The organism is Isoptericola haloaureus (assembly GCF_036689775.1).
Classification (GTDB): Bacteria; Actinomycetota; Actinomycetes; order Actinomycetales; family Cellulomonadaceae; genus Isoptericola; species Isoptericola haloaureus.
In genome coordinates this window covers 1-56,115 of record NZ_JBAGLP010000117.1, presented here as the reverse complement: position 1 = coordinate 56,115, position 56,115 = coordinate 1, and the positions used below count along the sequence as shown (strand labels likewise).

Here is a 56,115-nt window from a genome sequence, read left to right as displayed (position 1 = left end):
AGCAGGTCGTGGGCGCGAGCGCGGGCGGCCACGCGGGTCCGGGCCGAGATGCTGCCGTGCGCCTCCTCGACCCGCGCGCCGGCCCGCAGCAGGGCGACGGCCAGGTCCACCGTCTCGGCGGGATCGGTGCCGTGCAGCACCAGCTCGACCAGCGTGCGCTGCGTCGTGGTCACGGCCACGCCGCCGACGTCGCGCACGTCCGGGCCCAGCAGGCGGGCCTGCCACAACCGGGCGCCGGTTGGCCGGTCGGGCCGGTGGCGGCCCGCCGGGTAGGTCAGGTCGAGAGGGTCCGGGCGGCCGCAGCCGGTGCGGACCCAGGTGGCCGTGCGGGCCGTGACCACGGCGCCGTGCGGGACGTCGGCGGCGAGCACCGTGCCGCGCAGCCCGGCGTCGACGACCCGGTCCGCGGGGCAGGCGGCCTCGCCGCGCAGCACCCGCAGGACGCCCTCGCGCACCAGGGTCTGCCAGGCGGCGGCGCCGCCCACGTCCGCCGGACGCACGACCGTGACGTCTCCGCCGGGACCGTGCAGCAGCTCGCGCAGCGGTCGCGCAGCCGTCGTGGCGGCAGCGGGCACCCGATCACCTCCGGCGTCGCGGGGACGTCCCCCGCCGGCGACCCTAGGAGCCGGCTGCCGCGCACGACGGTCCGGCCGGCATGGCCTGTGGACACCCGCGGGCGTCCACAGGCCATGCTGTCAGCCGCGGGAGTCCTCCGCCGCCTTGACGACCTGCTCCAGCCACGCCCGGCGCGCCGCGATGGCGCCCCGCAGCTCCTCGGCGGACCGCGTGTCGCCGGAGGACTCGGCGTCGGCGAGCTCGGACTCCATGGCCGTGATCGCCTCCTCGAGCTGAGCGGCCGCGCCCTCGGCACGCGCCTGCGTCTCGGGGTTCGTGCGGCGCCACTTGTCGTCCTCGGCGTCGCGGACCGCGCTCTCGACCGCACGCAGGCGCCCCTCGACGCGCGACAGGTCGCCCCGCGGCACCTTGCCGGCCTCCTCCCAACGGTCCTGGATCCCGCGCAGCGCCTCCTTGGCGGCGTCGACGTCCCGCACGGGCAGCAGCGCCTCCGCCTCGGCGAGGAGCGCCTCCTTGACCTGGAGGTTCTCGCCGTACTCCGCGTCGATCGCCGCGTTCGCCTCGTCCCGCGCGCCGAAGAACACGTCCTGCGCCGCCCGGAACCGTGCCCACAGGGCGTCGTCGTCCTTGCGGTGCGCCCGGCCCGCCGCCTTCCAGCGGTTCATCAGCTCGCGGTACTCCCGCGTCGTGGGCCCCCACTCCGTGGAGTGCTGCAGGGCCTCGGCCTCGGCGACGATCTTCTCCTTGGTGACCTTGGCCGCGGCGTTGCGCTGCTCCAGCTCGGCGAAGAAGTGCCGGCGCTCGCGGTCGAAGGCGGTGCGCGCCTGGCTGAACCGCTTCCAGAGGGCCTCCTCGGTCGGGCGGTCGACGCGCGGCCCGTTGCGCTGGGACTCCTTCCAGCGCTCGAGCAGGTGGCGCAGCTCCTCCCCGGCGGGACGCCACTGCATCTTGTCCGGGTCGGTGCCGGCGATCTTCTCCGCGGCCTCGACGATCTCGGTGCGGGCCTCGACCGCGCGCTCCTTGGCGGCGACGCGCTCGGCCTCGAGCGCGGCACGGCGCTCGGCCGCCCGGGTGCGCGCGTGCTCCACGCGGCGGCGCAGGGCGTCGAGGTCGCCGACGGCGGCCGGCTCGGTGGTCTCGTCGGCCAGCTTGCCCAGCGTCTGGTCGATCTCGCGGATCGACAGGTCCGCGCTGTCCAGGCGCGTCTCGAACAGGGCCACCTTCGCCACGAGGTCCAGGTAGCGCCGCACGTACAGGGTCAGCGCCTCCTCGGTGGACACGCCCGGGTACTGGCCCACGACGCGCTCGGTGTCGCCGTCGCGCACGTGCACGGTGCCGTCGTCGTCCACGCGGCCGAACTCGGCGGCCGCCGCGGACTCCGCCGCGTCGTGGACGGGCGGGACGGGCGCGGCCGGAGCCGTGGGCGTCGGCGCCGTGGCCGGCGTCGGCCGCTTGAGCGCCGAGGGCTTGGGCGCGCCCGGGCGGGGCGGGGCCGGCTTGGGGGCCGACGGCTTCGGCGCGGGCGCCGCCGGGGCGGGTGCGGGCGGCGGGGTCGCGGACTCCTCGGTCCCGGCGCCAGGAGTTTCGGCCTGTGCCTGCTCGGTGGCCTCGACGTCCTCGGGGCCGGTCGAGCCGGGGGTGCTCTCGCTCACTGGGTCTCCACTCCTTCGATGATGACGGGGCTCGCCGGGGAGCCGTCGCCGGCTCCGTCGGCCGTGCCCGCGTCAGCGACTGCCTGGATCGTGTCCAGGCCGGACGTCACGGTGCCGAACACCGTGTACCCGCCTGCTGCGTCGGACGGGATGGTCGAGTCCTCGTAGACGAGGAAGAACTGCGAGCCCATCGACGCGGCGTCGCCGCCCCGACGGGCCATGGCCAGCGTGCCGGCCGGGTAGACGTCGTCGGCGGGGGCGTTCTCCACCGGCCCGAACGAGTAGCCGGGGCCGCCGGTGCCGGTGGCGGTCGGGTCGCCGCACTGCAGGACGTGGATGCCCTGCGTGGTCAGCCGGTGGCACTGCGTGCCGTCGAAGTAGCCCTGCTGGGCCAGGGACACGAAGCTCGCCACCGCCTGCGGCGCCTCGGCGCCGACCAGCTCGAGCCCGACGGTCTCGGTGGCCCCGTCGACGCAGAGGTCGACCGACGCGGTCCAGGCGCGGTCCTCGGCCACCGCGGGGTCGGGCACCTCGCCGCCGTCGCGCGCCTCGGTCGCGCCGGGCGGGCACGCACCGGCGGCCGCCTGCTCGTCCTGCGCGCCGGACGCCGGCGCGGGGTCGTCGGAGGAGGTCAGGCCCGCGACGAGGGCGCCACCGGCGACGAGGCCGAAGATCGCCACGATCGCCACGATCACGCCGATCCGGCGGCGGCGCTCCTGCTTGGCGCGTCGCCGCTCGTCCCACTTGGCCTCGCGCTTGCGGGCGTACTCGCGCTCGCGCTTGCTGGGCGCCACCGTCGGTCGTCCTCCTCGGATCCTGGGCGCACGACACTCGTGCGCCTGCGACAGTCTAGGGCGCGAGACCGGTGTCATCCGCACGAACCCCGGCATCCGGGCACGTCGGGCCCGCCGCGGCCGGATCCGGACCACTACGGTGGGCGCCATGGACGTGCATGTGGTCGTCGCCCCGGTGTTCGGCACCAACTGCTGCGTGGTCGTGTCCGACGCCGCGCACCCCGACGGCCGGCGCGACTGCGTCGTGGTCGACGCCGGGGCCGGGACCGCGGGCCCCGTCACGGAGCTGGTGGCCGAACGGTCACTGCTGCCACGGGCCGTGCTGGCCACCCACGGCCACGTCGACCACACGTGGGACGCCGCCGCGCTGTGCCGTCGCTTCGACGTCCCGCTGCGCCTGCACGCCGCCGACGTCTACCGGATCGCCGACCCCTTCGGCACGATCGGCCGCGCCGGCGGCTCGGCCGCCGAGACCAGCGTCAGCGACGCGCTGGTGCAGGCGCTCGACGGTTTCGGCTGCACGCCGCGCGACTACGCCGCCCCCGAGCGGATCGAGCCGTTCGACGGCCCGGAGGCCGAGATCGTCGCCGGTGACGTCACCCTGCACGCCCGGCACGCCCCGGGCCACACCGAGGGCTCGACCCTCTACCTCGTCGACGGGTCCGACGGCGGCACCGGCGTCGTGCTCAGCGGGGACGTGCTCTTCGCCGGCGGGGTGGGGCGCACCGACCTGCCGGGCGCCGACGTCGAGGCGATGCTGACCACGTTGCGCCAGGTCGTGCGACCGCTCGACCCGGCCCTCGGCGTCGTGCCGGGCCACGGCCCGACGACCACGGTCGGGCGCGAGCTCGCCACCAACCCGTTCCTGCCGGCCTGACCGCGGCCCGGACGGGTCCACGCCCGGGTCCGGGGTCGTGGGAAGATCGTCCCCATGGCTCGCGTCACCCCTCTCTCCGGTTTCCCCGAATGGCTCCCCGACGGTCGCGTGGTGGAGCAGCACGTCCTGGACGTGCTGCGTCGCACCTTCGAGCTGCACGGGTTCGCCGGCATCGAGACGCGCGCGGTCGAGCCGCTGGACCAGCTGCTGCGCAAGGGCGAGACGTCCAAGGAGGTCTACGTCCTGCGGCGGCTGCAGGAGGAGGGTGACGACGTCGCGGTGGGCGACGGCGGCGCGCGCTCCGAGAAGCAGCTCGGGCTGCACTTCGACCTCACGGTGCCGTTCGCGCGGTACGTGCTGGAGAACGCCGGCCGTCTCGCGTTCCCGTTCAAGCGGTACCAGATCCAGAAGGTCTGGCGCGGCGAGCGGCCCCAGGAGGGCCGGTTCCGGGAGTTCGTCCAGGCCGACATCGACGTCGTCGGGGCGGGCGACCTGCCGTACCACTACGAGGTCGAGCTGCCGCTGGTCATGGCCGAGGCCCTGGGCGCGCTGCGCGAGGTCGGGCTGCCGCCGGTCCGCGTGCTGGTCAACAACCGCAAGGTGGCCGAGGGCTTCTACCGCGGGCTGGGACTGGGCGACGTCGAGGGCGTGCTGCGCCAGATCGACAAGCTCGACAAGATCGGCGTGGAGAAGGTCGCCGAGCTGCTCGTCGCCGAGCAGGGCGCCACGCCCGAGCAGGCCGCGGCCTGCCTCGACCTGGCCGCGATCCACGGCAGCGACACCACCGTGGTCGACGACGTGCGCAAGCTCGCCGCGCGCTACGACGCCGGCACGGACCTGCTCGAGACCGGCCTGGCGGAGCTCGGCGCGCTGATCGAGGCGGCGGGTGCCCGCGCACCCGGCGTCGTGGTCGCCGACCTCAAGATCGCCCGCGGGCTCGACTACTACACCGGCTCCGTCTACGAGACGGTGCTGGTCGGGCACGAGCAGCTCGGCTCGATCTGCTCCGGTGGCCGGTACGACACCCTCGCCTCGGACGGCAAGAACACCTATCCCGGCGTCGGGCTGTCCGTCGGCGTCTCGCGCCTGGTCTCGCGGGTGCTCTCCGCCGGCCTGATGACCGCGACCCGGGGCGTGCCGACCGCGGTGCTCGTGGCCGTCACCGACGAGGACTCGCGGGCCGCCTCGGACGCCGTCGCCGCCGCGCTGCGGTCCCGGGGCGTGCCGACGGACGTGGCACCCACCGCGGCGAAGTTCGGCAAGCAGATCAAGGTCGCCGACCGCCGCGGCATCCCGTTCGTGTGGTTCCCGGGCGAGGAGCACCAGGTCAAGGACATCCGCTCCGGCGAGCAGGTGGCCGTGGACCCCGCGACCTGGACGCCGCCGGCCGAGGACCTGCACCCCCGCGTCGTGGCGGGGGAGTAGCGCTCAGGCGGCGATCAGCCCGACGACGTTGCGCGCGGGGTCGCGGAACCACGCGACCGTGGGGCCCTGCTCCGGGTCCGGGCTGCGCACCACGCCCGCCGCGTCGTGGTCGAACGGCGGGTAGCGCACGAGCTCGACGCCCTCGTGGCCGAGCTCGGCCACGGCGGCGTCGATGTCGGGCACCACGAGGTTGAGCACGGTGTGGCTCGCAGGCTCGTGGGCCGTGCCCTTGGCGTAGACGACCACCGGGGAGCCGCCGGTCACGTCGAGCTCGAGGCCCATCGCCGTGCGCGACACGGCCAGGCCGAGGACGTCGCGGTAGAACGACTCGGCGACGTCGAGATCGTCGACGGAGAAGCTGCTGAACGCCTGCTGGACGGTGACCATGGTTCCTCCTCGGGTCGAGGGCTGCCGACCGTCGGCAGCCGTCAGGGCCGACCGGCCGTGGGCGCGCGACTCATCGGTGCGGCACCTTGACCTCGGAGTAGAACACGTGTTCGACTTGCCGGGTGCGATGGGACTCACAGGCCACGACGGCCGACGACGGCGCGCTGCCCGGGCTGGAGCGCCCGGGCCTGGCCCGCCTCGGCCTGGTCCGCAGCGTGCGCACGCCGGAGTTCGCCGGGGTCACGTTCCACGAGGTCCTGGCCAAGAGCGCGTTGTCCAAGGTGCCGGCCGCGTCGCGCATGCCGTTCCGGTGGACGATCAACCCCTACCGTGGCTGCTCGCACGCCTGCCTGTACTGCTTTGCGAGGCCGACGCACGAGTACCTCGACCTGGACGCCGGGGCCGACTTCGACTCCCAGGTCGTGGTCAAGACGAACGTCGACCAGGTGCTGCGCGCCGAGCTCGCCAGGCCCTCTTGGCGGCGCGAGCCCGTCGCGCTGGGCACCAACACCGACCCCTACCAGCGCGCCGAGGGTCGCTACCGGCTCATGCCGGGGATCATCACGGCGCTCGCGGACGCCCGCACGCCGTTCTCGATCCTCACCAAGGGCACGCTGCTGCGCCGCGACCTGCCGCTGATCGCCGACGCCGCCGACCGGGTCGAGGTCGGCCTCGGCGTGTCGCTGTCGTTCGCCGACGTCGAGCTCCAGCAGTCGGTCGAGCCGGGCACGCCGACACCCAAGGCGCGCCTGGACCTGGTGCGCGCGATCCGGGCCGCGGGACTGCCGTGCGGGGTGATGGTCGCCCCGGTGCTGCCGTGGTTGACGGACTCCACGGACCACCTGACGCGGCTGCTGGACGCGATCGCCCACGCCGGGGCGACCGGGGTGACCGTCGTCCCGCTGCGGCTCAAGCCCGGGACCCGCGACTGGTACCTGCGCTGGCTCGCCCGGGAGCACCCCGAGCGGGTGGCGGGCTACCACCGGGTCTTCGCCCGCGGCGCCGACGCGCACGACGGGTACCGGGACTGGCTGTGGCAGCGGGTGCGTCCCCTGCTGGAGGAACGGGGCTTCGCCGGCTCCGGGCACCGGGCCGCCTCGGGGGCGACCGGCCGGTACGACGACGACCTGCGCCCGCACGGCGACGCCGACTACCCCGCCGGGTCGATGGTCGTCGCCGCGCCGGCGGGGGAGCCCGGGAGCGCCGCGACGCTCTTCTGACCGTCGCGGCGTGCCGGTCAGCCCTCCTCGACCAGCCGGGCCGGGAACCCGCCCGTCGCGATCGGGCCCCAGCGCTCGACGGTGATCCGGATCACGGACTTGTCCTGCTTCGCCATCGCCTCGCGGTACTCGTCCCAGTCCGGGTGCTCCTTGCCGGCGGCCGCCCGGAAGTACTCCACCAGCGGCTCCAGCGACTCGGGCATGTCCAGCACCTCCGCGGTGCCGTCGACCTGCACCCAGGCGTCGCCGAAGTCGTCGCCCTGGGCCATGAACGACACCTGCGGACGCTTGCGCAGGTTCACAGCCTTGGCCCGCTCGGGGTAGGTCGAGACGACGACCCGGCCGTCCGGGTCGACGCCATAGGTCACGGGGCTGAGCTGGGGGCGCCCGTCGTCGCGGGTGGTCACCAGGACCCCGTTGTGGCGGCTGCGCAAGAACTCCGTGAGCTCGTCGCGCTCCACCGTGGTGTTCGTCGCAATCTGGCGGGCCATCAGTCTCTCCTCGCGGTGCGGTGGCGGTGCCCCAGTAGGATGTCACGGGCGTCGCGTGCGCCCGCGCCGGCGGCGGACCCGACGGCGTGATCCCCGACATCGTGCGAAAGGAACCTTCCGTGCTCCGCACCCACACGGCCGGCTCATTGCGGGCCGAGCACATCGGCCAGACCGTCACCCTCACGGGCTGGGTCGATCGTCGCCGGGACCACGGGGGAGTGGCCTTCATCGACCTGCGTGACGCCTCCGGCATCGCGCAGGTCGTCATCCGCGACGAGGAGGTCGCCCACCCGCTGCGCGCCGAGTTCGTGCTGCGCGTCACCGGTGAGGTCTCCCGCCGCCCCGAGGGCAACGCCAACGCGAACCTCGCCACCGGCGACATCGAGGTCATCGCCAGCGACGTCGAGGTGCTCAACACCTCCGAGGCGCTGCCCTTCCAGGTCTCCACCGCGCTCGCGGACACCGAGACCATCGGCGAGGAGGCGCGTCTCAAGCACCGCTACCTGGACCTGCGGCGTCCCGCGCCCGCGCACGCCATGCGGCTGCGCGCAAAGGTGAACGCCGCGGCCCGCCGGGTGCTGGACTCCCACGAGTTCGTCGAGGTCGAGACCCCGACGCTGACCCGCTCCACCCCCGAGGGTGCGCGCGACTTCCTGGTGCCCGCGCGGCTGTCGCCCGGTTCCTGGTACGCCCTGCCGCAGTCGCCGCAGCTGTTCAAGCAGCTGCTCATGGTCGGCGGCCTGGAGCGCTACTACCAGATCGCGCGCTGCTACCGCGACGAGGACTTCCGCGCCGACCGGCAGCCGGAGTTCACCCAGCTGGACGTCGAGATGAGCTTCGTCGACCAGGACGACGTGCTCGCCCTGACCGAGGACCTGCTCGCCGAGATCTGGCAGCTCGTCGACGTCGAGCTCCCGCGGCCCTTCGAGCGCATCACCTTCGCGGACGCGATGCGCCTGTACGGCACGGACAAGCCGGACCTGCGCTACGGCAACCCGCTGGTCGAGCTCACCGAGTACTTCGCCGACACCACGTTCCGGGTCTTCCAGAACGAGTACGTCGGTGCGGTCGTCATGCCGGGCGGGGCCGCGCAGCCGCGGCGCCAGTTCGACGCCTGGCAGGACTGGGCCAAGCAGCGCGGCGCCAAGGGTCTGGCCTACGTCACGTTCGCCGAGGACGGCACGCTCGGCGGCCCGGTCGCCAAGAACCTGTCCGAGACCGAGCGCGAGGGCCTCGCGGAGGTCACCGGTGCCCAGCCCGGTGACGCGGTGTTCTTCGCCGCCGGGAAGACGACGGACTCGCGCGCCCTGCTCGGCGCGGCCCGCGTGGAGATCGCCCACCGCACCGGCCAGATCGACGAGGACGCCTGGTCCTTCGTCTGGGTCGTGGACGCCCCGCTGTTCAAGCCGGCCGGCGAGGACGACGACGTGGACCTGGGGACCTCGGCGTGGACGGCGCTGCACCACGCCTTCACGTCCCCGAAGCCGGAGTGGCTCGACTCCTTCGAGTCCGACCCGGGCAACGCGCTCGCCTACGCCTACGACATCGTCTGCAACGGCAACGAGATCGGCGGCGGCTCGATCCGTATCCACCGCCGCGACGTCCAGGAGCGCATCTTCGCGGTCATGGGCATCGGTCACGAGGAGGCGCAGGAGAAGTTCGGCTTCCTGCTCGACGCCTTCAAGTTCGGCGCCCCGCCGCACGGCGGCATCGCCTTCGGCTGGGACCGCATCGTCGCGCTGCTGACCAAGGCGCCGTCGATCCGCGACGTCATCGCCTTCCCGAAGTCCGGCGGCGGCTACGACCCGCTGACGGACGCGCCGGCGCCGATCACGGCCGAGCAGCGCCAGGAGGCCGGCGTCGACGCCGAGCCCGAGGACGCCGAGGGCTGAGGCCCCGGTCCACGGACCACCGTCAGGCTGGTGCCGGCCACAGGGTCGGCACCAGCACGACGGTGGCCACGACCGTCACCAGCGTCAGGATCCACCCGAGGCGGGCGTAGTCGGTGAACCGGTAGCCGCCCGGGCCGTAGACCATCATGTTGGTCTGGTAGCCGATGGGGGACAGGAACGACGCCGACGCGGCGACGGCCACGGCGATCGCCGCGCCCCGAGGGTCCAGCCCGGCCGCCCCCGCGGTGCTCACCGCCACCGGCAGCATCAGCAGCGCCGCGGCGTTGTTGGTCACCAGCTCGGTGAGGAGCACGGTGGCCAGCACCAGGCCCAGCAGCACCCCGTAGGGCGCGTACCCCCCGAACAGCCCCACCATGCCGTCGGCCACGACCTGCGCCAGCCCGGACGCCTCCATCGCCGCGGCCAGACCGAACGCCGAGGCGATGACGACGATCACCTCGACGTCGATCGCGCGGCGGGCCTCCAGGGGAGACAGCACCTTCGTGGCCACCAGCGCGATCGCCGCCACCAGGGAGCCGTGCAGGATGGGCACCAGCCCCGTCGCGGCCAGGACGACCACGGCCGCCAGCAGCCCCACGGGGACCCAGCCACGCGACGTCGCCGACGGCGGGCTGCCGTCGAGCTCGGCCACCAGCAGGAAGTCGGCCCGGTCGCGCCACCGCTCGCGGAAGTCGGGGTCGCTGACCAGGATGAGCGTGTCGCCCAGCCGGATGCGCTCGGTGCCCAGCCGGCTCTCGACGAGCTGGCCCGACCGGTGGATCGCGAGCACCGCCGCCTGGTAGGTGGCGCGGAAGCCCACGTCCTTCAGCGTGCGTCCCACCAGCGGGGAGCGGCTCCCGACGACCGCCTCGTAGTAGCGCACCGACGGCTCGGCGAGGTCGAGCACGTGCTCCATCTCCGCCGAGCGCAGCCCCCGCATCTCCTGCAGCTTGACCACCCGGTCCAGCGGGCCGACGAAGTGCAGGCGGTTGCCGCCGCGCAGCACGGTGTCGGGTCGCACGGGCGCGATGGTCGTGTCGCCGCGGTCCACGGAGGCCAGGAACAGCCCGGACAGGTCGCGCAGACGCGCCTGCTCGACGGTGCGCCCGTCGACCGGACCGCCGGCCTCGACGATCATCTCGAAGGAGAACCGACGGCCCTCCTGCTCCATCTCCGTCCGGGCCGAGCGCCGGTCCGGCAGCAGCACGGGCGACAGGGCGATGAGCGCGACGAAGCCCACCAGCGCGATCGGCAGGCCCACCTTGCCGATCTCGAAGAACCCGATCGGCTCCAGGCCCAGCGTCGACATCTGTCCGGAGACCACCAGGTTCGTCGACGTGCCGATGACCGTCAGCAGCCCGCCGAGCACCGCCGCGAACGACACCGGCATGAGGATCTTGGACACGGCCAGCCGGCGACGGTTCGCCCAGGCAGTCACCTGCGGCACCAGCATCGCCACGATCGGCGTGTTGTTGAGGAACGCCGAGGCCGCCATCGTCGGCGCGAGCGTGCGGATCAGGGGCCGTCGGTAGGAGCCGTTCTCGCCCAGCGTGCTCTGCATCACCGGCGTCAGGGCACCGGTCTTCTCGATCCCGGCCGCCAGCACGTACAGGGCCGCCACCGTGATCGGCGCCGGGTTCGAGAATCCGGAGAAGGCGTCCTGCGCCGGCACCACGCCGAGGATCATGACCGCCACCGCGCCGGCGAACACGGTCACGGCGGGAGAGACCCGCCCGCGCACCAGGGTGGCCAGCACCCCGAGCACCACGGCCAGCGTCAGCCAAGCGTCCAGCGTCACGGTCACGCCCCTGTCTGTCGTCCCGGAGTGTCTGTCGTCCCGGAGTGGGGAGGAAGGACCGGCACCCCCGAGCGGTCAACGCCGGCCGGGCACCGCCGCGACAGGCTAGCAGCGGCACCCGCCTGCGCGGCGTCGTGACCACGGGGACGCGCCGACGGCCGTGGCGCACGGGCCCGACCGGCGTCGAACAGGTGTGCGACGCCCCGCCGCGCGAACTAGGCTCGCCCGCATGGACCTGTTCAACGCCGCGACCACCGGCGAGCACGGCACGCCGGTGACCGCGCGCCGCGGGGCCGGCGCCCCGCTCGCCGTGCGCATGCGCCCGGCCTCGCTCGACGAGGTGACCGGCCAGGGGCACCTGCTCGTGCCCGGCTCCCCGCTGCGCCGGCTCGTCGAGCCCGCCGACGACGCCGCCCGCCGAGCCGCCCCCGGATCCGTGATCCTGTGGGGCCCGCCCGGCGTCGGCAAGACGACCCTGGCCTACCTCGTGGCCACCACCTCCGGGCGGCGGTTCGTCGAGCTGTCCGCCGTCACCGCCGGCGTCAAGGAGGTCCGCCAGGTCATCGAGGACGCCCGCCGTCGCCTGGCCACCGGCGGCGAGGAGACCGTGCTGTTCATCGACGAGGTGCACCGGTTCTCCAAGACCCAGCAGGACGCCCTGCTGCCCAGCGTGGAGAACCGGTGGGTCACCCTCGTGGCGGCCACCACCGAGAATCCGTCGTTCTCCGTCAACTCCCCGCTGCTGTCCCGTTCGCTGCTGCTGACCCTGCGACCGCTCACGGGCGAGGACGTGCGCGGTCTCGTGCGCCGCGCCCTCGCCGACGAGCGCGGGCTCGACGGCGCCGTCACGCTCGCCGACGACGCCGAGGACCAGCTCGTGCGCATGGCCGGCGGCGACGCGCGCAAGGCCCTGACCGTGCTCGAGGCCGCCGCCGGGGCAGCCCTCAGCGACGCCCGCGACGAGGTCGCGCCCGAGGGGCCCGTCACCGTCGACCTCGACACCGTCGAACGGGCCGTCGACGTCGCCGCCGTGCGCTACGACCGCGACGGCGACCAGCACTACGACGTCGTCTCCGCGTTCATCAAGTCGATCCGCGGCTCCGACGTCGACGCCGCCCTGCACTACCTGGCCCGCATGGTGGCCGCGGGGGAGGACCCGCGGTTCATCGCGCGCCGCCTCGTGATCTCCGCCGCGGAGGACGTCGGCATGGCCGACCCGTCGGCGCTGCAGACCGCCGTGGCGGCCGCACAGGCCGTCCAGCTCATCGGGATGCCCGAGGGACGCATCGTGCTCGCCGAGGCCGTCGTCCACCTCGCCACGGCCCCGAAGTCCAACCGTGCCTACGCCGGGATCGGGGCGGCGCTCGCGGACGTCTCGGCCGGCCGGGTCGGGGTGGTGCCCGCCCACCTGCGCGACGCCCACTACGCCGGCGCGGAGAAGCTCGGTCACGGCACCGGGTACCGGTACGCCCACGACGAGCCGCACGGCGTCGCCGCGCAGCGGTACCTGCCCGAGGAGCTCGCGGGTCGGCGCTACTACGAGCCGAGCGACCGCGGGTTCGAGCGCCAGGTGTCCGAGCGGCTGGACCGCATCCGGCAGATCCTCGACTCCGCCGACTGACGGACTCCCGGGTACCTGGTGCTCCCGGGCACCTGGCACCCCCGAGGTACCGCCCTGTCGTCGAGGTACCGCCCCATCGCCGACGTACCGCCCGGTCGCCGACGTACCGGCCGGTCGACGTGCCGGACGACGATGAGCCGGTATCTCGACGACGGACCGGTACCTCGGCGGCGCGCGACAGGCTCTCGGACCTCGACGTCGCCCTGTGGACGCTCACGCGCCGTCCACAGGAGCGTGACGCAGGCCCGGGCGCCCCTCGCCGACCGGACCAGGCTCGGTGGGCATGACGACTCCTGCACCGCCGGGGCGTCCCGGGAGCGATCGCCCGCGACGTCGAGACCTGCCGACCGTGTACCGCGCGACCCGCGAGCGCGAGACCGAGACACGTCGTCGACGACGCCGGGGTGACCTGGTGCGGGTCAGGCCCGGGATCTACGCGCTGCCGGACCTGTCGGCGACGGACTCGCCGGCCGTGCGGCGTGAGCACGCTCACCTGGTCCGGCTCGCGGCGGCGCTCGCGGGTCTGCGCACGCCGGTCTGGGCGAGCCACACCAGTGCGGCGCTGCTCTGGGGCTGCTGGACCTACCGCCTGGGCACGACGGCACACGTGACCCAGCTGGGCCCTCCCGACGTGCGCCGGGGCAGTGTCGGGCTGCGCCGGCACTGGACCGCCCTGTCTCCGCGGGACCGGACGACCCTCGACGGCGTTCCCGTGACGACGCTGGAGCGGACCGCGGTCGACTGCGCCCGCGCGCTGCCCGGCGAGCAGGCGGTCGTCGTCGTCGACTCCGCGATGCGCCTGGGTGCTGACCCGGACGTCGTGGGGACGCTCATGGCGGAGTCGGCCGGCACGCGGGGCATCCGCTCCGCGCGACGCGTCCTGGCGGTGGCCGACGGGCGCGTGGAGTCGCCGGGTGAGTCACGGTTGCGCTGGATCCTGGCCGACGAGGGGCTCGCGGCTCCCGAGGCGGCCGTTCCCGTGGCGACGTGGATGGGGACCCGGTGGGTCGATCTCGGGTGGCCGGAGCTGAAGGTGGGGTTCGAGTTCGACGGCAGGGGCAAGTACGCCGCGTCGGGCACGGTGCGTGCCGATCAGGCCGTCTACGACGAGAAGCGTCGGCACGACGCCCTGCGTGAGGCCGGGTGGGTCGTGCTGAGGGTCTCGTGGGCCGACCTGGAGGACCGCGAGGTCTTGCTCGAGCGTGTGCGACGGGTGCTGGCCCGGTCCGGCCACCCTGCGCCGAGATACCGACCCGTCGCCGACGTACCGGTGGATCGACGTGCCGGACGGCGATGAGTCGGTATCTCGACGACGGGTCGGTATCTCGGCGGGGAAGGGTGGGGGATGACAGGAGAGGAGGGGATCGGGGGAGAGGAGGGGATCGGGGGAGCGGAGCGGCGTTCGGGATGCGGTAGCATGGTGGGGTTGCCCTCGCGGCGACCACCTGGGACCTCGGCCCTGCGAGACCCTCCCCACGGCATCGGTCCGATGCCCGGAGGGCTCCGTCGGCTGGTCCCGCACCCGACGAACCGGTCCCCGGACCCGTGCGCCTCGGGTGTGACCTCAGCATCCACGACAGGACAGGAAGAACCACTGTGACTGCAGTTCGCAAGTCGCGCCGCCAGGTGCGCCTGAGCCGCAAGCTCGGTCTGGCCCTCACCCCGAAGGCCGTCCGCCACTTCGAGAAGCGTCCGTACCCCCCGGGTGAGCACGGCCGCGCCCGCCGCCGCACCGAGTCCGACTACGCGGTGCGTCTGCGCGAGAAGCAGCGTCTGCGCGCCCAGTACGCGCTGCGCGAGAAGCAGCTCCTCAAGGTCTACGAGAACGCCCGCAAGCACCCGGGCCTGACCGGTGAGGTCATGGTCGAGGACCTGGAGACGCGCCTCGACGCGCTGGTCCTGCGCGCCGGCTTCGCCCGCACGATCCTGCAGGCCCGCCAGGCCGTCACGCACCGCCACGTCATGGTGGACGGCAAGATCGTCGACCGCCCGTCGTTCCGCGTCCAGCCCGGCCAGACCCTGCAGGTCAAGCCGAAGTCGCAGACCACGACGCCGTTCCAGGTCGCCGCCGCCGGTGCGCACCGCGACGTGCTGCCCGAGGTCCCGGGCTACCTGGACGTCAACCTCGAGAAGCTGTCGGTCGCGCTGACCCGTGCGCCGAAGCGCGCCGAGGTCCCCGTGACCTGCGACGTCCAGCTGGTCGTCGAGTACTACGCCCGCTGATCTGCGCCACCGCGCTCAGCAGGCACGACGCCCCGTCCCCGATCGGGGACGGGGCGTCGTCGTTTGGATAGGGTGGCGTCGCACCCGACCGAGGAGATGAGAGATGTCCGTGGGGGACGTGGCGGGACTGATCGCCGCCGTCGCATTCGTGCTGCTGGTCGGCCTGCTGGCCGTGCCGCTGGTCAAGCTCGGGCGCACGCTCGACGAGACCTCGCGCAGCATCCGTGAGCTCACGGAGCACTCGGTGCCGATCCTCGACGAGGCCGCGACCACGGTGTCCTCGACGAACGACCAGCTGATCAAGGTCGACACCATCACCACCGCCGCGGCCCAGGTCAGCGAGAACGTCTCCGCCCTGTCGGGGCTGTACGCCTCGACCCTGGGGCGCCCCCTGGTGAAGGTCGCCGCGTTCTCCTACGGGGTCCGCCAGGGCCTGAGCAAGGCCTGGCGCCGCTCCTCCTCGTCCGAGGGCGGTGCGTCCCGGTGACCCGCCGGCTGTTCTGGGTCGGTGTCGGGGTGACGATCACCGTCGTGGTCATCCAGCGGGGGCGCCGGCTGGTCGCGCGGTACACCCCGGAGGCCGTCGCCGAGCGCGCGGGGGACCTGGGCCGTGACGTCTCCCGGCGCGCCGAGACCTTCCTCACCACGTTCCGGAGCGAGTTCGCCGCCGCCCGCGCCTCGCGCGAGGACGAGCTGGTCGCCGCGCTGCTCGCCGAGGGCCAGCCGCACCCGGACGACGTCGAGCGGACCCGCCGCGGCCGGCACGCCGCCGTCGACCCGGAGGCCGCCACCCGCGCCGACGAGGACGAGCTGGGCTACTCGTTCTGAGCCCGCCGCCGGCACCGTTCCGGCGCGGGACAATGGCCCCAGGGCCACCAGGCAACGACACTGACGAAGGACACCATGCGCACCGCCGACATCCGCCAGCGTTGGCTGGACTACTTCCGCTCGAAGGACCACGAGATCGTCCCGAGCGTCCCGCTGGTCTCGCCGGACCCGTCGATCCTGTTCACGATCGCCGGCATGGTGCCGTTCATCCCGTACATCCTCGGCACCGAGAAGGCGCCGTGGCCGCGGGCCGCCAGCGTGCAGAAGTGCATCCGCACCAACGACATCGAGAACGTCGGCCGCACGACCCGGCACGGCACGTTCTTCCAGATGAACGGCAACTTCTCCTTCGGGGACTACTTCAAGCGCGAGGCCATCGACTTCGCCTGGGAGCTGCTGACCACCGAGCAGGGCGCCGGGGGCTACGGTCTCGACGGCGACCGGCTCTGGGTGACCATCTGGGAGCAGGACGCCGAGGCCTACGACGCTCTGACGAAGGGCATCGGCCTGGACCCGAAGCACGTCGTGCGGCTGCCGCGCGAGGAGAACTTCTGGGACACGGGTCAGCCCGGCCCCGCGGGCCCCTGCGCGGAGTGGCACTACGACCGCGGCCCGGCCTACGGGCCCGAGGCCGAGGGCGGCACCGTGGACCCCGGCGGCGACCGCTACCTGGAGATCTGGAACCTCGTCTTCGACGAGTTCGTCCGCGGCGAGGGCCAGGGCAAGGACTACCCGCTGCTCGGCGAGCTGGACCACAAGAGCATCGACACTGGGGCCGGCCTCGAGCGGATCGCCTACCTGCTCCAGGGCAAGGAGAACCTCTACGAGATCGACGAGGTGTACCCCGTCATCGCCACCGTGGAGGAGATGACCGGCAAGCGCTACGGCGCGAACCTCGAGGACGACGTGCGCATGCGCGTCGTCGCCGACCACGTGCGTTCGGCCCTGATGGTCATCGGTGACGGCGTCCGCCCGGCCAATGAGGGGCGCGGCTACGTCCTGCGCCGCCTGATCCGCCGCGCCGTGCGCGCCGTGCGGCTCCTCGGCGTGGACGAGGTCGCCCTGCCGGCGCTGCTGCCGGTGTCCAAGGAGGCCATGAAGGCGTCGTACCCGGAGCTGGAGACGGACTTCGGACGCATCGCCGACGTCGCCTACGGCGAGGAGGACGCCTTCCGCCGCACCCTCGCCTCCGGGACCACGATCCTGGACACGGCGGTGCAGCGGGCGAAGAAGAGCGCCGACGGCGGGCCGGTCGTCCTCGGCGGCGACGAGGCCTTCCAGCTGCACGACACCTACGGCTTCCCGATCGACCTCACCCTCGAGATGGCCGCCGAGCAGGGCGTCCAGGTCGACGAGAAGGCCTTCCGCGACCTCATGGCGGAGCAGAAGCAGCGTGCCCGGGCCGACGCGCTGGCGAAGAAGACCGGGCACGGGGACCTGCGCGCCTACGAGACGCTGGCCCAGCAGCTCACGGCTCCGGTGGAGTTCCTCGGGTACGGCGACCACCAGGCCTCGGTGCACGTCGAGGGCCTGCTCGTCGACGGCGCGCCGGCCCCGGCGGCCACCGCCCCGGCCGACGTCGAGGTGGTCCTGGACCGCACGCCGTTCTACGCCGAGGCCGGCGGCCAGCTCGCCGACCAGGGCACCATCACCCTCGACTCCGGCGCCACGATCGAGGTCGACGACGTCCAGCGCCCGGTGGCGGGGCTGTCCGTGCACCGCGGTCGTCTCACCGAGGGCACGGTGGCGCTCGGGGACCCGGGCACGGCCGCGATCGACTCCGGCCGGCGGGTGGCGATCAGCCGCGCGCACTCGGCGACGCACATGATCCACAAGGCGCTGCACGAGATGGTCGGCGAGGACCGCACCCAGGCCGGGTCGGAGAACGCGCCGAGCCGGGTGCGGTTCGACTTCCGCTCGCCCACGGCCGTCTCGGCCGCCCAGCTCAGCGAGATCGAGGAGCGGGTCAACGAGCGGCTCACCGAGAACCTCGAGGTCACCGACGCGGTCATGTCGCTGTCGAAGGCCAAGGAGCTGGGCGCGATGGCGCTCTTCGGCGAGAAGTACGGCGAGAACGTTCGGGTCGTCTCCATCGGCGGGGAGTGGTCGCGCGAGCTGTGCGGCGGCACGCACGTCGGCGCGACCGGGGAGGTCGGCCGGGTGGCGCTGCTCGGCGAGTCCTCCATCGGTTCCGGGGTGCGCCGCGTGGACGCGCTGGTCGGCGCCGGCGCCTACGGCTTCCACGCCAAGGAGCACGCGCTGGTCGGTCAGCTCACCGGCATGCTCAACGCGCGTCCCGAGGAGCTCACGGACCGCGTCGGCTCGCTCATGAGCCGCCTGCGGGAGACCGAGAAGGAGCTCGCGACCCTGCGGCAGGGCCAGCTGCTGGCCCAGGCCGCCACGCTCGCCGCCGAGGCGCCCCGCGAGGGCGACGTGCGGGTCGTGGCGCACGACGCCGGCGAGGTCGGCTCGGCCGACGACCTGCGCACCCTCGCGCTCGACGTGCGGGGCCGGATGGGCGAGGGCGACGCCGCGGTCGTGGCCGTCGCCGGTGCGGCGAACGGCCGTCCGCTCGTCGTCGTCGCCACGAACTCCGCCGCCCGGGACGCCGGTCTGCGGGCCGGCGACTTCGTCAAGGCGGCGGCCCGGACCCTCGGTGGCGGGGGCGGCGGCAAGCCGGACCTCGCCCAGGGTGGCGGGTCGGACGTCGCGGCCGTGGCGGCCGCGCTCGAGGGCGTGCGCACCCAGGTGCGTGAGGCCGCCGGTGCCTGAGGCCCTGCCTCGGGGCGCCCGCCTCGGCGTGGACGTCGGCAAGGCCCGCATCGGGCTGGCCGGGTCCGACCCGGACGGCCTGGTCGCCACGCCCGTCGAGACGGTGCCGCGGGTGCTCGCCGTCCCCACGGACGACGACGGGGCACCTGCGGTGACGGCCGACGTCGCGCGGATCGCCGCCGAGGTCGACGACCGGCTCGCGGCGGTCGTCTACGTCGGCCTGCCGCGCCACCTGTCGGGGCACGAGGGCGCCGCGACCGCGGACGCCCGGGCGTTCGCGGACCGCCTGGCCGCCCGGGTCGCCCCGGTGCCGGTCCGGCTCGTCGACGAACGGATGACGACGGTGACGGCCCACGCCCAGCTCCGCTCGGCGGGCCGGAAGACGGCGAAGCACCGGCCTGTCATCGACCAGGCTGCAGCCGTTATCATTCTGCAACACGCTCTCGAGGCGGAACGGGCCGCGGGGGACCGGGTCGGCGAACTCGTCGAGCGAGCGTGGCATCATGACCAGTGACCGCTTCTGGAGAAGGATGATTCCGGCGTGACGGAACTCTTCGAGCCCACCACCGCCCAGCGGCAGGCACCGCCGCCGTCGACGTCGCGGGCGCGCTCGGCGGCGAGCAAGCGGGCCGCGCGCAAGCGCCGACGGCAGCGCCAGCGCCGCACCGCGATCATCCTCGTCGTGCTGCTCGGCGTGCTCGGCGTCGGCGGCTACCTGCTGATCGACCGGGTCGGCGGCATGCTGTCCGGCTTCGAGCTCTTCGACTCCGCGCCCGAGGACTACGCGGGGCCGGGGGTGGAGCCCGTGCAGATCGAGATCCCCGAGGGCGCGACCGGGTCGATGATGGGGTCGGTCCTCGAGGAGGCCGACGTCGTGGCGAGCGTGGGCGCCTTCAACCAGGCCTTCGAGTCCACGCCGGGCGCCTCGGGCATCCAGCCGGGCACCTACGAGCTGTACACCCAGATGAGCGCCGCGGACGCGGTGCAGTCGCTGGTCGCGAACGAGAAGGTCGAGACCAATGTGACGATCCCGGAGGGGTACACGGTCGAGCAGATCATCGACAAGGTCGCCTCGGTCACGCCGATCACGCGGGACGAGATGGAGGCCGCGCTGGGCACCCCGAAGAAGATCGGGCTGCCGGGCCAGGCCGACGGCGACGCCGAGGGCTGGCTGTTCCCGAAGACCTACGCGGTCCAGCCCGGCGACACGGCCGAGGACCTGCTGTCGACGATGATCGACCAGACCAAGGCCGAGCTCGACTCGCTCGGCGTGGACAACGGCGACCGTCAGGACGTCCTGATCAAGGCGTCCCTGGTCGAGCGCGAGGCGCGGGCGGCCGAGGACCGGCCGAGGATGGCCCGGGCCATCGAGAACCGGCTCGACGTCGACCAGCGCCTGCAGATCGACGCCGCCGTGGCCTACGGGCTGGGGATCCCCGGCACGGAGCTGACGCGGGACGACACCAACGACCCGAGCAACCCCTACAACACCTACCAGCACGCCGGCCTGCCGCCGGGGCCCATCGCCAACCCGGGAGCGGCCTCGGTCGAGGCGGTCGTCGACCCCGCCGACGGCGACTGGATCTTCTGGACGACGGTGAACCTCGACACCGGCGAGACCAAGTTCGCCGAGACGTTCGACGAGCACCAGCAGAACGTCGCCGAGCTGCGTGCCTGGCAGGAGGAGAACGGCTACTGATGCCCGCGACCCGTCGCGCGGCCGTCCTGGGGCACCCGGTCGCGCACTCGCTCTCGCCCACCCTGCACGGCGCCGCCTACGAGGCGCTCGGCCTGGACGGGTGGCGGTACACGGCGATCGACACCACCGTCGAGCAGCTGCCCGACCTCGTGCGCGGCCTGGACCTCTCCTGGGCGGGCCTGAGCGTGACGATGCCGCTCAAGCACGCGGTCATGGAGCTGGTCGACCACGTCGACCCGCTGGCCCGCGCCGTCGGTGCCGTGAACACGGTGCTCGTGTCGCCCGCGCAGCGCGGGGTGAGCCTGACGGGCACCAACACCGACGTGCACGGACTGGTCCAGGCGATCCGCGAGGGCCTCGCCGAGCGCCACGGCACACCGGAGGTCCCGGTGCAGCGCGCCGTCGTGCTCGGCGGGGGAGCGACCGCCGCCTCGACGCTGGCCGCCCTCGGCGAGCTCGGTTGCACCGCGCCGCGCGTGCTCGCGCGCAACCTGGCCCGCACGGCCACGCTGCAGGAGGCGGCGGCGCGCATGGGCGTCACGCCCCGCTACGAGGTGCTCGACGCCGGCACGGCCCCCGAGGTGCTCGCCGGCGCGGACGTGGTGGTCTCGACCATGCCGGCCTACGCCGCCGACCCCGTGGCCGCGTCGCTGCGCTCCCAGGGCGTGCGCGCCGGCGGGGTGCTGCTCGACGCCGTCTACGACCCGCGGCCCACCGCGCTGTCCCAGGCCTGGGCCGCGGCCGGCGGCACCGTCGTCGGCGGCGAGCGGATGCTGCTGCACCAGGCCGTGGAGCAGGTGCGCCTGATGACCGGCCGACCCGGACCGGTGGACGCCATGGACGCGGCGCTGCAGCAGGCCCTCGGCGCCGAGGCGGCCTGAGCACCCGTCGGCGCGGGCTGCGGCGCGTGACGTCCGCCATCCGACCGTCGGCGCCGGAGGCCGGGCAGGCGTGACAGAATCGCGACCATGCTGCGCTGGTTGACCTCGGGAGAGTCGCACGGTCAGGCCCTGGTGGGCCTCATGGAGGGCCTGCCCGCCGGGGTGGAGATCGTCACCTCGGACATCCAGGACGCCCTGGCCCGGCGTCGTCTCGGCTACGGCCGCGGCGCCCGGATGAAGTTCGAGAAGGACGCGGTCCGCGTCCTGGGCGGGCTGCGCCACGGTGTGACCCAGGGCGGTCCGCTGTCGATCGAGATCGCGAACACCGAGTGGCCCAAGTGGGTGGACGTGATGTCCGCCGACCCGGTGCCCCGGGAGGCGCTGCTGCGCGACGCCGGCACCGGCGACGAGCGCGAGATCGCCCGCAACCGCCCGTTGACGCGGCCCCGTCCCGGGCACGCGGACCTGGTGGGCATGCGCAAGTACGGCTTCGACGACGCCCGGCCGGTCCTGGAGCGGGCCAGCGCCCGCGAGACCGCCACGCGCGTGGCGCTCGGCACCGCCGCGGCGAAGTTCCTCGAGCAGGCGCTCGGCATCCGGCTGGTCAGCCACGTCACCGCGATCGGCCCGGTCGAGGTCCCCGAGGACGCCGACCTGCCCACGCCCGACGACGTCGCCGCGCTGGACGCGGACCCGGTGCGGTGCTTCCACGGGCCCACCAGCGAGGCGATGGTGGCCGAGATCGACGCCTGCCGCAAGGACGGCGACACCCTCGGCGGGGTCGTGGAGGTGCTGGCCTACGACGTGCCGACGGGCCTGGGCACGTACACCCACTCCGACCGCCGGCTGGACGCCCGCCTCGCCGGTGCCCTCATGGGTATCCAGGCGATCAAGGGCGTCGGGGTCGGCGACGGCTTCCGCACCGCGCAGCGCCGGGGCTCGGCCGCGCACGACGAGATCGCGCGGGACGCCGAGGGCCGCATCGTGCGCCGCTCCAACCGGGCCGGCGGGATCGAGGGCGGCATGACCAACGGCGAGGTGCTGCGGGTCTCGGCCGCCATGAAGCCGATCTCCACCGTGCCGCGCGCCCTGGCGACCGTGGACGTCGCCACCGGTGAGGAGGTCACCGCCCACCACCAGCGCTCGGACGTGTGCGCGGTGCCGCCGGCCGCCGTCGTCGCCGAGGCGATGGTCGCCCTGGAGCTGGCGCAGGTCGTCCTGGAGAAGTTCGGCGGCGACTCGGTGGCCGAGGTGCGACGCAACGCCGAGTCCTACCTCGCGTCGATCCCCGAGCTGCTGCGATGACGGCGACACGACCGCGGGTGGTGCTCACGGGCCCGCCCGGCAGCGGCAAGACCACCGTCGGCACCCTGCTGGCGCAGCGCCTCGGCGTGGCGTTCCGGGACACCGACGCCGACGTCGAGGCGACCGCGGGCAAGCCGGTCGCCGACATCTTCGTCGACGACGGCGAGCCGCACTTCCGCGACCTGGAGCGCGAGGCCGTCACCACGGCGCTGGCCACCCACGACGGCGTGCTCGCCCTCGGCGGCGGCGCCGTCATGGACACCCACACCCAGAGCGCGCTGGCCGGGTACGCCGCCGACGGCGGCACGGTCGTCTTCCTCGACGTGTCCCTGGCCCAGGCCGCGCCCCGCGTCGGGTTCAACCGCTCCCGGCCGCTGCTGGTCGGCAACCCGCGCGCCCGGTGGGCCGAGCTGATGCAGGCCCGCCGCCCCACGTACGAACGGCTGGCCACCGTGGCGGTGCTGTCCGACGACCGCACCGCCGCCGAGGTCGCCGACGAGATCCTTCAGGAGGTCCGCTCATGACGGTCCGCGTGACCGTGTCCGGCGCCCAGCCCTACGACGTCGTCGTGGGTCGCCACCTGCTCGGGGAGATCCCCACGCTGCTCGGCGAGGGGGTGCGCCGCGTGCTGGTGATGCACCCGGCGTCGCTGCAGGCCACCGGCGAGACCGTGCGCGAGGACCTGGCCGCCCAGGGCTACGAGGCCTTCGCCGCCGAGCTGCCGGACGCCGAGGAGCAGAAGACCGCCCAGGTCGCGGCGTTCTGCTGGCAGGTCATGGGCCAGGCGGACTTCACGCGCTCCGACGCGATCGTGGCCGTCGGCGGCGGCGCGACCACGGACCTGGCCGGGTTCGTCGCGGCCACCTGGCTGCGCGGCATCAAGGTCGTGCACGTGCCCACCACGCTGCTGGCCATGGTCGACGCGGCCGTCGGCGGCAAGACCGGCATCAACACCGCCGAGGGCAAGAACCTCGTCGGCGCGTTCCACCCGCCGGCCGGGGTGCTGTGCGACCTCGCGGCGCTGGAGTCGCTGGGGCGATGGGACCTCGTGGCCGGCATGGCCGAGGTGATCAAGACGGGCTTCATCGCCGACGAGCGCATCCTCGAGCTGGTCGAGGAGCACGCCGAGGCCCTCCGCGAGTGGGCCGGCCCGGACGCCACCGAGGAGACCTGGGCGGTGCTGACCGAGCTCATCGAGCGGTCGGTGCGCGTCAAGGCGCGCGTCGTGGGCGAGGACCTCACCGAGCAGGGCCTGCGCGAGATCCTCAACTACGGTCACACCCTCGGGCACGCCGTCGAGCTCGTCGAGCGCTACCAGCTGCGGCACGGCGCGGCGGTGGCCGTGGGCATGGTCTTCGCCGCCGAGCTGGGGCGCCTCGGCGGCAAGCTCGACGACGCCGTCGTGGACCGCCACCGGGAGATCCTCACCGCCGTCGGGCTGCCGACCACGTACCGCGGGGACCGGTGGGACCAGCTGCTGGCCGCGATGCGCCGCGACAAGAAGGCACGCGGCGACCTGCTGCGCTTCGTCGTCCTGGACGACGTCGCCAAGCCGGTGCGGCTCGAGGGCCCGGACCCCACCGTGCTGGCCGCCGCCTACGCGGAGATCTCCAAGGAGCCGCCGTCGGGCAGCCCCGGGGTCACCGTCCAGCTCGGCGCCTGACCCGCCCGCCGGCTCGTTGTGGGCATGAAATATGCAACCCGAACCCGTTCGGGGTTGCATATTTCATGCCCACAACGGGCGGTATCGGTCGTCAGGGCCACAGGCCGCGCTCGCGCAGCACGTCGCGCAGCAGGTCGGCACGGTCGGTGACGATCCCGTCGACGTTGAGGTCGAGCAGCCGGCGCATCTCGTCCGGCTCGTCGATCGTCCACACGTGCACGTGCCGGCCCGCCCGGTGCGCCGCGGCGACGGTGGCGGCGTCCACGACCGTCACGCCGCCCTGGGCGGGCGGCACCTGGAGGGCGGCGACGTCGCGCAGCGCCCGCTGCACCAGGCCGGGGACGCGCAGCCGGGCTCCCGCGAGGAACCCGAGCACCTCGGTCGTGCCCGCGCTGGTGGCCACCGGCCGCGACATCCTGGCCAGGGTCCGCCGGCGCCGGCCCGGGGAGAACGAGGTGACGCACACCCGCTCGTGGCTCGCGGTGCGTTCGACCGCCTCGGCCACGGGCTCGATGCTCGAGTCGCCCTTGACGTCGATGTTGACGCGCAGGTCCGGCCAGGTGCCCAGCAGGTCGTCCAGCCGGGGGACCGGCTCCTCGCCACCGATGCGGGCCCGGGAGACCTGCTGCCAGGTCAGGTCGGCGACCTCGCCGGAGCTGTCCGTCGTGCGGTCCAGGGACGAGTCGTGCAGGGCCACCGCCACGCCGTCGCGGGTGCCGTGGGCGTCGGTCTCGACGTAGCCGTAGCCGAGGTCGACGGCCGCGGCGAACGCCGCCATCGAGTTCTCGAGGTTCTGCTGCTCGTGGGAGAAGCCCCGGTGCGCCAGCGCGACGACCCCCCGGCCGGGGGATCCGGGGTGCGGATCGAAGTACGGGTGCGTGCTGTGGCTGCGGGTCATGCCCCCGACCCTGCCACGACGTCGTCGATCCAGCCCATCAGACCGGTGAGGTAGCGCAGCCGGGGCTCCTCGCGGGACAGCAGCAGGTCGTGCACGCCGCCCGGCACCGTCAGCATGTCGACACGGTCGCCCAGCCGCGGCGCCAGCCGGGCGATCTGGGCGACGTCCAGCACCGTGTCCTGGACGTCGAGGTCCGGGTTGGCCACGGAGTCCGGTCCCGACCGGTCCGAGCGGGCCACGAGCACCGGCACGTCGATCGCCAGCCCGCGTGCCACGCGGGCCTGACCGCGGCGTACCGCCCGCAGCCAGCCCGCCCGCACCGGCTCGCCGCCCGGCTTCTTCAGCCGGACGTCGAACTCCCACCGGCCGCCGTGCGCCGCGAGCTGGTGGGTGGCGTACACCGATGGCGTCGCCGACAGCACCGCCGTCGGCGACCACGGCCCGACGGCGTCGAGCACCCACGTGCCCAGGGTGCGCTGCAGCCACGAGGCGTGCAGGTCCAGGAACGGGCTGTCCAGCGCCAGCGCGTCGATCTCGCCGCGGCCGCGGTGCGCGTGCGCCCACAGCGCGGCCAGCAGCCCGCCGGTGGAGTGGGCGTGCAGCACCACCGGGGCGCCGCCGGCCAGCTCGCGCGCGGCGCCGACCGCCGCCGTCAGCGCGGGCCCCTGGTCGCGCAGGTCCGTCACGAAGTGCGGGACCCGGCCCTCGACGAGCGAGCGTCCCGCCCCCGGCAGGTCCACGGCCACCAGGGCGTGCCCGCGCTCCTCGAGGGCGCGGGCGAGGTGGTCCTGGAAGAAGTAGTCGTTGTAGCCGTGCACGTGCAGCACCACCGCCCGCGGACGCGCCGGGGCGGACGCCGAGCGCACCAGCGTCGCGGCGCCGAGCGCCGTGCTCTCGAACGGCGCGCCCAGCAGGTCGTCGCGCCGCCAGGTCGTCGCCACGGTGTCCTCGCGCACACGGGCAACCTACCCGAGCATCGCCCGCGGGCACGCAGAATGGTGCCGTGCGATCTCCCCTGCGCAGCCTCCAGCGCCGAGCCGGCCGCCTGCTGTTCGAACAGGTCTCCGGCGGCAGCGCCGGCCGTGACGCGCGCGAACGCATCCACACCAGCCCCGGGCCACGCTGGTTCGCCGACGACTCCGCCGTCGCCCGCGTGCACGGCGACGCCTCGATGTTCGTCGGCGGGGTCCGCGCCCTGCTGCTGCAGTCCCTCCACCCCCTGGCCATGGCCGCCGTCGCCGACCACTCCGGCTACCGCGGCGACCCGTGGGGACGCCTCGGGCGCACCAGCACCTTCCTCGCCGAGACCACCTTCGCCACCGCCGACGACGCCCAGCAGGCCGTCGACGTCGTCCGCGCCGTGCACGCCCGCGTCCGCGGCGTCACCCCCGACGGCCGCCCCTACGCCGCCGACGACCCGTGGCTGCTGCGCTGGGTGCACGTCGCCGAGGTCGACAGCTTCCTCGCCGCCCACCAGCGCTACGGACGCCGCCCCCTCGACCGCGCCGGCTGCGACGCCTACCTCGCCCAGACCGCGACCGTCGCCGACCGGCTCGGCGCCGAGCGTCCGCCGCGCACCCTCGCCGCGCTGCGTGCCGCCCTCGGCGAGTACCGCGACGAGCTCGAGGCCACCGACGCCTCCCGCGACGTCGCGCGCTTCCTGCTGTCCGAGCCGCCCCTGCCGCGCCTCGCCCGGGCCCCCTACGCCCTCCTCGGCGCCGCCTCGTACGCCTCGATGCCGCGCTGGGCCCAGGAGCTGACGCCCGCCCCCTGGCCGCTGCACGGCGAACCCGCCCTCGTGCGTGCCGGCGGGCACGTGGCCACCCGGGCGATCCGCTGGGCGCTCGCGGGCGACCCGCCGCCGCGCCGGTCGGCCTGACGCGCGGCGGCCGCGCCGTCCGGGCCTGCGTGGCGCGCTACCCGGTGTTCACCGCGATGCGGAAGACTCACCGACCATGAGCGACCCCACACCGGCGGCACCCTCGGGCCACGACGCCTCGGCCGCGTTCGCCGCGCTGCCCCCGACCGAGCGCCGCCGCCGGGTGGTGGCCTGGGCGCTGTGGGACTGGGCGACCCAGCCGTTCAACACGGTGATCGTCACCTTCGTGTTCACGGCCCTGTACCTGACCAGCGACGCCTTCCTGGAGCCCGACGCCGCGGCGCTGGCCGCCGACGACCCGGCCCGCGACAGCGCCCTGGCCACGCTGTCCAGCGGGCTGGGCGCCTGGATCACCGTCGGGGGAGTGCTGGTCGCGCTGCTCGCCCCGGTCCTCGGCCGTCGCGCGGACGTCACCGGGCGCCGCAAGGCCTGGCTCGCCGGCGGCACCGTGGTGCTCGTCGCGGCCATGTTCGGTCTCGGCTTCGTGCGGGCCGACCCGGCGTACTTCGCGCTCGGGGCCGCGCTGGTGTCGCTGGGCAGCGTGGCGGGGGAGATCGCCGGGGTGAACTACAACGCCATGCTCACCCAGGTCTCCACCCGCGACACGGTCGGTCGGGTCTCCGGGCTCGGCTGGGGACTGGGGTACGTGGGCGGCATCGTCGCGCTGGTGCTGGTCGTCGTGGCCGACGGCGCCGACTTCTTCGGCATGGACACCTCCGACGGCTGGGGCTACCGCGCCATCGCCCTCGGGTGCGGCCTGTGGGCCGTGGCCTTCGCCTGGCCGTTGTTCCGTCGCGTGCCGGAGGCGCCCGCCGCCGCCGACCGGCCGCGGGTGGGGTTCTTCGCCGGGTACGTCGAGCTGTGGCGCGACGTCGTCGACCTGTGGCGGAACGCCCGCACCACCTTCTGGTTCCTGCTGGCCAGCGCCGTCTACCGCGACGGACTCGCCGGGGTGTTCACGTTCGGCGCGATCGTCGCCGCCGTCTCCTACGGGTTCGACGACACCGAGGTCATCGTCTTCGGCATCGCCGCGAACCTCATCGCCGGGGTGAGCACCATCGTGGCCGGGCTGTTCGACGACCGGCTCGGGCCGCGGACCGTCATCCTGTGGTCGCTGGCGGCCCTGGTGCTGTGCGGCACCGTCATCGTGGCGCTCTACCCCCTGGGCACCGGCGTGTTCTGGGTCGCCGGCCTGGCCCTGACCGCGTTCGTCGGACCGGCTCAGTCCGCCTCCCGGTCCTTCCTGGCACGCGTCACCCCGGCGGGCCGCGAGTCCGAGGTGTTCGGCCTGTACGCGACCACCGGGCGCGCCGTCTCCTTCCTCACCCCGGCGCTGTGGACCGCCGTGATCGCCCTGACCGGCGCCACCCTCTGGGGCACGCTGGCGATCGTCGCCGTGCTCCTGGCCGGGCTCGTGCTCATGCTCGTGGTCACCGACCCCGCCGAGCGCTGAGCCGCGACCACGGACCGTCCGCGCTGGCGAGCACGAGCGCCGCGGCGCAGCATGGACGCGGTGGGAGTGGTCAGCGCGTACGTGGAGTCGTTGGACGGCCCGGACCGGGAGGCGGTCGCCCACGTCCTGGACCGTGCCCGCCGGACGGTCCCGGAGGCCACCGAGGGCAGGAGCTACGGCATGCCCGCCCTGCGGTACCGCGACAGCCCGCTGCTCAGCGTCGTCGCCACGGCCCGGCACGTCGGGGTGTACCCGTTCAGCCCGGCGGTGGTCGCGGCGCTCGCGGACCGGCTGGAAGGCTTCCGGGTCACCAAGGGATCCGTCGGGTTCCGCCCCGGGCATCCGCTGCCCGACGACGTCGTGGAGCGCCTCGTGGTGCTGCGTCGCGAGGAGATCGACGCGATGCACGCCGGGAGACCGGGCTAGCCGTGCCGGCCCTCGACGCCGAGACCTGCCGTCGCCGGTTCGCGGCGGAGCGTCGCGCCGTCCTGGCCACGACGGCCGGGGACGTCCCGCACCTGGTGCCGGTGACCTTCGCGCTCGCGCCCGGACTCGACGGCGATCCCGAGCGGGTCGACGTCGTCACGGCCGTGGACCACAAGCCGAAGCGGTCGGCCGACCTGCGCCGGCTGCGCAACCTGCGGGCCAACCCGCGCGCGGCGATGCTCGTCGACCGCTACGACGACGACTGGGACCGGCTGTGGTGGGTCCGGGTCGACGGCGCCGTGCGCCTGGACGGCACCGGTCGCGAGGAGGCGCTCGACGCGCTGGCGCAGCGGTACGCCCCCTACCGCCGGTGGCGACCCGAGGGCCCGGTGGTCCGGCTCGTGCCGACGCGGTGGAGCGGCTGGTCGGCACGGTGACACCGACGGCGCCGCCCTGCTGGCTAGGCTCGGGGCATGACTGACACGCCGCACGTGATGATCCTCAACGGCCCCAACCTCGGTCGGCTCGGCGTCCGCGAGCCGGAGATCTACGGCCACGCGTCGATGGCGGACCTGCGCGTCGAGTCCGACGGGTGGGGGACCCGGTTGGGCCTGGACGTCGAGGTGCGGCAGACCGACGACGAGGCGGAGCTCGTGCGGTGGCTGCACGAGGCGGTGGACACGCGGTCGCACGTGGTGCTGAACCCGGCGGCCTTCACGCACTACAGCTACGCGCTGCGCGACGCGGCCGCCCAGGTGACGACGTCGTCGCTGCTGCTGGTGGAGGTGCACCTGTCGAACCCGGCCGCCCGGGAGTCGTTCCGGCACTACTCCGTCGTCGCCGGGATCGCGACGGGCACGGTGGCGGGGTTCGGCTTCGACTCCTACCGTCTGGCCCTCGAGGCCGTGGCGCACAAGCTCTCACGCTAGACAAGCATCTATCAAGCACCGAGTCTTGATCGGTAACCATCAAGCCTCTATGCTTGAGGCGTGATCGTCCTGACCGTCGACCAGCGCGGCAGCACCTCGCGCGGCGACCTGGTGCCGCAGGTGCTCGAGCTGCTCGGCGACCGCACGACCGACGACGGCCGCCCGCGGGCCGGGGTCCGGGTCGCGTTCGACCGCACGGTCGGCGACGAGGTCCAGGGGGTGCTCGACGGCGACGACGGGGCGGCCCTGGCGGTGGCCGTCGTGGCCGACCTCCTGCGCGAGGGAGGCTGGTCGGTCGGCGTCGGGGTCGGCGTCGTGCACGAACCGCTGCCCGCCGCGTCGCGGGCGGCCTCCGGACCTGCCTTCGTCCGGGCGCGCGAGGCCGTCGAGGACGCCAAGCGTCGCGGGCACGTCGTCCCGGTCGCCGTCGTGGGGACGGCGGAGGAGCCGGGGGCCACCATCGCCGCGGACGCCCAGGCGCTGCTGCGGCTGCTGGGTGCGGTCGCGGCGCGTCGGTCCGCGGCCGGCTGGGAGGCCGTCGATACGCTCGGGCGGCACGAGGCGTCGGCGGCGCCGCAGCGGGAGACGGCGGAGGCGTTGGGCGTGAGCGAGCAAGCGGTCAGCCAGCGGTTGCGCACCGCTCTGTGGGCCGAGGAGCAGGCGGTCCGCCCGCTGGCGGCCCGGCTGCTCCGGGCGGCCGACGCGGCGGCGGGCGCCGCCGACGGCGCGGGGGAGGACTGAGGCGATGGACGTGTGGTGGACGGTCGGCATCTGGGTGGCCACGCTCGCCCTCAGCGTCGGGCTGGGTGCCTGGCTCGTCCCGCTCGTGCTGCGGCACGCCGAGTCGCGCACCGCGGCGCAGGCACAGGCCGAGGCACTGGCGGTGCTGGGCAACGGGACCTGGATCGGGCTGCTGGAGCGGTTCGCGATCAGCGGCACGCTGCTGGCCGGCTACCCGGAGGGCGTCGCCGTCGTGGTGGCGGTCAAGGCGCTGGGCCGGCTGCCCGAGCTGCGCGAGCACCCCGTGGCCGGCGAGCGCTTCGTCGTGGGCAGCCTGGCGTCGCTGGTGTGGGCAGGGTCGCTCGGGATGGCGGGGCAGGCGCTGCTGGTGTCCCTGTAGACTGTTCCGGGCCGTTCTGCGGCCCGGGGTGCTGGCACCCCGCCGGGCCCTCCGGCTGACCATCCTTTCCCGAGACCTGTCGAGGACGAACAACACCGTGGCTACCTCCAACGACATCAAGAACGGCACCGTGCTGCGCATCGACGGCCAGCTCTGGTCCGTTCTCGAGTTCCAGCACGTCAAGCCGGGCAAGGGTGGCGCGTTCGTCCGCACCAAGCTCAAGAACGTGCTCTCGGGCAAGGTGGTCGACAAGACGTTCAACGCCGGCGCCAAGGTCGAGACGGCCAACGTCGACCGTCGCGACTACCAGTACCTGTACATGGACGGCGAGGACTTCGTCTTCATGGACACCGACACCTACGACCAGATCCCGGTCTCGACCACCGTCGTGGGCGGCGCCCAGGACTACATGCTCGAGGGCATGAGCGTCATGGTGGCCATGAACGAGGGCGTGCCGCTCTACGTCGAGCTGCCCCCGTCGGTCGTCCTGGAGATCACCTACACCGAGCCGGGCCTGCAGGGCGACCGCTCGACCGGTGGCACCAAGCCCGCCACGCTGGAGACCGGTGCCGAGGTCCAGGTCCCGCTGTTCCTCGACCAGGGCACCAAGGTCAAGGTCGACACCCGCGACGGGTCGTACCTGGGCCGCGTGAACGACTGACGTGGGAGCACGGACCAAGGCGCGCAAGCGCGCCGCCGACATCCTCTTCGAGTCCGAGCAGCGCCAGATCGACCCGCTGGTGCTCCTCGCGGACCGCGTGATCGAGCCGCACGCCGAGGCGAGCGTGCCGCAGTACACGGTCGAGCTCGTCGAGGGCGTCGTCGCTCACCGCGAGCGCATCGACGAGCTGCTCGAGACCTACTCGCGGGACTGGACGCTGGCGCGCATGCCGGCCGTGGACCGGTCGCTGCTGCGCGTGGGTGCCTACGAGCTGCTCTACAACGACGACGTGCCGGACGCCGTCGCCGTCGACGAGGCGGTGGACCTGGCCGGCCAGCTGTCCACGGACGACTCGCCGAGCTTCGTCAACGGCGTCCTGGGCCGGCTGATGGAGATCAAGCCGACGTTGCTGGACTGACCGTCTCGCCGGTGTGACGCACCGGACGTCCGTCCTGCGGGCGTCCGGTGCCGGACGCCGACGATCCGGGTTACGCTGACCCGGACAGACCCCCTTTAATGCCGTCCCGTGAGGCGGAGAAGGAGTCCCGTTGCGCCCTGGACCTGCCCTGCCCGCAGACCCGCACCCGGACGGCACCACCGTCCTCGGCGCGAGCGACGTCGCTCGCGCCCTGACCCGCATCGCCCACGAGATCGTCGAACGCGCCAAGGGCGCCGACGACGTGGTGCTCCTCGGCATCCCGACCCGCGGTGTGACGCTCGCCCACCGGCTCGCCGAGCGGCTGTCGGCCATCGAGCCCGCCTTCGACGCCGCCGCCAGCACCGGCGAGCTCGACGTGACGATGTACCGCGACGACCTGCGCCGCCAGCCCACGCGCGCCGTCGGCGTGACCCGCCTGCCGCGGGCCGGGATCGAGGGACGCACCGTCGTCCTCGTCGACGACGTGCTGTACTCCGGGCGGACCATCCGCGCCGCGCTGGACGCGATCGGCGACCTCGGCCGGCCGCGGGCCGTGCGCCTGGCCTGCCTGGTCGACCGCGGGCACCGCGAGCTGCCCATCCGCCCGGACTTCGTGGGCAAGAACCTGCCGACCTCCACCTCGGAGCGCGTGCGCGTCCTGCTGAGCGAGGTCGACGGCGTCGAGGACGCCGTGGTCATCTCCGGCCGCGAGGACACCGAGGGGGACGCGCGATGAAGCACCTGCTCTCGACCGCCGACCTGAGCAAGGACGAGGCGGTCCTGCTGCTGGACACCGCGGCGCAGATGGCCGCGACCCAGTCGCGCGAGATCAAGAAGCTGCCGACGCTGCGCGGCCGCACCGTGGTCAACCTGTTCTTCGAGGACTCCACCCGCACCCGCATCTCCTTCGAGACCGCGGCCAAGCGGCTGTCCGCCGACGTCATCAACTTCTCGGCCAAGGGCTCGAGCGTGTCCAAGGGCGAGTCGCTCAAGGACACGGCCCTGACGCTTCACGCGATGGGCGCCGACGCCGTGGTCGTGCGGCACTGGGCCTCCGGTGCCCCGTACCAGCTCGCGCACGCCGGCTGGCTCGACGCGGGCGTGCTGAACGCCGGCGACGGCACACACCAGCACCCGACCCAGGCGCTGCTGGACGCCTACACGATCCGCCGTCACCTCGTGGGTCTCCGCGGCGGTGCCGGGGAGGGTGTCGGCGCGGACCTGGCCGGGCTGCGGGTCGCGATCGTCGGCGACGTGCTGCACTCCCGGGTCGCACGGGCGAACGTGGCGCTGCTGCACACCCTCGGCGCCGAGGTCACGCTCGTCGCCCCGCCCACGCTGGTGCCCGTCGGCGTGGAGACGTGGCCGTGCGCCGTGTCGTACCACCTCGACGAGACGCTGGCCGAGTTCCGGCCCGACGCCGTGATGATGCTGCGCGTCCAGCGCGAGCGGATGTCGGGCGGCGCCGGCGGGTTCTTCCCGAGCCCGCTGGAGTACACCCGCTACTACGGACTGGACGCCCGGCGCCTGGCGCGCCTGGCCGACCACGCGATCGTGCTGCACCCCGGCCCCATGAACCGCGGCCTGGAGATCTCCGCCGAGGCGGCGGACTCCGACCGCGCCGTCATCGTCGAACAGGTCGCCAACGGCGTCGCGGTGCGCATGGCGGCCCTCTACCTGCTGATGGCCGGGGAGGACTCGGCGGAAGGGAACGACCTGTGAGCCTGGAGTCCACCACCTACGTCCTGCGGGGGGCACGCCTCCTGGGCGGCGACGCCGCCGACGTCGTGCTGCGCGACGGCGTGATCGCCGAGATCACGGCCGCGGGCACGGCCGACACCACCGGTGCCGAGGTCGTCGACGCCGCGGGGCAGGTCCTGCTGCCCGGTCTGGTCGACCTGCACACCCACCTGCGCGAACCCGGCCGCGAGGACGCCGAGACCGTGGCGTCGGGGACGCGCGCCGCCGCGGCCGGCGGGTTCACCGCCGTGCACGCGATGGCCAACACCTCCCCGGTGGCCGACACGGCCGGCGTCGTCGAGCAGGTCTACCGGCTGGGGCAGGAGGCCGGCTGGGCCGACGTCCACCCCGTCGGCGCCGTGACGGTCGGGCTCGACGGCGAACGGCTCGCCGAGCTGGGGGCCATGGCCGACTCGGCGGCGCACGTGCGCGTCTTCTCCGACGACGGCAAGTGCGTCGCCGACCCCGTGCTGATGCGCCGCGCCCTGGAGTACGTCAAGGCCTTCGACGGCGTCGTGGCCCAGCACGCGCAGGAGCCCCGGCTGACCGAGGGCGCCCAGATGAACGAGGGGATCGTCTCCGCCGAGATCGGCCTGACCGGCTGGCCCGCCGTCGCCGAGGAGGCGATCATCGCCCGCGACGTGCTGCTCGCCGAGCACGTCGGCTCGCGGCTGCACGTGTGCCACCTGTCCACCGCCGGCTCGGTGGAGATCGTGCGGTGGGCCAAGTCCCGCGGCATCGACGTCACCGCCGAGGTCACCCCGCACCACCTGATCCTCACCGACGACCTCGCCCGCAGCTACGACCCGACGTTCAAGGTCAACCCGCCGCTGCGCACCGCCGCCGACGTCGAGGCCGTGCGCGAGGGCCTGGCCGACGGCACCATCGACATCGTGGCCACCGACCACGCCCCGCACAGCCGCGAGGACAAGGACTGCGAGTGGGGCGCGGCCGCCTTCGGGATGACCGGGCTGGAGACGGCGCTGAGCGTCGTGCAGGAGACCATGGTCGACACCGGCCGCCTGACCTGGTCCGACGTCGCCCGCGTGCTGTCCGCCGCACCCGCCCGGATCGGCCGCGTCGACACGGGCCCCGCCGCGCAGGGACGGCCCGTCGCGGTCGGCGAGCCCGCCAACCTGACCCTGGTCGACCCGGCCGCCCGCCGGACCGTCGACGGCGGCACGCAGGTCACCGCCAGCGGGAACACCCCCTTCCGGGGCCGCGAGCTGCCCGGTCAGGTCCGCGCGACGTTCCTGCGCGGCCGCGCGACCGTGCTGGACGGCACCCCGGTCGCCGCGGGGGAGGCGGTCCGATGAACCTGCCCCTGCCCGTCGCCGTCGCGATCTGGGTCGTCGTCGGCCTCGCGCTGCTCCTGCTCGTCCTGACCGGCCGCCGCCGGCTGGCCACCCGCACCCGCCATCTCGTGCCCGCCCCGCCGCAGCCGCCGCTGACCGAGGGCGAGCTCGGCGAGCTGGTCGTCGGCCCGGTCGAGGCCGTCTACGTCTCCAGCACGCTGCACGGCGACTGGCTGGCCCGCATCGGCGCCCACGGCCTCGGCGACCGGTCGCACGCCGAGGTCGGAGTGTACGCCGGCGGCGTCGTCGTCGACCGGGACGGCGCCGAGCCGCTGCTGCTGCCCGCCGCGACGCTGCGTGCCGCCGGCACGGCCCCCGGCATGGCCGGCAAGTACGTCGGCCGCGACGGCCTGGTCGTGCTGACCTGGCAGGTGCCGAGCGACGGCGCCGTCGAGGCCACGACCGTCGACACCGGCCTGCGCACGCGTCACCGCGCCGACAGCGACCGCCTCCTGGAGGCGGTGCGGCCCCTCATCACCCCGTCCGAGCCGAGCGCGAAGGATCACCCGTGAGCACCACCACCCGCAGCACCGAACCGGCGATCCTCGTCCTGGAGGACGGCACCGTCGCCCGTGGCACCGCCTACGGCGCCCGCGGCGCCACCGTCGGCGAGATCGTCTTCTCCACCGGCATGACCGGCTACCAGGAGACCCTCACCGACCCGTCCTACCACCGCCAGATCGTCGTGATGACCGCCCCGCACGTGGGCAACACCGGCATCAACACCGACGACCCCGAGTCCCACCGCATCTGGGTCGCCGGCTACGTCCTGCGCGACCCGGCGCGGCGCCCCTCGAACTGGCGCGCCACCGGCAGCCTCGACGACGACCTGGCCGCCCAGGACGTGGTGAGCATCGCCGGCGTCGACACCCGGTTCCTGACCCGGCACCTGCGCGAGCTCGGGGTCATGCGCGCCGGGATCTTCTCCGGCGAGGCGCTGGTGGAGGACGGCGTCGAGCGCGACGTCGCCGACCTCGTCGCCGAGGTCAAGGCCGCCCCGCCCATGGCCGGCGCCGACCTGGCCCGCGAGGTCTCCACGGCCGAGACCTACACCGTCGAGCCCGCCGGCGACTTCGCCGGCGCCGAGCCGGTGGCCACCGTCGTGGCCGTCGACCTCGGCATCAAGGCCATGACGCCCGCCCGGCTCGCCGAGCGCGGCGTGCGCGTGCACGTCGTGCCGCAGTCGGCCTCCTTCGACGACGTCGCCGCGCTCCTGCCCGAGGACGCGCCCGGCGGCGTGTTCTTCTCCAACGGTCCCGGCGACCCGTCCGCCGCCACCGCGGAGATCGACCTGCTGCGCGAGGTGCTGGACCGCCGCATCCCGTTCTTCGGCATCTGCTTCGGCAACCAGCTCCTCGGCCGTGCCCTCGGCTACGGCACCTACAAGCTCGGCTACGGTCACCGCGGCATCAACCAGCCCGTCCTGGACCGCACGACCACCAAGGTCGAGGTCACCGCGCACAACCACGGCTTCGCCGTCGACGCCCCCGTCGAGACCGTCAGCACCGCGCCGCACGACGCCGAGCGGGACGACGACGTGCGCTACGGGCGCGTGATCGTCTCCCACGTCGGCCTCAACGACCGGGTCGTCGAGGGCCTGACCGCCCTGGACCTGCCCGCCTTCTCGGTGCAGTACCACCCCGAGGCGGCCGCCGGGCCGCACGACAGCGCCTACCTGTTCGACCGCTTCGTCGAGCTCATGACCACCCGCCAGCCCGTGGCCGTCCCCGACAGCGCGCTCGCCGCACTGGGCGGCGCCACCTCCGGCGAGAAGGAGAACTGATGCCCCGCCGTTCCGACCTCTCCTCCGTCCTGGTCATCGGGTCCGGCCCGATCGTCATCGGCCAGGCCTGCGAGTTCGACTACTCCGGCACCCAGGCCTGCCGCGTGCTGAAGGAGGAGGGCCTGCGCGTCGTCCTGGTCAACTCCAACCCGGCCACGATCATGACCGACCCGGAGTTCGCCGACGCCACCTACGTCGAGCCGATCACCCGCGAGGTGCTGACCTCGATCATCGCCAAGGAGCGTCCCGACGCCCTGCTGCCCACCCTCGGCGGGCAGACGGCTCTCAACGCCGCCATCGAGCTGCACGAGGCCGGCGTGCTGGACGAGTACGGCGTCGAGCTCATCGGCGCCAACATCCCCGCCATCCGCAAGGGCGAGGACCGCGAGGAGTTCAAGGAGGTCGTGGAGGTCTGCGGCGGCGAGTCCGCCCGCTCGCGCATCATCCACTCCATCGACGGCGCGCTCGAGGCCGCCGAGGACCTCGGCTACCCGATGGTCGTGCGCCCCTCGTTCACCATGGGCGGGCTCGGCTCGGGCCTGGCCTACGACGAGGCGGACCTGCGCCGCATCGTCGGCCAGGGCCTGCACTACTCGCCGGTCACCGAGGTGCTCCTCGAGGAGTCGATCCTCGGCTGGAAGGAGTACGAGCTGGAGCTGATGCGCGACAAGAACGACAACGTCGTGGTCGTGTGCTCCATCGAGAACGTCGACCCGGTGGGCGTGCACACCGGCGACTCGGTCACCGTCGCCCCGGCGATGACCCTCACCGACCGCGAGTACCAGACGCTGCGGGACATCGGCATCGCGGTCATCCGCGAGGTCGGCGTCGACACCGGCGGCTGCAATATCCAGTTCGCCGTCGAGCCGGACACCGGGCGCGTGGTGGTCATCGAGATGAACCCCCGCGTGTCGCGCTCCTCGGCGCTGGCCTCCAAGGCCACGGGCTTCCCGATCGCGAAGATCGCGGCCAAGCTCGCCGTCGGGTACACGCTGGACGAGATCCCCAACGACATCACCCAGGTCACCCCGGCCAGCTTCGAGCCGACGCTCGACTACGTCGTGGTCAAGGTGCCGCGGTTCGCCTTCGAGAAGTTCCCCGCGGCGGACGACACGCTGACCACCACGATGAAGTCGGTCGGCGAGGCGATGGCGCTGGGCCGCAACTTCACCGAGGCGCTCGGCAAGGCGCTGCGCAGCATCGACAAGGGCGGCGTCGACTTCCACTGGTCCGGCGAGGCGCCGTCCGGCGAGGAGCTGACGGCGCTGCTGGAGTCCCTGCGGCGACCCACCGAGCAGCGGCTCGTCGGGGTCCAGCAGGCGCTGCGCGCCGTCGAGGCGGGGCACGCGACCCTGGAGCAGGTCTTCGACGCGACGAAGATCGACCCGTGGTTCCTCGACCAGATCCTGCTGATCAACGAGGTCGCCGCCGAGGTGGCCGCCTCCGAGACGCTGACGGCCGACGTGCTGCGGACCGCCAAGCGCCACGGGATCTCCGACGTCCAGATCGCCGCGCTGCGCTCGATGGGGCCCGGGGGAGAGGCCGGCGTGCGCGAGACGCGCCACGCCCTGGGCGTGCGGCCGGTCTACAAGACGGTCGACACCTGCGCCGCGGAGTTCGCCGCGCGCACCCCGTACCACTACTCGTCCTACGACACCGAGACCGAGGTCTCCCCGCGTGAGCGCGAGGCCGTCATCATCCTGGGCTCGGGACCGAACCGCATCGGCCAGGGCATCGAGTTCGACTACTCGTGCGTGCACGCCGCCCTGACGCTCAAGGACGACTACGAGACCGTCATGGTCAACTGCAACCCGGAGACGGTCTCGACCGACTACGACACCTCCGACCGGCTGTACTTCGAGCCGCTGACGTTCGAGGACGTCCTGGAGGTCTACGAGGCCGAGCTCGCCGCGGGCCCGGTCAAGGGCATCATCGTCCAGCTCGGCGGCCAGACGCCGCTGTCGCTGGCGCAGCGGCTGTCCGACGCCGGGCTGCCGATCCTGGGCACCCCTCCCGAGGCGATCGACGCCGCCGAGGACCGCGGGCTGTTCGGCCAGGTGCTCGCCGAGGCGGGCCTGCCCGCCCCGGCGTTCGGCACCGCCCGCTCCCTGGGCGAGGCGCGCGACGTCGCCGACCGGATCGGCTACCCGGTGCTGGTGCGGCCGTCCTACGTGCTCGGCGGGCGGGGCATGGAGATCGTGTACTCGGCCGAGCAGCTCACCGGCTACGTCGAGCGGGCCCTGGAGGCGGCGGCCGCCCACGCGGTCTCCTCCCGCGCTCCCGGGGTGCTGCCGGCGCCGCTGCTCATCGACCGCTTCCTCGACGACGCGATGGAGATCGACGTCGATGCCCTGTTCGACGGCGACGAGCTGTTCCTCGGCGGCGTCATGGAGCACATCGAGGAGGCCGGCATCCACTCGGGCGACTCGGCCTGCGTGCTGCCGCCGGTGTCCCTGAGCCAGGCCGAGGTCGAGCGCATCCGCCGCTCGACCGAGGCCATCGCCCGGGGCGTGGGCGTGCGCGGACTGCTCAACGTCCAGTACGCCCTCGTCTCGGACGTGCTGTACGTCCTGGAGGCCAACCCGCGCGCCTCGCGCACCGTGCCGTTCGTGTCCAAGGCCACGGGGGCGTCGCTGGCCAAGGCCGCCGCACGCGTCATGGTCGGCGAGTCGATCGCGGACCTGCGCGCCGAGGGCGTCCTGCCGCCCACGGGCGACGGCGGCACCCTCGACCTGGGGGCGCCGCTGGCCGTCAAGGAGGCGGTGCTGCCGTTCAAGCGGTTCCGCACCGCCGAGGGGCACGTGGTGGACACGGTGCTCGGTCCGGAGATGCGCTCGACCGGCGAGGTCATGGGCTTCGACAAGGACTTCCCGCACGCGTTCGCCAAGTCCCAGGCCGCGGCCTACGGCGGGCTGCCGACGGCGGGCACCGTGTTCGTCTCCGTGGCCGACCGGGACAAGCGCTCGATCGTCTTCCCGGTCCAGCGCCTGGCGGACATCGGCTTCGAGGTGCTGGCCACGGCCGGCACCGCCCAGGTGCTGGCCCGCAACGGCATCGCGGCCACCACGGTGCGTAAGTACTCCGAGGGTCCGGGGGCGGACGGCGAGCCGACCGTCGTCGACCTGATCGGCGAGGGGAAGGTCGACCTGGTCGTCAACTCCCCGTCCGGCCAGGGTGCCCGCGCCGACGGCTACGAGATCCGCGCGGCCACCACCGCCGCGGACCGGCCGATGGTCACCACCGTCGACCAGCTCGCCGCGGCGGTGCAGGGCATCGAGGCGGTGCGCGGTGGGCCGTTCGACGTCGCGAGCCTGCAGGAGCACACCGCGGCCACGGTGGCCCGCCGCGAGACGGGCGGGGCCGTCGGGGTGGGCGCATGAGCGCACCGGCGCCGTTCGGCGCCCGCCTCGCGGCGGCCATGGACGACCACGGGCCGCTGTGCGTGGGCATCGACCCGCACGCGGCGCTGCTGGAGGCGTGGTCCCTGCCGGACGACGCCTCCGGCGTGCGCGAGTTCGGGCTGCGCGTCGTCGACGCCCTCGGGGGTCGGGTGGCGGCGCTCAAGCCGCAGGCGGCCTTCTTCGAGCGGCACGGCTCGCGCGGCCTGGCGGCCCTGGAGGACGTCCTGGCCGCCGCGCGGGCGGCGGGGACCCTGACGGTCGTGGACGCCAAGCGCGGCGACATCGGCTCGACGATGGCCGGCTATGCCGAGGCGTTCCTGGCCGACGCCTCGCCGCTGGCCGGCGACGCCGTCACGCTGACGCCGTACCTGGGCGTCGGGTCGCTGCGCCCGGCGCTCGACCTGGCCGCGGCCACGGGCCGCGGGGTCTTCGTGCTGTGCCTGACGTCCAACCCCGAGGGGGCGGCGGTCCAGCACGCCGTCGGCCCCGACGGGCGCAGCGTCGCCGCGTTCGTCGCGGCCCACGCCGCGACGCTCAACGCCGGTGCGCAGCCGCTGGGCTCGGTCGGCCTCGTGGTCGGCGCGACCGTGGGCGACGCGGCGCGCACCACGGGCACGGACCTGCCGGCGGTCAACGGCCCGCTGCTGGCGCCCGGCGTGGGCGCCCAGGGCGCGGGGGAGCGCGAGCTGGCGGCCGTGTTCGGCGCCGCGCGGGGCCAGGTGCTGGCCTCGTCCTCGCGGGGCGTGCTGGCCGCCGGGCCGGACGCCGCGGCGCTGCGCCGGGCGGCGGCGTCGGCGGCCGCCGAGGTGACCGCGGCGCTGCGTCCGGCGCGCTGACCGGCCCGGACGCCGTCGCAGCGCCCGGTTGCATCCGGTTCGGCCCGAATGTCGCTGCCGCGCGGTGGTGGGTTTTCCCACAGGCCCCGCCAGCGATTGCCGCTTCCGCAGGTCGTGGCTACTTTCGAGGGAGCAGTAACTCCCTGTCGGTCCGACTGAGTAGGTGACTTGCGTGGCCCTCCCTCCCCTCACCCCGGAACAGCGTGCGGCGGCTCTCGAGAAGGCGGCCGAGGCGCGTCGGGTGCGCGCCGAGATCAAGAACCGTCTGAAGTACTCCCAGGGGTCCCTCAAGGAGGTGATCGAGCAGGGCCAGACGGACGACGTCGTGGGCAAGCTCAAGGTCGTCTCCCTGCTCGAGTCCCTGCCCGGAGTCGGTAAGGTGAAGGCCCGGGCGATCATGGAAGAGATCGGGATCGCCGAGACCCGCCGGGTCCGTGGTCTCGGACCGCACCAGGCCCAGGCGCTGATCGAGAGGTTTGGCTGAGATTTCCGCACCATCCGCCGCCGTGCCGGCACCCCGTGACGCCGCCGAGACCGACGACCCGCGAGGCCCGGCACGGCTGACCGTGCTCGCCGGGCCCACGGCCGTGGGCAAGGGAACGGTCTCGGCCGACATCCGCACCCGCTACCCCGAGGTCTGGTTGTCGGTCTCCGCGACCACCCGGCCCCCGCGCCCGGGCGAGGAGCACGGCGTGCACTACCTGTTCGTCTCGCCGGCGGAGTTCGACCGGATGGTCGCCGACGGCGAGATGCTCGAGTGGGCGGTCGTGCACGGCCGGCACCGGTACGGCACGCCGCGGGGGCCGGTCCAGGAGCACCTGGCCGCCGGGTGCCCGACGTTGCTCGAGATCGACCTGCAGGGGGCGCGACAGGTCCGTGACGCGGTGCGCGGCAGCGACCTGGACGCGCAGTTCGTGTTCCTGTCGCCCCCCAGCACCGAGGAGCTGGTGCGCCGCCTGGTGGGGCGTGGCACCGAGGACGCCGAGGAGCGCGCCCGCCGGCTGGCCACGGCCGAGGTCGAGATGGCCGCCGAGCCGGAGTTCGACGTGACCATCGTCAACGACGACGTCACGCGCGCCACCGACGAGCTGGCCGGCCTGCTCGGCGTGCCCGGGGCGCGGGGCGAGCGACGTCGCCCCGAGGCCTCGCACGGCGGGCGGTAGACTGACCTGCTGAACCCCAGACCTTTCCCCGGTGGCGCTCGCCACCGGCCCCGACCTCTGCTTGGAGTGAGACACATGGCAGGAACGACGCCGCAGCCGATCGGCATCACCGACCCGCCCATCGACGACCTGCTGCAGCACAGCGAGTCCAAGTACGGCCTCGTGCTGTACGCGGCCAAGCGTGCCCGCCAGATCAACGCCTACTACGCCCAGCTCAACGAGGGCCTGCTGGAGAACGTCGGCCCGCTGGTCGAGGCGCGTCACCAGGAGAAGCCGCTGTCGATCGCGATGCGCGAGATCAACGAGGGCCTGCTGACGGCCGAGCCGGCCCCGGAGCCGAGCGAGCTCACCGCCGCCACGCCGGCCGACCCGACGGCGGAGTCCGAGCACGCCGCCGGCGACGAGATCGTCTGAGACACCCCTCGAGGCGTCGTCGATGAGGATTCTGCTCGGGGTCTCCGGCGGCATCGCCGCCTACAAGGCGGTGCTGCTGCTGCGCCTGCTGCGCGAGCAGGGCCACGCCGTGCGCGTGGTGCCGACGACGGCCGCGCTGCGGTTCGTCGGCGCCCCGACCTTCGAGGCGCTCTCCGGGGAGCCGGTGAGCACCGAGGTGTTCGACGACGTCGAGAACGTCCAGCACGTGGCGCTCGGCCAGGGCGCCGACCTGGTGATCGTCGCCCCCGCGACGGCGGACCTGCTCGCCCGGGCCGCTGCGGGACGGGCGGACGACCTGCTCACCTCCAGCCTGCTCGTGGCGCGCTGCCCGGTGGTGATGGCCCCGGCGATGCACACCGAGATGTGGGAGCACCCGGCCACCCGCGCCAACGTCGCAACCCTGCGCGCCCGCGGGGTGCACGTGGTCGAGCCGGCCTCGGGCCGGCTGACCGGCACCGACACCGGCCCGGGCCGGCTGCCGGAGCCGGAGGAGATCGCCCGGGTCGCCCTGGCCGTGGCCGCCGGCCCGGCCGAGCAGGTGCGGGTCCGGGACCTGGCGGGGCGTCGTGTGGTCGTCTCCGCGGGCGGCACCCGTGAGCCGATCGACCCCGTGCGGTTCATCGGCAACCGCTCCAGCGGCCGCCAGGGCGCGGCGCTGGCGGCCGCCGCCCGCGCGCGCGGCGCCGAGGTGACCCTGGTCGCGGCGCACGTGGACGCCCCGCTGACCGACCCCCTGGTGGCCGACGGCGTGGACGTGGTGGCCGTGTCCACCACGTCCGAGCTGCGCGACGCCGTGCGACGGGCGGCGGCCTCGGCCGACGCGGTCGTCATGGCGGCCGCGGTGGCGGACTTCCGGCCGCTGGCCGCACCGGAGGCGAAGATCAAGAAGGTCACCGGGCAGTCGCCGCCGGCGATCGAGCTGGCCGAGAACCCGGACGTGCTGGCCGAGCTGGCCGCCGACCGGGTCCGTGCCGGGCAGGTCGTGGTCGGCTTCGCGGCCGAGACGGGCGACGAGACCGGCAGCGTGCTGGAGCACGGCCGGGCCAAGGCACGCCGCAAGGGTGCCGACCTGCTGGCGGTCAACGCCGTCGGCCCGGACCGCGGGTTCGGCACGGAGGTCAACGAGGTCACGCTGCTGGACGAGCGCGGCGACACGGTGGCCAAGTCCGCCGGGTCCAAGCGGGAGGTCGCCGACGCCATCTGGGACGCCGTGGCGACCCGAATGACCGCATCGTGAGATAATCTCAGGATGTGAGCGACTTGACGGTGCTGATGACGTGCCCGACGCCGTGTGAACCGTAGGCTGGGTCCCATGACCGATGCGCTGCGCCTCTTCACGTCCGAGTCCGTGACCGAAGGCCACCCGGACAAGGTGTGCGACCAGATCTCGGACGCGATCCTGGACGCGCTGCTCGCCCAGGACCCGCGTTCGCGCGTCGCCGTGGAGACGATGGTCACCACCGGACTCGTGCACGTGGCCGGGGAGGTCACCACCGAGGCCTACGTCGAGATCCCGCAGATCGTGCGCGAGGTGGTGCGCGGCATCGGGTACACCTCGTCCTCCATCGGGTTCGACGGCGACTCGTGCGGGGTGTCGGTCTCCATCGGTCAGCAGTCGCCCGACATCGCCCAGGGCGTGGACACGGCGCTGGAGCGGCGAACCAACGCTGCCGACGTCGACCCGTACGACGCCCAGGGCGCCGGCGACCAGGGCCTGATGTTCGGCTACGCCACCGACGAGACGCCGTCGCTGATGCCGCTGCCGATCTTCCTGGCCCACCGGCTCGCCGAGCGGCTGGCCGAGGTGCGCCGCACCGGCGAGGTCTCCGGCCTGCGCCCGGACGGCAAGACGCAGGTCACCGTCGGCTACGACGGCGACCGGCCGGTCAGCCTGGACACCGTGGTGCTGTCCACCCAGCACGACGCCGACCTGGAGCAGGACAAGCTCGCCCAGGAGATGCGCGCCCACGTCATCGACCCGGTGGTGGCCCAGGTGGCCTCGGCCTCCGGCATCACCACCGACGACGTGCGCGTCATCGTCAACCCCACCGGGCAGTTCGTCATCGGCGGCCCGCAGGGCGACGCCGGGCTGACGGGCCGCAAGATCATCGTGGACACCTACGGCGGCATGGCCCGCCACGGCGGCGGGGCGTTCTCCGGCAAGGACCCCTCGAAGGTGGACCGCTCGGCCGCGTACGCGATGCGGTGGGTGGCCAAGAACGTCGTCGCCGCGGGCCTGGCGCGCCGCTGCGAGGTGCAGGTCGCCTACGCGATCGGCAAGGCCCAGCCGGTGGGGCTCTACGTGGAGACCTTCGGCACCGAGACCGTCGACCCGGCACGGATCGAGGCCGCCATCCGCGAGGTCTTCGACCTGCGTCCGGCGGCGATCATCGACGACCTGGACCTGCTGCGCCCCGTCTACGCCGCCACGGCCGCCTACGGCCACTTCGGCCGCGAGCTGGAGGCGTTCACCTGGGAGCGCACCGACCGCGTCGAGGCGCTGCGCGCCGCGGTCTGAGGGCGGCGCGGTGTCGGTGTCGTGTGATGGCATAGCGCCGTGACCTCCCCGGACGAGCCCGAGCAGGGCGCCCTGCTCGGGCTCGACGACGTCCCGGCCGCCCCGCGCCGCGGCCGCGCCCCCGGGCGCAAGCCCGGCCGCGAGCCCGCCGCCGTCGACCCGGTGGCTCGCGTGGTGCTCGACCTGGCCCCGGCCCACCTGGACCGCGAGTTCGACTACCTGGTGCCGGCCGCGCTGGCCGACGACGCGGTGCCCGGGGTGCGGGTGCGCACCCGGTTCGGCCCGCAGGACGTGGCCGGGTTCGTCGTCGCCCGGGCCGCGACCTCCGAGCACGAGGGCCGGCTGCAGCCGCTGCGCCGGGTCGTCTCGCCCGACCCCGTGCTGACCCCCGCCGTGCTGGACCTGGCCCGCCGGGTCGCCGCCCGGTACGCCGGCACCGTCGCCGACGTGCTGCGCCTGGCGGTGCCGCCGCGGCACGCCCGCGTCGAGGCCGAGGTGCTCGCCGACCTGGCCGAGCGGGCCGCGGCCCCCGACGAGGCGGCTGCCGTGGCGGACGAGGCGGCCGCCGATGACGTCGTCGCCGACGACGCCGACGACGCTGCCCAGGACGGGCCTGCCGCGTCGGCGACGGTCGGCGCACCCGTGGTGCCGCCGCCGTCGCCCCCCGGCGGCGAGGGCTGGCCGGACGTGTGGGCGCCCTACCGCACCGGGGAGGCCTTCTGCCGCCACCTGCTGGGCGGCCAGGCGCCCCGTGCGGTGTGGAGCCCGCTGCCGGGGCTGCAGGCGCCCGCCGGGCAGGAGGGCACCGCGCGCGTCCCGCACTGGGCCGCCGCGATCGCCGAGGCGGTGCGCGCGACCCTGGCCGGCGGGCGGCGCGCACTGGTCGTGGCGCCGGACGCCCGCGACGTCGAGCGCGTGTGCGCGGCGCTGGCGGCCGCCGGGGTCGCCGACGTGCGCCGGCTGCAGGCCGACGACGGCCCGGCTCCGCGCTACCGCGCCTTCCTGCACGCCCGGCACGGCCTGGCGTCGGTGGTCGTGGGCACCCGGGCGGCGATGTTCGCCCCTGTGCCGGACCTGGGGCTGGTCGTGCTGTGGGGCGACGGCGAGGAGACCCTCGACGAGCCGCACGCCCCGTACCCGGCGGCCCGCGAGGTGCTCGCGATGCGCTCCGAGGCGGAGGGTGCCGGGTTCCTGCTGGGCTCGCCCGGCCGGACCGTGCAGGCCCAGGCGATGCTGGCGCGCGGCTGGGCGGCCGAGATCGCCGCGACGCGCGACGTGGTGCGCTCGCGGGCCCCGCGCGTGCGGGCCCTGACGTCGGTCGAGCTCGCCGCCGAGGGGCCCGGCGCCGCCGCCCGGCTGCCCACGGCTGCCTGGCGCACCGCCCGGGCGGCCCTGGAGCGCGGTCCGGTGCTGGTCCAGGTGCCGCGTACCGGCTACCTGCCGGTGGTGGCGTGCGCCGCCTGCCGCACCGCGGCCCGCTGCACGCACTGCCACGGGCCTCTCGGCCTGCGCGGGGCGCGCGGCACCCCGCAGTGCACCTGGTGCGGACGCCTGGCCGGCGCCTGGCGCTGCGAGGAGTGCGGTCACGACCGGGTGCGGGCCGTGCGCGTGGGCTCCGAACGCACCGCCGAGGAGCTGGGCCGCGCGTTCGCCGGTGTGCCCGTGCGGGTCTCGGCGTCCTCGGCGCCCGGGGGGATCCTCGCCAGCGTGCCCGCCGACCCGGCGCTCGTGGTGGCCACCCCGGGCGCCGAACCCGTGGCCGAGGACGGGTACGCCGCCGCGCTGCTGCTGGACGCCGCGACCGCCACGGCCGGCATCGACCTGGCGATGGCCACCCGCGCCCTGCACCGCTGGATCGCCGCGGCCGGGCTCGTGCGCCCGGGACCGGACGGTCAGGTGCTGCTGGTCGGGGACGCCGCCCCGGCACCCACCGGCGCGCTGGTGCGGTTCGACCCGGCCGGCCTGGCCGAGCGCGAGCTCGACGAGCGCCGCGAGCTCGACCTGCCACCCGCCGTGCGCATCGCCGCCGTGACCGGCGACGCCGACGCCGTGCGCGCTGTCGTCGACCGCGTCGAGCTCGCCACGCCCGAGACGGTGCTCGGACCCGTGGAGCTGCCCGTCGACGACCGTCTCGAGGCCCGCGTGCGCGTCGTGGTGCGCGTGCCCCCGGCCGCCGGTGCCGAGCTCGCCGCCCAGCTGCGCGCCTCGCTGGCCGTGCGCTCCGCCCGCCGCGAGGGCGGCACCGTCCGTGTCCAGGTCGACCCCCAGGAGATGCTCTGATGCCCGCTGCCGCCCGCCCCGCCGTGGACGCCGTGGTCTACGACCTCGGCAACGTGCTGGTCGGCTGGGACCCGTACGGTGCCTTCGCCGGTCTCGACCGGGTCGAGGTGGACCGGTGGATGGACGCCGTCGACTTCGGCGCCTTCAACCACGCCCAGGACGCCGGGCGCACCTGGGCCGAGGCCGTCGCCCACCTGGAGGCCACCCGGCCCGAGCTGGCCCCGCTGGCGGCCCGGTACGCCCGCGACTACGCCGGCACCCTGTCGGCAGGGCCCGTGCCCGGGTCGGCCGAGCTCGTCGCCGAGCTGCACGCCGCCGGGGTGCCGCTGTACGGGCTGACCAACTGGGCGGCCGACACCTTCGACGCCGCCGAGCCCGCCGCTCCCGCCATCGGGCTGCTGCGCGACGTGCTCGTCTCCGGGCGGGTCGGGCTGGCCAAACCCGACCCGGCGATCTTCCGGCTCGCCGCCGAGCGCTTCGACCTGGCCCCCGCCCGCACCGTGTTCGTCGACGACACGCTGCGCAACGTCCGCGCCGCCCGGGAGGTCGGCTTCCACGCCGTGCACTTCACCGGCACGCCGGCGCTGCGTCGGGCGCTCGCGGACCTCGGGCTGCCCGTGGCGTCCTGAGAGCCGCCCGCCGGCTCAGGAGTCACCGACGGCGACCGTCCGCGGTGCGGCCGCCGCGGCGCGGCGCAACGCGTCGAGATCGGCGACGTCGTCGCGCAGGTCGAGGTCCCCACCGGCGGCCTCGAGCACGGGCCAGGTGAGGTCGCCGTCGTCCAGGTCGCCGAGCAGGATCCCGCCCAGGCCGACCCACCACTCGTCCCGGTGCTCCCCGGGTCCGTGGGCGACCAGGCCGACGACGTCGCCGAGCCCGGCCAGCGCGTCGCCCGCGGCGTCGGCGTCGGCCTCCCCGCCCAGGGTGGCCACGACCTCGATCGTGTCCCCGGGCGCGACGTCGACGCTGTCCACTGCCGCCACGACCTCGTCGACCTCGAGTGCCAGCACGACCTCGCGGCTGTCGGCGTCGCCGGACCAGGCGACCTCGCGCCCGGCGTCCGTGGACCAGTCGGTGGCCCGGCCGCGCTGCCAGCCGGTGATCTCGCCGGCCACGACGAGGTCCGAGAACGCCGTCGCGGACGAGCCGTCGACGTGGGTCACGCGGGGGAGCGTGGCGGTGACCGAGGCCGGGGAGAACGCGACGTCGCCGAACAGGGCGTGCTCCGCCATCGGCTCGGCGAACGCTCCCTCGGGCCCGGCGCACGCACCCGCCACGAGCACGACCCCCACGAGCCCGGCCACCGCCGGGGCGATCCTCGTCCCGTTTGCCGCGCCCTCGCGGCGGTGCTCGTCACGTCGCATGCCCTCTCCCTGTCTCGCCCCGCCCTAGACTTGCACGGTGCGTCTGCTGTTTGCCGGAACTCCCGAACCCGCCGTGCCCGCCCTGAAGGCACTGATCGACTCCGACCACGAGGTCGTCGCCGTGCTGACCCGCGCCGACGCCCGGGCGGGACGCGGCCGTCGGCTCGTGCCGAGCCCCGTGCGCGTCGCCGCCGAGGAGGCCGGCATCGACGTCATCACCGACGTCCCGCGCGGCGAGGAGTTCGTGGCCCGGCTGCGCGACCTCGACGTCGACGCCGCCCCCGTGGTCGCCTACGGCCACCTGCTGCGCCCCGACGTGCTCGCCGTGCCCCGGCTGGGCTGGGTCAACCTGCACTTCTCCGTGCTGCCCGCCTGGCGCGGCGCCGCCCCCGTCCAGCACGCGGTCCTCGCGGGCGACGAGGTCACCGGCGCCACCACGTTCCTGCTCGACGACGGCATGGACACCGGCCCCGTGCTCGGCACCGCCACCGAGACCGTCCGGCCCCGGGACACCTCCGGCGACCTGCTCGGCCGGCTCGCCGGCTCCGGCGCCGGATTGCTCGTGGCCACGCTGGACGCCCTGGAGGCCGGCACCCTGTCCCCGCAGCCCCAGAGCCCGGACGGCGCCTCCTACGCCCCGAAGATCACCGCTGAGGACGCCCTGGTGCGCTGGGACGCCCCGGCGCTCGCGGTCGACCGGCGCATCCGGGCCGTCACCCCGGCCCCCGGGGCGTGGACGACCCTGCCCGACGCCGACGACGGCACCCCGGGTGCACGGCTCGGCCTCGGCCCGGTGCGTCCGCGCCCCGACGTGGCCGACCTGTCCCCGGGACAGGTGCGCGCCTCGAAGTCCGAGGTGCTGGTGGGGACCGCCACCCACGCCGTCGAGCTCGGCGAGGTACGCCCCGTGGGCAAGAAGCCCATGGCGGCGGCCGACTGGGCGCGCGGCGCCGGACGCGCCGTCGTCGAGGCCGACGCCCCGCTGGGAGGGGCCCGATGAGCGCCGACCGCCCAGGACGCGACCAGCCCCGGGACGACCGCCGCAACGACCGCGGCCGCCAGCGCGGCGCCGCCCGCAGCCGCGGGCAGGGCCACCGCAGCGGCCAGGCGCCCTCGCAGCGCCGCCGGTCCACCGACCCGGCCCGCACGGCCGCCTACGACGTGCTGCGCGAGGTGGACGGCTCGGACGCCTACGCCAACCTCGTGCTGCCCCCGCTGCTGCGCGAACGCGGTCTGAGCGGCCGCGACGCCGGGTTCGCCACCGAGCTCGCCTACGGCACCCTGCGCCTGCGCGGCCGCTACGACGCGATCCTGGCGCGCTGCGTCAGCCGCCCCCTGGACCAGCTCGACCCCGAGGTGCTCGACGTGCTGCGCCTGGGCGCCCACCAGCTGCTCGGCATGCGGGTGCCCGCCCACGCGGCGGTGTCCGAGACCGTGGGGCTGTGCCGCGACCGTGTCGGGGCCGGACCGGCCCAGATGGTCAACGCCGTGCTGCGGGCCGTCGGACGCCGCCCGCTGGAGGAGTGGCTCGACGACCTGCGGGCCGACGCCCCCGACGCCGTGACCGGGCTCGCCCGGACCGGCTCGCACCCGGTGTGGATCACCCGCGCCCTCCGTGAGGCCCTGCACGGGCACGGCCGCGACGCGGGCGAGATCGCCGACCTGCTCGACGCGGACAACACGCCCCCGCGGGTGACGCTGGTGGCCCGGCCCGGGCTCGTGGACGCGGACGCCCTGACCGACGGCGCCGGGGACGACGTGCACCTGGAGGCGGGCCGCTGGGCGCCGACCGCCCGGGTGCTCGCCGCCGGCACCGACCCCGCCGACCTGCCCGCCGTCGCCGACGGCCGCGCCGGTGTCCAGGACGAGGGCTCGCAGCTGGTCACCCTCGCCCTGGCCGCCGTGCCCCTGGACGGACCCGACGCGCGCTGGCTGGACCTGTGCGCCGGCCCCGGGGGCAAGGCCGCTCTGCTCGCGGCGCTCGCGGGCGAGCGGGACGCCCGGCTGGTGGCCAACGAGCTGCAGCCGCACCGCGCCCGCCTCGTGCGCCGCGGGTTGCGGGCCGCCCCCGAGGGGGTCGTGGAGCAGGTGCGCACCGGGGACGGGCGCGAGGTCGGCACCGAGGAGCCCGGCGGCTACGACCGGGTCCTGGTCGACGCCCCCTGCACCGGCCTGGGCGCGCTGCGGCGGCGACCCGAGTCCCGCTGGCGGCGTACGCCCGCCGACCTCGGGGTGCTCACGCGTCTGCAGGGCGAGCTGCTGGACTCGGCGCTCGACGCCGTCCGGCCCGGGGGAGTGGTCGCCTACGTCACCTGCTCGCCCCACCTGGCCGAGACCCGGCTCGTCGTCGACGACGTGCTGCGCCGCCGCGACGACGTCGAGCGGATCGACGCCCGGGCGGCCGTGCGGGACGTGCTCGTGCCCGGGGCGCAGATCGACCTCGGGGCCGACGACGGCGGCGCAGACGGCCTGGACGTCCAGCTGTGGCCGCACGTGCACGGCACCGACGCCATGCACCTGACGCTGCTGCGCCGCGCGGGCTGAGGATCGTCGGGTGCAAGGAATTCCTTGCGCGTAGGCCTGTGTCGGGATAACCTGACAGCGATATCCGTCAGCAAAACCTGACAACGGAGGCACCATGGCCACCGACCGCTGGACCCATGCCCGCGGCCCCCGCGACCTCGGCCGCTTCGTCCAGCAAGCCCGCAGACAGCACGGACTCAGCCAGGCGGCGCTCGCGGACGAGCTCGGCCTGACGCGCCAGTACGTCTCCGAGGTCGAGTCCGGCGTCGGCAACCTCTACATCACGCGGCTCTTCGAGATGTTCGACGAGCTGGGGATCGAGGTCCGCCTCGAGCAGCGGGGCAGCGATGACCGCGCCTGAGCTGGACGCGTGGCTCTACGGCACACGCATCGCCCGGTTCTCCGCGCGGGACACCGGTCGCGGCGCCCCGCGCGTGGAGCTCGAGTGGGATCCGGGCGCCGTCGACCGCTGGGGGTACGGGTCGCGGGTCCTGTCCCACCTGCTCCCCATGGATCCCGACGGTGCGCCCGCGCCGGCCCGCGTGACGGCCTGGCTCGACGGGCTCATGCCCGAGGGGCGCGTCCGTGACCACATGGCCATGGACGCCGGTGTCGACCCGGACGACCCGGTCGGCTTCTTCGGCGCCTACGGCGGAGACACCGTCGGTGCGCTCCGGTTCGTCGCCGTGGGGGCCGAACCGCGAGAGCACGACCGCGAGGCGGTGCACCTCGACGACGCCGGCGTCGCGGACCTGCTGCGCGCGAGCATCGCCCGTGCCGGGGGACAGGCGCGCAGCCAGCGCCTCACGAGCTCGTTGCCCGGGATGGAGCCGAAGATCGGGCTCGTGCGCGACGACGGCGTCTGGTGGCGCGCCGCGCCCGACGAGGCGACCACGCACATCCTCAAGGTCGCCCGCGACGCCGCCTCGCCGACGGCCGACCTCGTGGACACCGAGGCGGCCGCCCTCGACCTCGCCCGCAGGATCGGCCTCACCACGATCCAGGCGCACGTCGAGACGTTCGCGGACGTGCGCTGCCTCGTGGTGTCCCGCTACGACCGCGTCCCCGACGACGACGCCGCCGGTGGGCTGCGCCGCATCCACCAGGAGGACGCCGCCCAGGCGCTCGGGATCAACACCCGTGACCCCGAGCGCAAGTTCCAGCACGGCCGGTCGATCCCGTCGCTGCAGGCGATCGCCCGGGTGCTGCGCGACGACGGCACCCGCCCGGACCGCCTGCTCGCCCTGACGGCGCTCAACCTGGCTCTCGGCAACACCGACGCCCACGCCAAGAACGTCTCGATGCTCCGCCGGGCTGACGGCACGGTGTCGCTCGCGCCCGCGTACGACATCTCGATGCACCTGCACCACGACCACGCCTCTCGCGTCTTCGCCATGGACGTGGCCGGTCAGCGCGACATGGACGCGATCAGCGGCACCGACCTCGTCGAGGAGGGCACCTCGTGGGGCCTGCCGCGCCGCCGGGCCGCGCGGGTCGTGTCGACGACGCTGGACGACCTGCGTGCGGCGCTGGGCGAGATCGACCGGGACGTGCACCCGGGCGTGGGGGCGGCGGCGTGGCGCACCGTGCAGGCGCGCACCGACGCGTTGCGCGGCGACCTGGCCTGAGCCGAGCGGCCCCTCGGCGGCGGTCAGTGCAGCGTGCGCTGCATCAGCATCGTGCTCACGTCGCGACCGTGCTTGCGGCCGACGTCGCGCAGGACGCCCGTGACCTCGAAGCCGAGGCGTCGGTGCAGCGGCACCGAGCCGGCGGCGGCCGGGTCGTCGGCGACGACGGCGATCACCTGGCGCACGCCGGCGACCGTGCAGGCGTCGAGCAGCGCCGACAGCAGCCGGGTCCCGACGCCCCGGCCCTGGGCCGCCGGCGCCAGATAGATCGTGTCCTCGACCGTGTGCCGGTAGGCCGCCTTGGGACGCCACGGTGCCGCGTAGGCGTAGCCGACCACCTCGCCGTCGAGCTCGGCGACGAGGAAGGGCAGGCCGCGGGCGTCGGCCTCGGCCAGTCGGCCGCGCCAGTCGGCGTCGGTCGGCGGCTCCTCGTCGAACGTGACGGCCGTGCGCGCCACGTACGGGGCGAGGACCGCGGCGACGGCGTCGAGATCGGACGCCGTGGCACGCCGCACGTGCGGGCGCATCACCGTCGCGGAGGCGTCGTCGGGGGAGGGGAGGGCAGCCACGGGGCGAGCGTAGACCGTGGGCGTCCTAGGCTGTGCCCATGCCTGCGCTGATCCACCCCAGCATCCTGTCGGCCGACTTCGCGAACCTCGAGCGCGACCTGCACGCCATCGCGACGGCGGACGCCGCGCACGTCGACGTCATGGACTACCACTTCGTGCCGAACCTGACGCTCGGCCTGCCGGTCTTCGAGCGGCTCGTGGAGGTCTCCCCGGTGCCGGTGGACGGCCACCTGATGATCGCCGACCCCGACCGCTGGGCGCCGGCGTACGCCGAGGCGGGTGCGGCGTCGGTGACCTTCCATGCCGAGGCGGCCCAGGCTCCGGTGCGCCTCGCCCGCGAGCTGCGCCGCCTGGGTGCGCGTGCCGGGGTGGCGCTGCGTCCGGCGACGCCCGTCGAGCCCTACCTCGACCTGCTCGCCGAGGTCGACATGATCCTCGTCATGACGGTCGAGCCCGGGTTCGGCGGCCAGTCGTTCATCGACGGCACGCTGCCCAAGATCCGCCGCGCCCGGGCGGCGATCAGCGAGCAGGACCTCGACGTGCACATCCAGGTCGACGGGGGAGTGTCCCGCTCCACGATCGAGCGGGCCGCCGAGGCCGGGGCGAACGTCTTCGTGGCCGGCTCCGCGGTCTACGGGGCGGACGACGTCCCGGCCGAGATCGAGACGCTGCGGGCGATGGCGGACCAGCACACCCACTGAGAGGCGTCGGGGCACCGACACCTGTCGTCGGTGCGCGCTGCTTCCTAAAAAATAGTGTGCCAAGCAGGTCTGAACCTGTGAGTTGCGTCCCGCAGCACGGACGAAGCAGGGACGCCCGGAGGTCGCCGTCTAGGCTGGGGGTGTGAAGACCTTCGACTCCCTGTTCGCCGAGCTGTCAGCCAAGGCCGAGTCCCGTCCCGCCGGGTCGGGGACCGTCGCGCAGCTGGACGCCGGCGTCCATGCGATCGGCAAGAAGATCGTGGAGGAGGCCGCCGAGGTCTGGATGGCGGCCGAACACGAGTCCGACGAGGCTGCCGCCGAGGAGATCTCGCAGCTGCTCTACCACCTGCAGGTGCTGATGCTGGCCAAGGGGCTCACGCTGGAGGACGTCTACGACCATCTGTGAGCGCCCTCGGGTGCTCTCGCGCACCCGGGCAGCGCGCTCCGACGTCTTCCTGCCGCTCCGTCCCAGAACGAGGTAAACCGTTGCTCCGCATCGCCGTCCCCAACAAGGGTTCGCTGTCCACGCCCGCCACCGAGATGCTGCGCGAGGCCGGCTACCGCCAGCGCCGCGACAACCGTGAGCTGGTGCTCACCGACGTCGACAACGACGTCGAGTTCTTCTTCCTGCGTCCTCGCGACGTGGCCGTGTACGTCGGGGCCGGCACCGTCGACGTCGGGATCACCGGCCGCGACCTGCTGCTGGACTCCGGCGCCGAGGCGGTCGAGCACCTGCCGCTCGGGTTCGCCGGCTCCACGTTCCGCTTCGCCGCACCGGCGGGCAGCGCGACCCAGGTCGAGGACATCGCCGGCAAGCGCGTCGCGTCGTCGTACACGACGCTCGTCGCGGGCTACCTGGCCCGTCAGGGCATCGAACCGTCGGCGATCGTCCACCTGGACGGTGCGGTGGAGAGCTCGGTCCGCCTCGGCGTCGCGGACGTCATCGCCGACGTCGTCGAGACGGGCAGCACGCTGCGTGCCGCGGGCATGGAGGTCTTCGGCGAGCCGATCCTGCGCTCCGAGGCCGTGATGATCCGGCACGCCGACCAGGACGAGCCCGTCGGTCTCGACGTCCTGACCCGCCGTCTGCAGGGCGTGATCACCGCCCGCGAGTACGTCCTGCTGGACTACGACGTGCCGATGGAGCTCGTCGACGCCGCGGTCGCCGTCACGCCGGGCTTCGAGTCGCCCACCGTGTCCCCGCTGCACAACGGCCACTCGGCCGCCGTGCGGTCCATGGTGCGTCGCGCCGACACCAACCGGGTGATGGATGCCCTCTACGAGGTGGGCGCCCGCGGGATCCTGGTGACCTCGATCCTCGCCTCGCGCCTCTGACCCGATGTCCGACGACGGCACCGGCCCGGCGTACCGCACGTTCCGTCCGTTCTGGGCGCGGGTGTCGGTGGCGGTCACCGGTGCCGTCGCGGCCGGGGGCAGCCTGCTGGTCGGGCTCTTCGCACCGACGGGCGTCCTCCTGGGGGAGGGCACCCGGCTGACGTTCGTCCTCTTCGCCGTGTTCGTCGTCTGGCTGCTCTGGCGGCTGGGCGGCGTGCACGCCCGGCCCGACGACGACGGTCTGACCGTCCGCAACGTCGTGCGCACCCGGCGGGTCGCCTGGCCGGAGATCGTCGCCGTGCGCATGACCCCGAACGACCCGTGGGTCGTCCTGGACCTGGCCGACGGTGGCACCCTCGCCGTCATGGCGATCCAGCGCGCCGACGGCGAACGGGGCATGGCCGAGGCGCGGCGGCTGCAGTCTCTCGTGCAGCGGCTGGGCGAGGCGCCCGACATCGACTGACTGTGAGGATCGCGTTCGCAGCCTGATGGTGCTGGGCTGTGGATCGGTGGTCTTGAGCGTGACCCTTCGACTGACTGGTCTCGTGCCTTTCACACGACTTGTCCGCTCGAGGCTGCCGGCCCCGGCCCGGTCG

At 74.4% G+C, this 56,115-nt stretch carries 57 protein-coding genes (1 of these 57 only partly in view); 47 read left to right on the top strand and 10 right to left on the bottom strand.

Translation table 11 applies throughout. The annotated features are described in order from the left end of the window. The 3 genes from V5O49_RS08410 to V5O49_RS08400 all read right to left on the bottom strand — a co-directional run. Positions 1-575 carry the 5' portion of a hypothetical protein gene (locus tag V5O49_RS08410; RefSeq protein ID WP_332901829.1) on the bottom strand. It extends 64 nt beyond the left edge of the window, so 575 of the gene's 639 nt are visible here — the first part of the coding sequence; it begins with the start codon at positions 573-575; the stop codon falls past the left edge of the window. Between the two features lie 120 nt (positions 576-695). After that, positions 696-2,228 carry a DUF349 domain-containing protein gene (locus V5O49_RS08405; RefSeq protein ID WP_332901828.1) on the bottom strand — a complete coding sequence of 511 codons (1,533 nt, stop codon included), beginning with the start codon at positions 2,226-2,228 and terminating at the stop codon, positions 696-698. Then, positions 2,225-3,022, bottom strand: coding sequence for a peptidylprolyl isomerase (locus V5O49_RS08400; RefSeq protein ID WP_278234525.1), 798 nt, complete (start codon positions 3,020-3,022; stop codon positions 2,225-2,227). The genes V5O49_RS08405 and V5O49_RS08400 overlap by 4 nt, the downstream gene beginning before the upstream one ends. Positions 3,023-3,170: 148 nt before the next feature. On the opposite strand from V5O49_RS08400, the gene V5O49_RS08395 reads away from it, so the two are divergent. Together V5O49_RS08395 and hisS are read left to right on the top strand one after the other, a co-directional pair. Further along, positions 3,171-3,899: an MBL fold metallo-hydrolase gene (locus tag V5O49_RS08395; RefSeq protein WP_332901827.1), complete on the top strand. Its 729-nt coding sequence runs from the start codon at positions 3,171-3,173 to the stop codon at positions 3,897-3,899. 54 nt (positions 3,900-3,953) lie between these two features. Next, positions 3,954-5,324, top strand: a complete 1,371-nt coding sequence (gene hisS, locus V5O49_RS08390; protein ID WP_332901826.1) for a histidine--tRNA ligase — start codon at positions 3,954-3,956, stop codon at positions 5,322-5,324. Positions 5,325-5,327: 3 nt separating this feature from the next. On the opposite strand, the gene V5O49_RS08385 is transcribed toward hisS, so the two are convergent. Beyond that, positions 5,328-5,711, bottom strand: a complete 384-nt coding sequence (locus V5O49_RS08385; protein ID WP_332901825.1) for a VOC family protein — start codon at positions 5,709-5,711, stop codon at positions 5,328-5,330. Positions 5,712-5,833: 122 nt separating this feature from the next. Between V5O49_RS08385 and V5O49_RS08380 the strand changes: the two genes are divergently transcribed. Then, complete coding sequence (locus V5O49_RS08380) at positions 5,834-6,931, top strand: Rv2578c family radical SAM protein (protein ID WP_332901824.1); 1,098 nt, start codon at positions 5,834-5,836, stop codon at positions 6,929-6,931. 17 nt (positions 6,932-6,948) lie between these two features. Here V5O49_RS08380 and V5O49_RS08375 read toward each other — a convergent pair whose 3' ends face one another. Beyond that, the gene (locus tag V5O49_RS08375; protein WP_278234522.1) at positions 6,949-7,422 is read right to left on the bottom strand and encodes a PPOX class F420-dependent oxidoreductase; all 474 of its coding nucleotides are present in this window, start codon (positions 7,420-7,422) and stop codon (positions 6,949-6,951) included. 119 nt (positions 7,423-7,541) lie between these two features. Here V5O49_RS08375 and aspS point away from each other — a divergent pair, with 119 nt between their 5' ends. Next, the gene (gene aspS / locus V5O49_RS08370; protein WP_332901823.1) at positions 7,542-9,314 is read left to right on the top strand and encodes an aspartate--tRNA ligase; all 1,773 of its coding nucleotides are present in this window, start codon (positions 7,542-7,544) and stop codon (positions 9,312-9,314) included. A 22-nt stretch (positions 9,315-9,336) separates the two neighbouring features. On the opposite strand, the gene V5O49_RS08365 is transcribed toward aspS, so the two are convergent. Next, complete coding sequence (locus V5O49_RS08365; protein ID WP_332901822.1) at positions 9,337-11,112, bottom strand: SLC13 family permease; 1,776 nt, start codon at positions 11,110-11,112, stop codon at positions 9,337-9,339. Positions 11,113-11,341: 229 nt separating this feature from the next. Between V5O49_RS08365 and V5O49_RS08360 the strand changes: the two genes are divergently transcribed. The 12 genes from V5O49_RS08360 to aroB all read left to right on the top strand — a co-directional run bounded on the left by V5O49_RS08360 (position 11,342) and on the right by aroB (position 24,104). After that, positions 11,342-12,733, top strand: coding sequence for a replication-associated recombination protein A (locus tag V5O49_RS08360; RefSeq protein ID WP_332901821.1), 1,392 nt, complete (start codon positions 11,342-11,344; stop codon positions 12,731-12,733). A gap of 283 nt (positions 12,734-13,016) precedes the next feature. Beyond that, entirely contained in the window at positions 13,017-14,030 is a 1,014-nt protein-coding gene (locus tag V5O49_RS08355) for a hypothetical protein (RefSeq protein WP_332901820.1), read from the top strand. A 299-nt stretch (positions 14,031-14,329) separates the two neighbouring features. Continuing rightward, positions 14,330-14,956, top strand: coding sequence for a 30S ribosomal protein S4 (gene rpsD / locus V5O49_RS08350; protein WP_332901819.1), 627 nt, complete (start codon positions 14,330-14,332; stop codon positions 14,954-14,956). Between the two features lie 103 nt (positions 14,957-15,059). Next, positions 15,060-15,443, top strand: coding sequence for a DUF948 domain-containing protein (locus tag V5O49_RS08345; protein WP_332901818.1), 384 nt, complete (start codon positions 15,060-15,062; stop codon positions 15,441-15,443). Further along, a complete protein-coding gene (locus V5O49_RS08340) occupies positions 15,440-15,784 on the top strand; it encodes a hypothetical protein (protein ID WP_278234515.1) in 345 nt (114 codons plus the stop codon). Before V5O49_RS08345 ends, V5O49_RS08340 begins: the two co-directional genes overlap by 4 nt. A 75-nt stretch (positions 15,785-15,859) precedes the next feature. Next, the gene (alaS, locus tag V5O49_RS08335; protein ID WP_332901817.1) at positions 15,860-18,556 is read left to right on the top strand and encodes an alanine--tRNA ligase; all 2,697 of its coding nucleotides are present in this window, start codon (positions 15,860-15,862) and stop codon (positions 18,554-18,556) included. After that, on the top strand, positions 18,549-19,070 hold the full coding sequence (gene ruvX / locus V5O49_RS08330) for a Holliday junction resolvase RuvX (protein WP_332901816.1): 522 nt from the start codon (positions 18,549-18,551) through the stop codon (positions 19,068-19,070). Before alaS ends, ruvX begins: the two co-directional genes overlap by 8 nt. Before the next feature lie 27 nt (positions 19,071-19,097). After that, the gene (mltG, locus tag V5O49_RS08325) at positions 19,098-20,255 is read left to right on the top strand and encodes an endolytic transglycosylase MltG (protein WP_278234512.1); all 1,158 of its coding nucleotides are present in this window, start codon (positions 19,098-19,100) and stop codon (positions 20,253-20,255) included. Beyond that, positions 20,255-21,136, top strand: a complete 882-nt coding sequence (locus tag V5O49_RS08320) for a shikimate dehydrogenase (RefSeq protein ID WP_332901815.1) — start codon at positions 20,255-20,257, stop codon at positions 21,134-21,136. Before mltG ends, V5O49_RS08320 begins: the two co-directional genes overlap by 1 nt. 87 nt (positions 21,137-21,223) lie before the next feature. After that, a complete protein-coding gene (gene aroC / locus V5O49_RS08315; RefSeq protein ID WP_278234510.1) occupies positions 21,224-22,441 on the top strand; it encodes a chorismate synthase in 1,218 nt (405 codons plus the stop codon). Then, positions 22,438-22,965 (top strand): shikimate kinase, encoded by a 528-nt coding sequence (locus tag V5O49_RS08310; protein ID WP_332901814.1) that lies wholly within the window; start codon positions 22,438-22,440, stop codon positions 22,963-22,965. The genes aroC and V5O49_RS08310 overlap by 4 nt, the downstream gene beginning before the upstream one ends. Continuing rightward, entirely contained in the window at positions 22,962-24,104 is a 1,143-nt protein-coding gene (gene aroB, locus V5O49_RS08305) for a 3-dehydroquinate synthase (RefSeq protein WP_332901813.1), read from the top strand. Before V5O49_RS08310 ends, aroB begins: the two co-directional genes overlap by 4 nt. 91 nt (positions 24,105-24,195) lie before the next feature. Here aroB and V5O49_RS08300 read toward each other — a convergent pair whose 3' ends face one another. Then, complete coding sequence (locus tag V5O49_RS08300) at positions 24,196-25,002, bottom strand: glycerophosphodiester phosphodiesterase family protein (protein ID WP_332901812.1); 807 nt, start codon at positions 25,000-25,002, stop codon at positions 24,196-24,198. Further along, entirely contained in the window at positions 24,999-25,958 is a 960-nt protein-coding gene (locus V5O49_RS08295; RefSeq protein WP_332901811.1) for an alpha/beta hydrolase, read from the bottom strand. Before V5O49_RS08295 ends, V5O49_RS08300 begins: the two co-directional genes overlap by 4 nt. Positions 25,959-26,005: 47 nt before the next feature. Here V5O49_RS08295 and V5O49_RS08290 point away from each other — a divergent pair, with 47 nt between their 5' ends. From V5O49_RS08290 to V5O49_RS08180, 23 genes are all read left to right on the top strand, one after another. Beyond that, a complete protein-coding gene (locus V5O49_RS08290; protein ID WP_332901810.1) occupies positions 26,006-26,881 on the top strand; it encodes an oxygenase MpaB family protein in 876 nt (291 codons plus the stop codon). A gap of 76 nt (positions 26,882-26,957) precedes the next feature. Next, complete coding sequence (locus V5O49_RS08285) at positions 26,958-28,334, top strand: MFS transporter (protein ID WP_332901809.1); 1,377 nt, start codon at positions 26,958-26,960, stop codon at positions 28,332-28,334. A 51-nt stretch (positions 28,335-28,385) separates the two neighbouring features. Beyond that, a complete protein-coding gene (locus tag V5O49_RS08280; RefSeq protein ID WP_332901808.1) occupies positions 28,386-28,760 on the top strand; it encodes an iron chaperone in 375 nt (124 codons plus the stop codon). 2 nt (positions 28,761-28,762) lie between these two features. Further along, the gene (locus tag V5O49_RS08275; RefSeq protein WP_332901807.1) at positions 28,763-29,197 is read left to right on the top strand and encodes a TIGR03668 family PPOX class F420-dependent oxidoreductase; all 435 of its coding nucleotides are present in this window, start codon (positions 28,763-28,765) and stop codon (positions 29,195-29,197) included. Positions 29,198-29,233: 36 nt separating this feature from the next. After that, positions 29,234-29,689 carry a type II 3-dehydroquinate dehydratase gene (locus V5O49_RS08270; RefSeq protein ID WP_278234501.1) on the top strand — a complete coding sequence of 152 codons (456 nt, stop codon included), beginning with the start codon at positions 29,234-29,236 and terminating at the stop codon, positions 29,687-29,689. A gap of 60 nt (positions 29,690-29,749) precedes the next feature. Next, positions 29,750-30,430 carry a hypothetical protein gene (locus V5O49_RS08265; RefSeq protein ID WP_332901806.1) on the top strand — a complete coding sequence of 227 codons (681 nt, stop codon included), beginning with the start codon at positions 29,750-29,752 and terminating at the stop codon, positions 30,428-30,430. A gap of 4 nt (positions 30,431-30,434) precedes the next feature. Then, a complete protein-coding gene (locus V5O49_RS08260) occupies positions 30,435-30,809 on the top strand; it encodes a hypothetical protein (RefSeq protein WP_278234499.1) in 375 nt (124 codons plus the stop codon). A gap of 97 nt (positions 30,810-30,906) precedes the next feature. Further along, positions 30,907-31,470 carry an elongation factor P gene (gene efp, locus V5O49_RS08255; RefSeq protein WP_278234498.1) on the top strand — a complete coding sequence of 188 codons (564 nt, stop codon included), beginning with the start codon at positions 30,907-30,909 and terminating at the stop codon, positions 31,468-31,470. Between the two features lies 1 nt (position 31,471). After that, positions 31,472-31,888, top strand: coding sequence for a transcription antitermination factor NusB (gene nusB, locus V5O49_RS08250; RefSeq protein ID WP_278234497.1), 417 nt, complete (start codon positions 31,472-31,474; stop codon positions 31,886-31,888). A 130-nt stretch (positions 31,889-32,018) separates the two neighbouring features. Continuing rightward, complete coding sequence (pyrR, locus tag V5O49_RS08245) at positions 32,019-32,624, top strand: bifunctional pyr operon transcriptional regulator/uracil phosphoribosyltransferase PyrR (protein WP_332901805.1); 606 nt, start codon at positions 32,019-32,021, stop codon at positions 32,622-32,624. After that, entirely contained in the window at positions 32,621-33,610 is a 990-nt protein-coding gene (locus V5O49_RS08240; RefSeq protein ID WP_278234495.1) for an aspartate carbamoyltransferase catalytic subunit, read from the top strand. Before pyrR ends, V5O49_RS08240 begins: the two co-directional genes overlap by 4 nt. Further along, positions 33,607-34,944, top strand: a complete 1,338-nt coding sequence (locus V5O49_RS08235; protein WP_405001155.1) for a dihydroorotase — start codon at positions 33,607-33,609, stop codon at positions 34,942-34,944. The genes V5O49_RS08240 and V5O49_RS08235 overlap by 4 nt, the downstream gene beginning before the upstream one ends. Continuing rightward, positions 34,941-35,495 (top strand): PH-like domain-containing protein, encoded by a 555-nt coding sequence (locus V5O49_RS08230; protein ID WP_332901804.1) that lies wholly within the window; start codon positions 34,941-34,943, stop codon positions 35,493-35,495. Before V5O49_RS08235 ends, V5O49_RS08230 begins: the two co-directional genes overlap by 4 nt. Then, entirely contained in the window at positions 35,492-36,766 is a 1,275-nt protein-coding gene (carA, locus tag V5O49_RS08225) for a glutamine-hydrolyzing carbamoyl-phosphate synthase small subunit (protein WP_332901803.1), read from the top strand. The genes V5O49_RS08230 and carA overlap by 4 nt, the downstream gene beginning before the upstream one ends. Beyond that, positions 36,766-40,146, top strand: a complete 3,381-nt coding sequence (gene carB, locus V5O49_RS08220) for a carbamoyl-phosphate synthase large subunit (RefSeq protein WP_332901802.1) — start codon at positions 36,766-36,768, stop codon at positions 40,144-40,146. The genes carA and carB overlap by 1 nt, the downstream gene beginning before the upstream one ends. Continuing rightward, a complete protein-coding gene (pyrF, locus tag V5O49_RS08215; protein WP_332901801.1) occupies positions 40,143-41,003 on the top strand; it encodes an orotidine-5'-phosphate decarboxylase in 861 nt (286 codons plus the stop codon). Before carB ends, pyrF begins: the two co-directional genes overlap by 4 nt. A 172-nt stretch (positions 41,004-41,175) precedes the next feature. After that, positions 41,176-41,487, top strand: a complete 312-nt coding sequence (gene mihF, locus V5O49_RS08210; protein WP_278234489.1) for an integration host factor, actinobacterial type — start codon at positions 41,176-41,178, stop codon at positions 41,485-41,487. A 22-nt stretch (positions 41,488-41,509) separates the two neighbouring features. Then, a complete protein-coding gene (gene gmk / locus V5O49_RS08205; RefSeq protein WP_332901800.1) occupies positions 41,510-42,166 on the top strand; it encodes a guanylate kinase in 657 nt (218 codons plus the stop codon). A 75-nt stretch (positions 42,167-42,241) separates the two neighbouring features. Next, positions 42,242-42,580: a DNA-directed RNA polymerase subunit omega gene (gene rpoZ, locus V5O49_RS08200; protein ID WP_278234487.1), complete on the top strand. Its 339-nt coding sequence runs from the start codon at positions 42,242-42,244 to the stop codon at positions 42,578-42,580. Between the two features lie 22 nt (positions 42,581-42,602). Further along, positions 42,603-43,838: a bifunctional phosphopantothenoylcysteine decarboxylase/phosphopantothenate--cysteine ligase CoaBC gene (coaBC, locus tag V5O49_RS08195; RefSeq protein WP_332901799.1), complete on the top strand. Its 1,236-nt coding sequence runs from the start codon at positions 42,603-42,605 to the stop codon at positions 43,836-43,838. A gap of 75 nt (positions 43,839-43,913) precedes the next feature. After that, positions 43,914-45,119 carry a methionine adenosyltransferase gene (gene metK, locus V5O49_RS08190; RefSeq protein ID WP_332901798.1) on the top strand — a complete coding sequence of 402 codons (1,206 nt, stop codon included), beginning with the start codon at positions 43,914-43,916 and terminating at the stop codon, positions 45,117-45,119. Between the two features lie 39 nt (positions 45,120-45,158). Further along, positions 45,159-47,399: a primosomal protein N' family DNA-binding protein gene (locus tag V5O49_RS08185; protein WP_332901797.1), complete on the top strand. Its 2,241-nt coding sequence runs from the start codon at positions 45,159-45,161 to the stop codon at positions 47,397-47,399. Continuing rightward, positions 47,399-48,028, top strand: a complete 630-nt coding sequence (locus tag V5O49_RS08180) for an HAD family hydrolase (protein WP_332901796.1) — start codon at positions 47,399-47,401, stop codon at positions 48,026-48,028. The genes V5O49_RS08185 and V5O49_RS08180 overlap by 1 nt, the downstream gene beginning before the upstream one ends. A gap of 15 nt (positions 48,029-48,043) precedes the next feature. Here V5O49_RS08180 and V5O49_RS08175 read toward each other — a convergent pair whose 3' ends face one another. Next, entirely contained in the window at positions 48,044-48,763 is a 720-nt protein-coding gene (locus V5O49_RS08175; RefSeq protein WP_332901795.1) for a hypothetical protein, read from the bottom strand. A gap of 37 nt (positions 48,764-48,800) precedes the next feature. Between V5O49_RS08175 and fmt the strand changes: the two genes are divergently transcribed. The 4 genes from fmt (at position 48,801) to V5O49_RS08155 (ending at position 52,914) form a co-directional block, all read left to right on the top strand. Next, positions 48,801-49,763: a methionyl-tRNA formyltransferase gene (fmt, locus tag V5O49_RS08170; protein ID WP_332901794.1), complete on the top strand. Its 963-nt coding sequence runs from the start codon at positions 48,801-48,803 to the stop codon at positions 49,761-49,763. After that, a complete protein-coding gene (locus V5O49_RS08165) occupies positions 49,760-51,307 on the top strand; it encodes an RsmB/NOP family class I SAM-dependent RNA methyltransferase (protein ID WP_332901793.1) in 1,548 nt (515 codons plus the stop codon). Before fmt ends, V5O49_RS08165 begins: the two co-directional genes overlap by 4 nt. A gap of 94 nt (positions 51,308-51,401) precedes the next feature. Then, positions 51,402-51,647 carry a helix-turn-helix transcriptional regulator gene (locus V5O49_RS08160; RefSeq protein WP_332901792.1) on the top strand — a complete coding sequence of 82 codons (246 nt, stop codon included), beginning with the start codon at positions 51,402-51,404 and terminating at the stop codon, positions 51,645-51,647. Next, positions 51,634-52,914 carry a type II toxin-antitoxin system HipA family toxin gene (locus tag V5O49_RS08155; RefSeq protein WP_332901791.1) on the top strand — a complete coding sequence of 427 codons (1,281 nt, stop codon included), beginning with the start codon at positions 51,634-51,636 and terminating at the stop codon, positions 52,912-52,914. Before V5O49_RS08160 ends, V5O49_RS08155 begins: the two co-directional genes overlap by 14 nt. Before the next feature lie 23 nt (positions 52,915-52,937). Here V5O49_RS08155 and V5O49_RS08150 read toward each other — a convergent pair whose 3' ends face one another. Continuing rightward, complete coding sequence (locus V5O49_RS08150) at positions 52,938-53,483, bottom strand: GNAT family N-acetyltransferase (protein ID WP_332901790.1); 546 nt, start codon at positions 53,481-53,483, stop codon at positions 52,938-52,940. Between the two features lie 38 nt (positions 53,484-53,521). Here V5O49_RS08150 and rpe point away from each other — a divergent pair, with 38 nt between their 5' ends. The 4 genes from rpe (at position 53,522) to V5O49_RS08130 (ending at position 55,982) form a co-directional block, all read left to right on the top strand. Continuing rightward, a complete protein-coding gene (rpe, locus tag V5O49_RS08145; protein ID WP_278234476.1) occupies positions 53,522-54,184 on the top strand; it encodes a ribulose-phosphate 3-epimerase in 663 nt (220 codons plus the stop codon). A 142-nt stretch (positions 54,185-54,326) separates the two neighbouring features. Further along, positions 54,327-54,590, top strand: a complete 264-nt coding sequence (locus V5O49_RS08140) for a phosphoribosyl-ATP diphosphatase (protein ID WP_171245821.1) — start codon at positions 54,327-54,329, stop codon at positions 54,588-54,590. Between the two features lie 80 nt (positions 54,591-54,670). Beyond that, positions 54,671-55,519 carry an ATP phosphoribosyltransferase gene (hisG, locus tag V5O49_RS08135; RefSeq protein WP_332901789.1) on the top strand — a complete coding sequence of 283 codons (849 nt, stop codon included), beginning with the start codon at positions 54,671-54,673 and terminating at the stop codon, positions 55,517-55,519. A 4-nt stretch (positions 55,520-55,523) separates the two neighbouring features. Further along, positions 55,524-55,982: a PH domain-containing protein gene (locus tag V5O49_RS08130; RefSeq protein ID WP_332901788.1), complete on the top strand. Its 459-nt coding sequence runs from the start codon at positions 55,524-55,526 to the stop codon at positions 55,980-55,982. The last annotated feature ends 133 nt before the right edge of the window (positions 55,983-56,115 follow it).

Excerpts from the sequence above, each read along its gene's own strand:
- V5O49_RS08395 (WP_332901827.1), top strand. The coding sequence starts at position 3,171 with ATGGACGTGCATGTGGTCGTCGCCCCGGTGTTCGGCACCAACTGCTGC.
- hisS (WP_332901826.1), top strand. The coding sequence starts at position 3,954 with ATGGCTCGCGTCACCCCTCTCTCCGGTTTCCCCGAATGGCTCCCCGAC.
- V5O49_RS08385 (WP_332901825.1), bottom strand. The coding sequence starts at position 5,711 with ATGGTCACCGTCCAGCAGGCGTTCAGCAGCTTCTCCGTCGACGATCTC.
- V5O49_RS08375 (WP_278234522.1), bottom strand. The coding sequence starts at position 7,422 with ATGGCCCGCCAGATTGCGACGAACACCACGGTGGAGCGCGACGAGCTC.
- V5O49_RS08360 (WP_332901821.1), top strand. The coding sequence starts at position 11,342 with ATGGACCTGTTCAACGCCGCGACCACCGGCGAGCACGGCACGCCGGTG.
- V5O49_RS08355 (WP_332901820.1), top strand. The coding sequence starts at position 13,017 with ATGACGACTCCTGCACCGCCGGGGCGTCCCGGGAGCGATCGCCCGCGA.
- V5O49_RS08345 (WP_332901818.1), top strand. The coding sequence starts at position 15,060 with ATGTCCGTGGGGGACGTGGCGGGACTGATCGCCGCCGTCGCATTCGTG.
- alaS (WP_332901817.1), top strand. The coding sequence starts at position 15,860 with ATGCGCACCGCCGACATCCGCCAGCGTTGGCTGGACTACTTCCGCTCG.
- V5O49_RS08320 (WP_332901815.1), top strand. The coding sequence starts at position 20,255 with ATGCCCGCGACCCGTCGCGCGGCCGTCCTGGGGCACCCGGTCGCGCAC.
- aroC (WP_278234510.1), top strand. The coding sequence starts at position 21,224 with ATGCTGCGCTGGTTGACCTCGGGAGAGTCGCACGGTCAGGCCCTGGTG.
- V5O49_RS08310 (WP_332901814.1), top strand. The coding sequence starts at position 22,438 with ATGACGGCGACACGACCGCGGGTGGTGCTCACGGGCCCGCCCGGCAGC.
- aroB (WP_332901813.1), top strand. The coding sequence starts at position 22,962 with ATGACGGTCCGCGTGACCGTGTCCGGCGCCCAGCCCTACGACGTCGTC.
- V5O49_RS08300 (WP_332901812.1), bottom strand. The coding sequence starts at position 25,002 with ATGACCCGCAGCCACAGCACGCACCCGTACTTCGATCCGCACCCCGGA.
- V5O49_RS08285 (WP_332901809.1), top strand. The coding sequence starts at position 26,958 with ATGAGCGACCCCACACCGGCGGCACCCTCGGGCCACGACGCCTCGGCC.
- V5O49_RS08280 (WP_332901808.1), top strand. The coding sequence starts at position 28,386 with ATGGACGCGGTGGGAGTGGTCAGCGCGTACGTGGAGTCGTTGGACGGC.
- V5O49_RS08270 (WP_278234501.1), top strand. The coding sequence starts at position 29,234 with ATGACTGACACGCCGCACGTGATGATCCTCAACGGCCCCAACCTCGGT.
- V5O49_RS08260 (WP_278234499.1), top strand. The coding sequence starts at position 30,435 with ATGGACGTGTGGTGGACGGTCGGCATCTGGGTGGCCACGCTCGCCCTC.
- V5O49_RS08240 (WP_278234495.1), top strand. The coding sequence starts at position 32,621 with ATGAAGCACCTGCTCTCGACCGCCGACCTGAGCAAGGACGAGGCGGTC.
- V5O49_RS08230 (WP_332901804.1), top strand. The coding sequence starts at position 34,941 with ATGAACCTGCCCCTGCCCGTCGCCGTCGCGATCTGGGTCGTCGTCGGC.
- carB (WP_332901802.1), top strand. The coding sequence starts at position 36,766 with ATGCCCCGCCGTTCCGACCTCTCCTCCGTCCTGGTCATCGGGTCCGGC.
- pyrF (WP_332901801.1), top strand. The coding sequence starts at position 40,143 with ATGAGCGCACCGGCGCCGTTCGGCGCCCGCCTCGCGGCGGCCATGGAC.
- rpoZ (WP_278234487.1), top strand. The coding sequence starts at position 42,242 with ATGGCAGGAACGACGCCGCAGCCGATCGGCATCACCGACCCGCCCATC.
- coaBC (WP_332901799.1), top strand. The coding sequence starts at position 42,603 with ATGAGGATTCTGCTCGGGGTCTCCGGCGGCATCGCCGCCTACAAGGCG.
- metK (WP_332901798.1), top strand. The coding sequence starts at position 43,914 with ATGACCGATGCGCTGCGCCTCTTCACGTCCGAGTCCGTGACCGAAGGC.
- V5O49_RS08180 (WP_332901796.1), top strand. The coding sequence starts at position 47,399 with ATGCCCGCTGCCGCCCGCCCCGCCGTGGACGCCGTGGTCTACGACCTC.
- V5O49_RS08175 (WP_332901795.1), bottom strand. The coding sequence starts at position 48,763 with ATGCGACGTGACGAGCACCGCCGCGAGGGCGCGGCAAACGGGACGAGG.
- V5O49_RS08165 (WP_332901793.1), top strand. The coding sequence starts at position 49,760 with ATGAGCGCCGACCGCCCAGGACGCGACCAGCCCCGGGACGACCGCCGC.
- V5O49_RS08160 (WP_332901792.1), top strand. The coding sequence starts at position 51,402 with ATGGCCACCGACCGCTGGACCCATGCCCGCGGCCCCCGCGACCTCGGC.
- V5O49_RS08155 (WP_332901791.1), top strand. The coding sequence starts at position 51,634 with ATGACCGCGCCTGAGCTGGACGCGTGGCTCTACGGCACACGCATCGCC.
- rpe (WP_278234476.1), top strand. The coding sequence starts at position 53,522 with ATGCCTGCGCTGATCCACCCCAGCATCCTGTCGGCCGACTTCGCGAAC.
- V5O49_RS08130 (WP_332901788.1), top strand. The coding sequence starts at position 55,524 with ATGTCCGACGACGGCACCGGCCCGGCGTACCGCACGTTCCGTCCGTTC.